Raw genomic sequence first — 57671 nt, forward strand, 5'->3', positions numbered from 1 at the left:
TTTACTTTAATCGAGCGCTTCTTTGATCTGTCGAACTATATTGTCGCAGATGCCGGCTACGGAGGAGAAGAAACAGGTAAAATCTATCGCCAACGAAAAGTTGACGTCTAACCTGCTTTCGGACATTTGAAGGCTTGTTTAGGCTTCACTCGGTTCTCTGTTCGTGGGAAACAGCAGACACACAATGAAATGGGTTTCTCGTTAATGGCAGGCAATTTAAGGAAATATAAGCTGAGTAATCTAGAAAAAGTGGATTCTCCCGATAATCTAAAAAATAGAAGACAGAAAATCTTTTTTACGATTTTCTGTCTTCTATTTTAGGGTTCTTGGGACTTGTGTCCCAAGCTCTTAATACGGTGAAAATAAAATGATAGAGTTTTGTTTAAGAAATTAAAATGAAACTTTTTCAGCATTTCCATTACGTCTTGTTACTAACCCATTTTTACTGTAAAGATAAACATGAGCAGTATAGTTACTTGCACTATTTTGGTGATCTTTTTTGTTAACTGTAACTTTATAAGTACCGTTAGATTGCTTAATTGCAGGATACCACTTGATATCTTTTTGATTTTTATCTGTCCAAACAGGAACCTCTAATTTATCAATACCTGATACAGTATCCACTTCCATAACAACATCAAATGTCCCTTTTGACTTATCGACGTTTTGCGTAGAAGCTTTTAAAGCGGGTTCTGTCACTGTAAAAGAATCATTAGAAATCATCTTCATTCTTCCATTTATCAATTTAACATAAGTATGCACAGTATAAGGACCAACAGATTTATGTTTATTTATATTGATAGTTGTGCTGTAAGAGCCATCTGTATTCTTTTTACCATCATACCAAACTATATCATCTTGACCATTTTCGTTGCTCCATGTGGCAAAATATACTGCAGCAGGAGTACCAAATGCCCCCATAGTAAACTTCGTTTTTGCTTCAAAATTAATCTCTTTGCCATCTGTATTTTTTATAGAAGTTTCACCTGTTATTCCATCAAGTTTTACTTCTGTTGTGCCAATAGAGCTTGCTGTGCGCAATCCATTTTTCCCATAAAGATAAACATGAACTCTATAAATACCGTCATTGAAATTATGATTGCTTATTTTAGCTGTTGTTTTATACGTACCATTTGATTGTAAACTAGCATCATACCATTTTATATCTGACTGATTTGCAACACTCCAAATCGGCACTTGAATTTTGTCAACTCCCGATTTAGACGAAGGATTAATAATTACATCAAACGTTCCTTTTGAAATATCAACTTTACCAATAGAAGCCTCAAAGCTTGGTTTTGTCACAACAAATGAGTCCTGTGATATAGCTTTCATTGTGCCATTAGGCAGTTTAGCATAGGTATGAACACTGTAATTTCCAGCTGATTTGTGTTTACGTATGTCAAACTCTGCTGTATAAGAACCTGCCCCAATTTTTTTTGCTGTATACCAAACTATATCATCTTGACCGTTTTCATCACTCCACACAGCATGTTGCAAAGCAGTTGGCTCAGCGTATTCCCCCATTGATATAGTTGAATTAGCTTTAAACGTTGTATCTTTACCATCTATATCATCAATCATGATCGTTCCACTAGTTCCTTTTAATTTCACTTCTACTGTACCAACAGATCTAGCAGATGATAAATTATTATTAGTATAGACGTAAGCGTGAACTCGATAAATTCCTTGATTATAATTATGATTACTAATCTCTACTCGAGCTTTATATGTTCCATCACTTTGGAGAGTAGCATCATACCATTTAATGTCTGATTGATCCGATTTACTCCAAGAAGGAACTTGAACTTTTTTAACTCCTGATTTTGTTACCGGATTAACGATAACATCAAACCCTCCATTTGAATATTGCCCAATAGAAGCACTCAAAGAAGGCGAAGAGATAGTAAAATTACTGTTATTGAGCATTATTTTAGATGAACTATTTGTACTCATTTGGGCATATGTATGAACAATATAGGTACCATCTGTTGCATGATTCGCTATATTGACATTCGTACTCCAAAGGCCATTACTGTCACGTTTCCCTTCGTACCAAACTAAGTCATCTTGACCATTTTTATCTGACCACACTGCAAAATAGACTTTATATGGTACGAACCTACCAGAATCTACAGTTGCAGAAATATTCATAATATTTTCTTTACCGTCTATATCTTTAATAGTCGTTTTTCCAGTAACATTCACGCTACCATCCCAGCCATTTCCAGTAAACAATCCTGTATAATCAGTGTTAATATCAAATGGATGGGCGATTCCTGGAAAATAAAAATTAGATGACCATTGCCAAGAAGAATAATCATTGTTCCAATTTTGTGATGCAGTAGGTGTATAAGGATATTGCGCAACCCAAATATTATTTTTTCCAAATTGATTTACGTTAAAAACACCCCCAGCCTCACTTAACCAACTTCTTGATAGGTAGTAAGCCACATTATTATACCCTAGAGAATTTAACGTTTCTTTGAAGGCTTGAGTATTAGCATTTAATGAGGAATTTGACATTTTTGTCTCTTCTATATCTGAAACCATAACCGTCTCTTTAGGTAAGTTTAACAATTGCGCTTTGCTTGCAAAATATCTAGCTTCAGCTTGAGCAGAAGCTGTTGAAATATAATGACTATAATGATAAGCTGATACTTTTAATCCTGCAGCTAAGGCATTTTGAATTTGTGATTGAGCAAATGGATTTAAATAAGTTGTTGCTTCTGTCAGCTTGACAACCACCCCTTTTATCCCATAGCCTTTCATCATACGATATTGATCAACTGTAATCGTAGCGTTATGAGAAGACACATCAATAAAGCTAACTGTTGGACGATTTGCTTCCCCAGCATTCACTCGATCAATTGTTGCTCTTGTTTCTCTAGTTGCTCGGCTAGCAACTGGAGGATTTAAGTCAGAACGACTTGAGGGGATATTCTCATAGTAATCATCAAAAGACATTATTTCATCTTTTGTAGGTTCAGTAGATTCATTAACTTCTTGGCTTTCAGTTGTTTCGGAAGTCTGCTCAGATAAGCTAGTACTTGTTTCCGTCAACACTTGAGAGGACTGTTGTAACTCATGGCTAGATGATGTTTCTACCTCAGCTTTTACAGGTATTGTGTTAATTGTAGATACACTCAATAGCATTAATATAATTATACATTTTTTCATCATTTTTATCATTCCCTCATCCTTTTTATATACTCAGCATCGACAACTTTTTCACACTATTTTATTTTCTTTATCTTTGCCCAAAATAGCATATAATTTTTCAATCTTCAGCAGTTTTGTCAATAATAATATGCCCAATACTGAAACATACAAGATTCCATAAACTATAATAAGATAAAAAATATTATTAATTGAGATAAATTTGAATATTAGAAACACAACTATCCATAAAATAAGGTTGAATACTATTATCTTCATTATTTCTTTGTTGAATAGATTAAATAAAATCTTTTTCATAAATAACGTTGATATCAACATAGTAAAAAATGTACATAAAATACTTGAAATCGCCGTTCCTATAATTCCATACTGATTCGTCAAAATAATACAAGCAGTAATGTCAAGTACTAACATTATTAAAGCCAGACACGTTGAGAACTTTTTCTCATTTGTAGAAGAAATGATCATATTCGTCATTACCGCTACGCCCATAAAAAAGTGCGAAAATGCGAGGATAGCTAATGTCATAGTCGCTTCTTTATACTCTGGACTGTAAAAAACAGATAGTAATGTACCGCTTGAAGCAGAAATTATGCAGGTTATGGGCATAATAAACGCAACTATAATTAACATCATATCGCGAACTGTCTTTTTCATCCTGTCAATATTTCCAGCAACATACATTGCAGTAGTCGTTGGCAAAATAATCGTAAAAAATGCAGATAATAAGAAATACGAAACTTTACCAAAATTTACAGCCCCAGTATAATAACCTGCCATGTCCTTATCTGAAACCACAGATTTAACGACTAAAGTATCCACACTTAACACCACCGAAACAATAATAAAGAATAAAGAAAAGCTAAAAACACTATGTATATAACTTTTGAAAGGTATTTTTGCTGTAAAATCAGCTATAAGATCTCGTCGATTCCTAATAATAGTTATAATCCCAACAAGCAGCGCTACAAATATCGCAAATAAGAACCCCATAACTGTGCCAATAACAGGATCAGCAAATACATACATAGCAAATGGGATTACGCTTAATTTTGCAATCGCATAAAAAATACCTATCCAAGCGCTTGAAACAAAATGTTTCAAACCATCATTGATTCCCAACGACAATACATAAATACCATTGATTGGAATAATAAAAGCTACATACTTCAAATAAACCGAAAAGGACTGATCATTTAAAACATTTGCAAAAACTGGCGCACCAAAAAAATTTATTGAAAATAGGACACTAATCAGGAGAAGTTGAAATACTAAACTTTTCAGTAACAAATCTTTAATATTATATCTCTTTTTTGATAATTCTTTGGAAAGAGACTGTCTAACACCATTATTCAAAAACAAATACTCAAAATCCAAAATCGTAATAATCGTACCTACTATACCATATTGAGCAGGTGTCATTACTGAGCCCAAAAAGTAATGCATGATATAACCGGTCAAGACAAATAAAACATTATAAATGATATTAAAAAGTAATCCTTGATACATAGAGCTTCTCCTCAAATTCTTTCATGATTAATTCGTTTACTAAGTTTTAAGGTCACTATAATCTTCCATTAAATAATCGTAGGTAATTTAGAAAAGATTATCAAAAATCTGTTTATATTTTTTACCAATTTCAACAAAATCAAATTCTTCTGCTTTTAACCTTGCCTTTTTCCCCATATTTAAACGTTTATTTCTATCACTTAATAATTCGTTTAACTTACTTTCCAATTTTTGAACATCGCCAGGTTCAACCAAAAAGCCATTCACATTATCTTCAACAGCTTCATTAATTCCTCCTACATTAGAAGCAACAACGGGTACTCCTGAAGCCATTGCCTCTACCAAAGCAACAGGTAGACCATCTTTATCTCCGTCTTTTGCAACCACAGATGGTACACAAAAAATGTCACAGGACGCATTGATAACCGCAAGTTCATCTTTATTCTTAGAACCAATAAACCGAATGTCAGCTTGAATGTCATTAGCTTCCTTCATTAGCACTTCTTTTTCTGGTCCATCACCTACAATAATTAAAACTGCATCAATTTTTGCCATAGCCTGAATTAAATACTTTGCTCCTTTTTTTTCTGCAAGTCGCCCTACAAATAAAATGACTGGCTTACCATTTGTTTCAAAAAAATCATCGTGTCTATACTTAGGTGAAAATTTTGTTAAATCGACACCCATAGGAATTACTTCTGCATTTTCATATCTATATTCCATTTCCAGATGTTCCTTTAGATCTTTTGAAACGACGGTTACAGCTGAAGCTTTTAATAACGTTCTCATTTTCATTTTTTTAATAAAACCTTTGTTCAAAGAAGTAATATCGCCACCAAGACCGGTCAAAACGAACGGCTTTTTAAAAAACTGCTGGATAATTCCTTGTGGAATCAACCAGTTTGAATGAACAGCATCCACTTTTTTTATTTCTTTCCGAATGGCAAAATACATTGCGATAAACATAAATGGAACAAGTAACGCTCTAGATTTTTTTTCTTTGATACGAGGAACGATTGCCCCAGGATAAGCCAATGTCTCTAGCTTCTTTATCGGAAAATAACGATAACGAATAACATGCAATCCTTCCATCTCTTCTTTGTTCAACGCTCCATATGTACTAGGAACTAAAACAGTAACATCGTAGTATTTTGCATATTCTTTACATAAGTCATAAATAAACTTGGGTTCAGTATCATCTTGCCATCTAGGAAAAGTGGAAGCTGTGACTAGTAATTTTTTCATTTAACTTTCCTTTCAACTTCTAGAAAATAATCAATTAAACGTTTCACGCCATCGTTAATTGAAATCATATTTTTATTGTCAGCAATTTCAAGATAACGTTGAATATCTAAAACACTAAAATCTACATCAACATCTCGATTTTCTTTGTATTCAATATTAAATTTTTTACCTGAAACTTGCTCTATAATTTCTATAATCTCAATAATTGAATGGCCCTTACCAAAACCTAAATTAAACAGTTTATTTTTGCCTTCATAATTTGAAATACTCAAGATTCCCTGAATGGCATCGTCTATATAAATATAATCTCTAACAATATTGCCATCTCCAAACACAGTGATATCAATATCATTAATTATATTGTAAGTAAACTTAGTAATTATGCCGAGACTTCCTAATGGATTTTGACCTGGACCATAAGGATTTGCCAAACGAACAATCCTATAATCCAATCCAAACTCACTTCCATAAAGTTGTAAGTACTTCTCAATAGTCAGTTTTTGGACGCCATAAGAACTAATCGGATTGGTTGGATCATCCTCTTTAAATGGTTTACCTAGACTTTTCCCATACACTGTTCCACCAGAGGATATAAATACTACTTTTTTCACATTATTTATTTTACAAGCATCAAACAGGCGCAATGAAGCAGCTACATTTTCATCTAATTCTTGCTCAAAACTGATTTCCGTAGAAGGAATCGTTGTACTTATTAAATGAAAAACAACATCTATTTCTTTAGTTAAGCTACAAAAATCATAATCTTTTGAGAAAACACCTGATACAAACTCAAATTGGCTATCTTCATCGTCGCTATTATTAAAATCAGAAAAATTACGATCAAATAGACGAATTTTTCCCTTTTCTTTGATTAATTCTTTTGCTATCTTTTTTCCTATAAATCCTGAAGCGCCCAAAATCAAATAGTTCATACATACACTCCCTTTCCAACCGTTACTTGAAAAATCTTACTAGAGAGCCTAACTAATGATGCTTGTCGTTCCTTTTCACGCTATTTCTTAAGTGAACTACAAATTAGTCTCTCCACTATTTAATGCTTACGATTGTGTTTACTGTGATTTGCTTGTATCTTCATTAAAAGACTAACAAATGAAATACTACCTAAGATAGACAGTACTTGTAAGACTGGTATTGCACCACTGCTATAGTAATAAAGACGACTCATCGTATCTCCTGAGACCCATGAATATGCCCAAGCAATTCCAAAAAGTAAAACAGCATATGAGAGAATTAGACCCAGTCCAACTAAAAAAACAGTAATATTTTTTTCTGAATAATCTTTTTTAATAAGGCGTACACCTGAATAAAGGAATCCGATCATTGCGATCAGAATAACGATTGGACTAGTCCATTTGTAGATAGAAATAATACTATTTATTCTTTTTGCCATATAAGTAACTGGCTTATTATACTCAGCTTCTGGTGTTCCTATAGGATAATTTAACGGGAAATTAATCAACATTTCAATTTCTCTAACTGCTTCTGGGTCACCACTTACAGTTGTTAAGCTATGCCCAGGATTTATTCCGTCTAACCCAATGCCATATCTAGAATAAAATACATTTTCCCGTAGTGTACGTTTCATTTTAGGAAATACATTTCCCCTTATATCACTCCAAGTTTTTGCAGGAGAAGATGGTGAAACAGATACCCCATCTGATCTTCTAGTTAACTGTCCTTGGTCAAATGCTTCCGATAATTCTTCGTGAACCTTTTCAAAGTATTCGTCTGTTGCTTTTCCACCTTTTTCACTTTTACCATCAATAATCATCTCTTGACGATAACCTTGTTCAGCCCGTGCAACTACTAATCGTAAATCCCAAACAATATTTCCGCCAAATATTTCGTGATTTCCACTATCTTCCATCTCAACAGTCATTCCATTTTCAGGATCGTAAAGCCAATCTACTTCTTTTGAAATTTTATTTAATGTAGGAGAGACTGATAATGCCTCTCTAAAAGTATCTTCTGAAACCCAAACATATTCTTGATTACGTCCGTCATCAATTGAAATCAAATCTGATACAACATTTTTAAAATTCGTTTGTGTATAATCATTTACTGTAAAAATACCATATTTTTGTAAATTCTGATAACTAATTGCATAAGTACAACCTTGTAAAACTAGAATAGGAATGACAAGAAACAACATTCGATAAATTTTTTCTTTCCAAGAACTTTTAATAAAGAGTAGAAAAATGAAGGTGATTAAAAGTGCCGTAAAGAAAAATGGTTTTAACCACACACTATCTTCTCGTAGATAAGTAAAGGAACTATATGAGATTCCTGCTAATAATGCCCAAAAAATCAAGATTTTTTTCGAATGATTTCTGTAAAGAAATAATCCAATTAAACTAGCTAATACCAATAATATAAGCGGCATTAATAACGCATCTCGATACAATCGAAAGCCAAAATGCTTATCTAACATAACTGGACTATAAAGTAAATACAGATAAATCAAAGATTGTCCATATTTATTTTTGACAATTGGAGACAGAGCGTAAACTAATGCTAAACATGAAATAATGTATAATAGCATTAAACCTAATGGATAAGGAATTGAAAATTTGTTTAGTAATACATAGAAAAAAGAAAACATTGGATTTTTAACGATAGTAATAAAATCGTAATCTCCAAACCAATTACCTTTAATAAATTCAGTAGCTTGGACGACAAACACATGCTCATCAACACCCTTACCAGCCAAAGTAACGGGTGGTATTTTTAATTGAATGATTACTCTGACAAGAGTTAATACTACAAGTATCGTTAACAATATAAAATTAGTTTTCCTTTTATCTGCAAAAATACCCTTTATCCGTGCTAACATTAAATTTTTCACCAGTCTTTCAAAAATTTTAAGTTTACCTAATCATTAATTTATACACAAAAAAATCTCTAAAGACAAAAATTCAATTTAAATTAGTATTTAACTTTGAATAGTCTAAACGATTTAGGCAATTAACAAATAAAAAACTTTTTATTTTTATAATCAAAATTGAAACAATAGCTTCTGCTTTGTTTCAATTTTCATAGCTATTTTATTATACTCTCTTTACAACTTAATTAAACACTATTAGTCTTTATTCGCTTGATCGTAATCCATTTTTCTCACTCTATATTGTATATCTTCTAAAATTTTTCTATTCGCAGAAATCAAATCAGCTTGTAAGCCAATAACAAATGTTTGAAAACCAATTAATAATAATATACTAGCTAAAATAAGCGATTGAATATGGCCATTTCCTGTCCCCATGATGAAGAATATAAGAAAACGAATTCCTATAATAGCACCTACTCCAAACAATACACTCCCTAAAAATGTAAAAAACATTAACGGTTTATACATCATAAATGCACGAAGAATTGTTAACATTGATTTTTTGACATAACCAAACATACTACTAAACAATCTAGATGGTCTTAATTCCCCATTCGTTCTAATCGGAACAGAAGTCATAGAGATCTTATTTCTACCAGCTTGAACAATAGTCTCTAAAGTGTAGGTGTACTCATTAGCAACATTCATTTGCATAGCAGCTTCTCTACTGTATGCTCGAAATCCACTCGGTGCATCCGGAATGTCGGATTTTGAAGCTTTTCTGACAACCCAACTACCAAATTTTTGTAGTTTCTTCTTTAAAGGTGAAAAGTGTTCTGTTTCAGCGATTGGTCGTTCTCCAATCACAATATCTGCTTTTTCTTCTAAAATCGGTTGTACTAATTTTTCAATATCTGAACCATTGTATTGATTATCTGCATCCGTGTTCACAATAATATCAGCTCCATTACGTAAGCAAGCATCTATACCCGCCATGAAGCCTTTTGCCAACCCCTTATTGCGTTTAAAATTAACAATATGGTTAACACCCCAATTTCTTGCAACTTCAACAGTATTGTCTTTACTTCCATCATTGATAATCAGCACTTCAATATCATCAATTCCATTAATTTTCTTTGGTAAATCGTTCAATGCAATTTCCAGTGTTTCAGCTTCATTATAACAAGGAATTTGAATTATTAATTTCATTAATTTCATCCTTCTTTTGTGTATTTTATCTTTAACAAATATCCTTTGAAAGTTTACCACGTAACACTTTCTATTTCAAGCAAGCATACATATCCTTGTAACTAAAGTATTCTCTAATATTTTACTGTCTAGATTCTAAGCTACGTTTTAATCGCGATTAAATATATCTCGTGTGTAGATTTTATTTAATACATCTAATAGATCATTTTCTATACGATTTGTTACGATGACATCTGACTCATTTTTAAACTCTTGCAATTCTTTGACCACTCTTGAATTGTAGAATGTATCTTCTTCAAAGTTTGGTTCATAAACGATAACTTCAACACCTTTAGCTTTTATTCGCTTCATGATGCCTTGAATAGACGAATATCTAAAATTATCAGAATTCGATTTCATTGTTAAACGATAAATTCCTACAACGCTAGGTTTTTTAGCTAATATTTGATATGCTATAAAATCTTTACGCGTTGTATTTGCATCCACAATCGCACCAATAATGTTATTAGGCACCTTATCATAATTCGCACGTAATTGTTTCGTATCTTTAGGCAAGCAGTAACCACCATAGCCAAATGAAGGATTATTATAATGCGAACCAATTCTTGGGTCTAATCCAACACCTTCAATGATTTGTTTTGCATCTAATCCTCTAACCTCGGCGTAAGTATCCAATTCATTAAAGTAAGCTACTCTTAACGCTAAATAAGTGTTAGAAAATAGTTTTATCGCTTCAGCTTCTGTAGCGTGAGTCAACAATACTTCAGCATTCTTTTCAACTGTATTTTCCAAAAACATTTTTGAAATTTGTTCCCCACGCTCAGAACATTCACCCACGATGATTCTTGAAGGATAAAGATTATCATATAATGCTCGACCTTCTCGTAAGAATTCCGGTGAAAAAATAATATTTTCAGTTTGATACCTTTTCTTCAAGGTATCTGTATAGCCTACAGGTACAGTTGATTTTATAATAAATACAGCATCTTCCCGGATAGCAAGCGCTCGTTCAATAACATTTTCAACTGTAGATGTATCAAAATAATTTTTTTCTTCATTATAGTCTGTTGGTGTCGCAATAATTAAATATTCTCCGAATCTTACCGCCTCTTCAAAGTTCTTTGAAAAATCGATATTTAAGTCCTTTCTATCTAGAAAAGTATGTATTTCTTTATCTTCTAAAGGAGAAATACCTTCATTTAATAAATCAATTTTTTCGTCAACAATATCATAAGCCTTCACCTGTTCCTTTTGACTTAGCAATAAAGCATTGGCAAGTCCAACATATCCTAAACCGAAAATAGAAATCTTTTTCATTCTGTATTTCCTCCTATCAGTAGCCTCTTGTAACTTCAATTCAATAATTATAACGTAAATATTAATAAAATAAAAGATACTATGGTTTCAGTACCGTCATCGAGTGATACAATTAACTATGTATGAGACAAGTAGAAAAAAACTACTTGTCTCATACATAGTTAATCCAACATCATTTTCAACGCTTCTTGCCAAGTCGGAATCTCAAATCCTAAAGCCTTCGCTTTACTAATATCCATCACCGAATATTTAGGTCGAATTGCTTTTTGTGGGAATTTACTTGAGTCAACTGGTAGTACTTCCACTTTGGTGTCTTTCAAAATTTCCTTTGCAAATTCATACCAACTACAGCTATTATCATTTGACAGATGGTATACGCCATAGGGTGCATTTTCTTTTATCACAAACACCATAAATTCAGCTAAGGTTCTAGTCCAAGTTGGCCGTCCAAATTGATCATTTACTACAGTCAGTTGATCACGAGTTTCGGCTAATTTTTGCATTGTGAAAACAAAATTATGCCCATATTGACCAAAAACCCACGAGGTACGAATAATATAATATTTTTCCATCGATTTTTGAACAATTTCTTCCCCTAGCAATTTTGTACGGCCGTACTCATTTTGAGGATTTGTTTGATCATCAACCTCATACATCTCTTCTTTTTTTGTTCCATCAAATACGTAATCTGTGCTGATATAAACTAACGTTGCATCGACAGCCTTTGCTGCATTAACTACATTTTGTGTTCCAGCTACATTAATTTTTTCATCTAACTCTTTTCCTTCATCCTCAGCTTTGTCCACTGCGGTATAAGCTGCACAATGATAAATCAATTCAGGTTTTAAATTAGTAATAAACGCCATTGTCTGTTCTGCATTTGTAATATCCATTTCTTTTGAGTCTGTCGAAACATATTCTAATCCTTGTTCATCCAATAAATGACGTAATTCTGTTCCTAATTGTCCATTGCCACCAGTTAAAAGTATCATGGTTATTTCCTCCCTCATGAAAAAAAGCAGGACTTCTCCTGCCTTACTAATTTTTAATTCAGTCACTATATCAAAGAGCTTTAACTTTTTATTACAAGCTACTGCCCATTTTTCGCATAGTTTGCTTCTACAGCTGCTTTATCTGCTGTCCACCAATCTGAATTTTCTGTATACCATTGAATTGTATCAGCTAATCCATCACGGAAGTTCGTAAATTCTGGTGTCCAACCTAATTCTTCACGTAATTTTGAAGAATCGATTGCATAACGTAAATCATGTCCAGGACGATCATTTACATGCTCATAAGCGTCTTTGGATTGACCCATTAACTCTAAAATCAGTTCCATTACGGCTTTATTATCTTCTTCTCCATCTGCACCAATCAAATATGTTTCACCAATCTTGCCTTTTGTTAGGATTGTCCAAACCGCTGAAGAATGGTCATTTGTATGAATCCAATCACGTACATTTTTACCCGCACCGTATAGTTTGGGTGTAATTCCGCTTAAAACATTGGTAATTTGACGCGGAATAAATTTTTCAATATGTTGATAAGGACCATAATTATTTGAACAGTTAGAAATCGTTGCTTTCAAACCAAAAGAACGTCCCCATGCTTTAACCAATAAGTCTGACCCTGCTTTTGTTGAAGAATATGGACTTGATGGATTATAGGGTGTTTCATCGGTGAATTTTTCACCTTTACCTTCACCATTACCTGGTAAGTCTTCACGTAAAGGTAAATCACCATATACTTCATCTGTTGAAACATGGTGATAGCGTACGTCATGTTTACGACACGCTTCAATCAATGTGTATGTTCCAATAATATTGGTTTGGACAAATGGAAACGGATCATTTAGCGAATTATCATTGTGCGATTCCGCAGCATAATGGATAACAGCATCTGTATTTGTAACTAAACGATCGACCAATTCAGCATCCGCAATATCACCAACAACCAATTCAACACGATCCTTTGGTAATCCTTCAATATTCTTTTCATTTCCTGCATACGTTAATTTATCTAATACAGTTACATGAACTTCTGGGTGATTGTTCACTACATAATGAACAAAATTTGATCCGATGAATCCAGCTCCACCAGTAACAATGATGTTTTTCATATTTTAAGCTCTCTCCTAATTCATTTAAATTTCACCATAAACAAAAGAATTGTCAGATTCAAATTCTTTTAATGTCGGGTGATTTTTATCTTTTTCAGATGTAATGGCTTTTTGAATATCAATTGGCCAATCAATCGCTAAATCTGGATCATCAAAAGCAATCCCGCCATCTGCAGGTGCATTATAATAATTATCACACTTATACATAAAGTTAACATTTGGTGTCAACGTTACAAAGCCATGCGCATAACCTTTAGGTACCAATAATTGACGATGGTTATGCTCTGACAAAATAAAACCTTCCCATTGACCATAAGTTGGGCTACCTTTACGGATATCAACAATTACATCTAAAACCGCACCCGTCACAACACGAATCAGCTTTGTTTGAGCTGCTTCGCCTTTTTGAAAATGCAAGCCACGCAATACACCCGCTTCACTTGAAAGAGAATGATTATCTTGTACAAAATCAAAATCCAATCCTTGTTCAGCAAATTTTTCTTTAGAATAGCTTTCAGTAAAAAAGCCGCGGTGATCGCCAAATACGTCCATTTCAATGATTTTTACATCTTGCAATTTTGTATCAATAACTTTCATTCTATTCGCCCCTAATCCATTTCTGCCAATCTTAATAAATATTGTCCATAACCATTTTTCTTCAATGGTTGCGCCAGTTCAATCAATTGCTCTTTTGTGATATAACTCATTCGATATGCAATTTCTTCTAAACAAGCTACTTTTAAGTTTTGACGTTTCTCGATTGTTTCAATAAAAGTCGAAGCTTCCAAAAGTGATTCATGGGTTCCTGTATCTAACCACGCAAATCCCCGTCCCATCACTTCAACAGATAATTTATTTTTTTCTAAATAAACTTTATTTACATCTGTGATTTCTAATTCACCACGATCAGAAGGTTTGATGTTTTTAGCGATTTCGATTACATTGTTGTCATAAAAATATAAACCAGTAACCGCATAATTTGATTTTGGTTTCTCAGGTTTTTCTTCGATTGAAAGAGCCGTCATCTCGTTATCAAATTCAACTACACCAAAACGCTCGGGATCATTCACATGATAGCCGAAAACAGTTGCTCCGCTTCCTTTTGAAGCAGCACGCTGTAACATGTTAGACAAACCGCCACCATAATAGATATTATCTCCCAAGACAAGACAAACACTATCATCACCGATAAATTCTTCACCTATAATAAATGCTTGAGCTAAGCCATCAGGGCTTTCTTGCACTGCATATTCAATGTGGATCCCAAGATCTTTTCCGTTTCCAAACAAACTTTCAAAACGTGGAGTATCATCTGGGGTTGAGATAATCAAAATTTCTTTGATACCAGCTAACATTAAGGTTGACATTGGGTAATAAATCATTGGTTTATCATAAATCGGCATTAATTGTTTTGATGTTGCCTTTGTTAAGGGATACAGTCTTGTTCCACTTCCGCCGGCTAAAATTATTCCTTTCATGGAAAAACTCCTTTAAATTATTTATTTCGTTTAATTGCTTACACCGTTTAACATTATCGCATTATCATACCGAATTGTCATGCTTTTTGAAGTTATTTTACAAAACTGTAAAATAACTCTCATTTAACTTTTAGTATTTTACGGCTTATCAAAGCTATGATAAGAGAAATTCTCCATCTTAATTGTTGAAAGCAACTTGCTTTTGTATCAATTTCACTCGCATTACCATCATGCCTACGATATAAGGTAAGTTGTTGCGGTATTAGTGCACTTTTATTCTTAGTCTCCGCAATTAGACCAATCCACATATCATGCATAGGAACTTTAGCCGGTATAGGTAATATAATCGATTTCAGACTACTGCGAAAGGCCATTCCAGCACCAATATATTTATTTTTTATGATATTATGGAGAACGCCTAATGTTACATTTCGGTACTCAAAATAAGAAGGTTCGATTACTTCCAAATGTTCATCGACGATTACTAAATCGCTAATCACTAAATCTTTTTCAGGATGATTTTGAAAAAAGTTCAGTATCGTTTGAACTTTCTCCGACAACCATACGTCGTCTTGATCTGCCAAAAAAATAATTTCTCCCTGACTTTGAGTAATTGCAAACTCAAAATTAGCAATCACACCTTTACCTGGTCCTTTAAAAAATTTTATCCGTGGATCTTGCGCAGCGTAGTTTTTGATTATATTTATTGTTTCATCTTTAGAACCATCATCAGAGATAATCAATTCATCAGAGGATTCCATTTGAAGTAAGATACTAGCAAGTTGCTCTTCTAAATATTTTGCTCCGTTATAAGTGGCAATACAAATTGAGATCATTTACTTTCCTTTCATTAGAGCTTGATACTCTATAAACGTACGTCGCCATATGTTACGATTCTTTACTAAAAAAAATTGTTTTATCGTTCTTAGTAATAAATGTCTTCTGTGAGTATGAAATTTATTCCGATCATATTTCTGATAAAAAAGTGTTTCAGCTCGTATAATTGATTCATATCTTTGACTACTAAGTTTCTCGTAATTTAAAACAGACAGTTCATGTTCCATTCGATAATCTAAAACGCAAATCTTTTTGCCCAATTGATGAATTTCATAAAAAAGCCAATGATCTAAAAAGTCCAAAGGAAATTCTTCGTTAAAAAAACCGATACTTTTTAATAGTTCCTTGGAAAGTACAGCCCCAGAATTAATACTCATAAGTCTCTGCGAATAGATACCAGCTTTTGGTAACTCTGAACGACATCCGATATATTGATCAGAAAACACTGGTGATATCTGCCTGCCGTGAGAGAAAACAATCGGAACATAGGCCACGACCTCATCTTCTAAACTCATGGTTAAAAGTGTATCTAGATACGTACTATCCAATAAGCTATCTTGATCTAGCAATAAAAGTAAACCACCTTGAATCTGATTGAAATACTTTATGCCAATATTATAGGCTTTTGCTAATCCAGGATTTGTTTCATCATGGATATAATGCACATTATCATAATAAAATAATTCATTCTCTTGAGGTTTTTGACTATTATCATAAACAAGTAAATGTACAAAGTTTTTTTTATTTATGATTTCTTTTATATAATCATAGCTTGGTGTCTGTGAGATTTCAGTTTGATATAAAACGATTGTAATCACCAACTTATTCTCCACTAGAAAAACCTCCAACCCCATTTATTGAAAAATTTAATCATTGATTGTAAAAATATTTTAAATAGTTTCTTGTTTTTATGTGCACCTTTTTCATACAAATGAATCACTGTTTCAAAAGGTGTGTACAAAATTTTATAGCCTGCTTTTCCAAAGCTCATACAGAGATCATTATCTTCAAAATACATAAAATACCGTTCATCGAAACCATCGATCTGGTTAAATTTATTGATATCAATGACCATAAAACAGCCAGAGCCCATCTTAATATAAGTTGTTTGATCTTCTGGTAAATCGCGGCATTCATAATAACTTAAACGCTTATCAAATAACTTTTTGATCGATTGAAAAGGTACAAATCGCAACATATAGTCAAACACATCTAGTTTTTGACGTACTAAATACTGTGTTGTACCATCTGAATTCAGCACTTTAGGACAAACTGCAGCCAACTGTTCATCTCCTTTTATACGTCGAATCATTTCATCCAAGGCATCTTTTGTGATCAAAACATCTGGATTAAAAATGACAGCATGACGTGTTACGACATTATTCAGCACTTGATTGTGTCCATAGCCAAACCCCTTATTTTCTTTGGATTTGTGCAAGAAAATAAATGAACCATAACGTTCAAGTTGATCTATATAACTTTGCTCGGAAGCATTGTCGAATATATGTATGTCATATTTTGATTCTAGACCTAATTCAATTTTTAAATTATCAAGCACATCAAAAATATGACGGCTATTGTGAGTAACAATGGAAATCGTTATTCTATCATTCATATTTTTGCACCTCGTTTAAAATCAGATAAATCAAGCTAGTGCTAGTTATTGTCTACTCCAGCCCATCTTCACAAAAAGTGAAGTAGTAACTGTTTCTAGTTCTTTATTGCTAAGTTCGATTCGCTAGAGTGAGAAGTTTTTCCTTATGTACAAAACTTCATACGCCACAGATCCACTCATTATTTAGCTGAATTCTAGGAGAGCGGAGCAAAACTTACAGAGTTTTGTCCCGCTCTCTTATTTTACTTAATCAATAAATTATAACACAGCTTAAAATTCCAGCAAAGATTCCATTATTTTTTTACTTTTTCTTAGAATGTTTGCCTAATCTTTTTTCTAATTGCTGATGACGAAACTCACGGTTTCCAAACATACGTAAAATATACATCAATGGTTGATGATTTTCACCAACTAAACCAATCATTTCAATAAACAATTCTAACCCAATTGCGCTAAAAACAATCAATAGAATCGATGCAACATTACTTGCATAACTAAACAGCAACGCAACAAATGAAAAGACCAAAGCTAAACCATAAATCGTCATCACTGCACCTTTATGAGTAAACCCAAGTGACAGCAAACGATGATGTAAATGCATCTTGTCAGCAGAAGATATCGGACGTTTATTCATCAAGCGGCGAATAATAGCATAAACCGTATCCGTGATTGGTACACCCAAAATAATCATTGGCGTGATCACGGTAATAAATGTGGCATTCTTCAACCCTTGTAATGACATAACCGCAATCATAAACCCTAAAAACAACGCTCCTGTATCTCCCAAAAAAATCTTGGCGGGATAAAAATTATATGGGAAAAAGCCCGCAATACTAGCAACTAAAACAAAAATCACAATTGGAATATAAACCGTTTTCGCATGAAGGAAAAAATAACCGATTACCCCAATCGTTGCCAAACTGATGATTGAAACGCCAGAAGCAAGTCCATCCAAACCATCAATCAAATTAACCGCATTTGTAATCGCAAATATCCAAAACAATGTCAATGGTAAACTAAACCAGCGTAAATCTATGTGGCCTAATAAAGGTAAGGTTACTGCATCGATCCGAATGTCTGCCACAAAATAGATGACTAATGCACCAAGTAAAATTCCTAATGTTTTTTTCTTTGGTGATAATTCATAGATATCATCGATCAAACCCGTTGCAACGACGATCCCAGCTCCTAAAATAATTGGCCAGATATAATCGATCGGTATAATTGACTGAAACATAACTAAGCAAGAAAATGAAAAGACAAAATAGATGCCTAATCCGCCAGCCGTAGGCATATTCTTAGTATTTACTCTTCTTTCGCCTGGAGCATCATAGGCTCCTATTCTAAACGCCAACAACTTAACGATCGGCGTCACAATCAAGGATAAAATAAACGTCAGAAATAGACGGATAACAATTTCATAAATAAACATCGACATGATGAACCTACTTTCTTAATGTACATCGTATATTATACCGAATCATTCCACATTTACAAGTTGGAACAGGTGTTTCCACTGAGCGGAAAAGCCAAAACTTCTACTTGTTTATTTGAATCAAAAGCATTCGGCCTATTTCTTTAATTTTTCTTTTATTTTATCCACTAGACGGTTGATCAACCCATAACGGTGCTGAATTTTTTCATTTGATATATATTCTTTGACAACTGCATTGATGATACCGCCTAAAATAATGATCGTTGCGGCTAGATTTAGCCATAACATCAATATGATAAAACTTCCTATAATTTGATAACTAGCAATTTTTGAGCTGAAATATTTGATATACAAACCAAAAGCCTGTGACAATAACATCCAGCCAACAGTCGCAAATACCGCTCCTGGTATGATTGAACGAAAAGTTAATTTCGCATTAGGTACAACACGATAAATCAAGCACATGATAACCAGCAGAACTAATGTGGTAATCGGCCATTTCAAGGCTTGAAAGGCGTCAATAAAATCAGTTGAGAAATGAAATATTGGTTGCAGCAAATCTAAGATTGTTTTGCCTAAACCTAATACACCAACAACCCCAACGATCGCGATCATAAATAGGAGAATCACCAGCAAAGACATAATACGGACAATAATAAAATTTTTACGAGGCTCAACACCAAATGCTTTATTCATAGCCGTCTGCAACGCGTTGATACTTTGGCTAGCACTCCATAAAGCTGCCAATGCAGAGATTGATAGCAAACCGCCTGATCGTTGAGTTAGTAAAGATTGAATTGCTGGTTTTAAATCATCAAAAATAGCCTTAGGTATTGCTTCAGCTATGTAAGGCAGTACTTCGTTTGGGTCGATATGTAAGTACGGCAGGAGATTCCCCACCGCAATCAATAGAGGAAACAGGGACAAAAGTAAATAGTAAGCTACCACGACCGACGTATTTCCAATCTCTGAATCAATCATGCGATTTTGCGTTGTTTCAATGAAACGCATTAATTTTTCATTGTTCTTTACTTTGTCCACCAGTTTCATAAAATTCTCCTCTAATTGATTAATATGTCATTTCTTCTCCTTGAGAAGTTAAAATTTTGGGTCCATCTTTGGTAATAGCTAATGTATGTTCAAATTGACAACTAATACCGCCATCTAAAGTATAAGCTGTCCAGCCATTTGGGTCCATTTTCATTCGCCAAGTTCCTGTGTTGACCATGGGTTCGATCGTAATGACCATTCCTTCTTTTAAGCGTAACCCTTTTCCTGGTTCACCATAATGAGGAATAACTGGGCTTTCATGAATAGTTGGGCCAATGCCATGACCTACAAAATCTCTTACAACAGATAAGTTTTCACTTTCAACATACGTTTGAATTGCGTGTCCGATATCACCAATACGATTACCGACTTGGGCTTGCTCAATCCCGAGGTACAATGCTTTTCTCGTTACTTCCATTAAGTGATCCAATTCAGGCGTTGATTTACCTACTACATAAGCCCAGCAAGAATCTGATACAGCGCCTTTTAAATCAATACACATATCTACTTTGATCAAATCACCGTCTTTTAAAGGCTTTTTCCGAGGAAAACCATGGCAAATCTCATCATTGATACTGCAACATGTCGCATATTTATAGTCTTCAAACCCAATTTGTGCGGCAATTCCGCCATGGCTTTCAATAAAGTCTCTTACGAATACTTCAATATCCCAACTCGTAACACCTGGTTTGATAAACGTACGTAAATGACGATGAACATCTGCCAATAATTCTCCAGATTCATCCATCATTTCAATTTCTCTTGGTGATTTTAGTGTAATCATTCAATATCGTCCTCCTAAAATTTAAAAGCTGAAAGAGCTTGTTCAGCCTTTACTGGAAAAGATAAAAGCGCAGCGGGCTTGTTCAGTCTCTTAGAAAAATACGAGACTAGCCCGTGGAGCTAGATAATCTTTATATAAGAGTATTTTATCATAATTTATGAAAATTTCACTGAAAAGTAGTTGTAAAAAATAGATTTCATTCTTATTTTGGTCTCTTACCTCCCATAAACGGTGTCATAGAAGCAACTTCTTAGTTTCTATCCTCAATTTTGTAATTTACACAACCTTCGTTCTTCTGATATAATCAAGATTGTATTATTTGAAGGAGGAAATCTAATGACCTTAGCTAAAATCGTTTATGCAAGTATGACTGGAAATACAGAAGAAATCGCAGATATCGTTGCTGAAGCTTTTGAAAATTTAGATATTGAAGTAGAAATCAATGAATGTACACAAGTTGATCCTGAAGATTTTGACGATGCGGACATCTGTGTCATTGCGACATACACATATGGTGATGGTGAATTACCTGATGAAATAGTAGATTTCTACGAAGAGTTACAAGAAATCAACCTATCAGGAAAAACTTACGGTGTCTGTGGATCTGGGGACACTTTTTACGACGAGTTTTGTAAATCAGTGGATGACTTTGATGCTGTTTTCGCAAAAATTGGGGCGACAAAAGGAGCAGAAAGCGTAAAAGTCGATCTAGCCGCTGAAGAAGAAGATATTCAAAATCTTGAAGCCTTTGCTAAAAAATTAGCAGACGCTGTAAAATAATTAGTAGAAATCAACGAATATAGACAAAAGGAGGCTGGAAGAAAACTCAATGAGTTTTCTTCCAGCCTCCACTTTTAGTTGTTTTTAATTGTCAATATCAATCGGTTCGTCTCGCTCTAATATTTGATCAATTGCTTCTCTCATCAAACGTTCAATTTGTTCTTCACTTGGATGAATGATTCCAGAAGTCATCAATGCTGCAATTCCTGTTGCAACGATCCACGTTCCCATATGAAGAGAATTGATCTCTGTATCATTTAGTTTCTCATAATCGGGATCTTTCTTGACCGCATTGGAAAAGTAGCTGTACGAAAATTCCTGCATTCTTTTTCCGCCACCGTATTCCTCTAAATATAACGCACGGTATAATTTACTTTCGTTTTTAGCAAAGTGAATGTAATTCAAAGCTAGATCCACAATAGTGTTACCCGTATGTTTGATAGGATATACTTCTTTTGCCAAATATTGATGGATTTTTTCAAACAACTCTTCTTTTAAATCATCCATATTTTTGAATTCTAAGTAAATAGGTTGTGTTGAGCATTTCATTTTGGTTGCAATGTTTCGTGCGGTGAATTTCGAAAAGCCTTCAGTGGCCACTACTTCGTATGCAGCATTTAAAATCTGATCTTTAGTAATTGTTTTTTTTCTTGCCATAATCTTTCAATCCCCTCTACCTATCCTTTACAACGCTTCCATATAAATACTACAGTTATTGTAACATGATTTGTTTATTCTGCAAAATACTAGTCCCTCGATTTATATTATTTTATTTATTTGATTATACGGGACTTTCAAGAGCTTTTTTTCAGAATTAAATACGCTGCTGAACTTGCTCGTTTGTTTGAGTTCGCGCACTGTACGTGTTATGATATTAACCGTTATATGAAAGAAAAACTAGGAGGTTATTCTATGACATTACCAAATTTTAATGAGACATTAAAAAAATATGCTAGATTAATTGTTGAAACAGGTGTCAATGTTCAAAAAGGTCAAAGCATCGTTTTACAAATCAGTGTCGATCAAGCTCCTCTAGCACGATTGATTACAGAAGAAGCGTATAAATTAGGGGCCGGCGAAGTAATTGTTCAATGGAATGACGATATCGTTCAACGTGAATTTTTATTACATGCAGACGAAACATACTTGGAAAACATTCCTCAACATAAAATAGATCAAACAGATGACTGGATCAATAAAGGCGCCAGCCGAATTAGTGTTGTATCATCCAACCCTGATGCTTTAGCTGGTGTTGATTCAGATCGTGTAGCAACTTTCCAATCAGCTTCTGGCAAAGCTTTGGTTAATTTAAGAAAAGCGACTCAATCTAATAAAGTCAGCTGGACAGTTGTAGCTGCTGCTGGTAAAGAATGGGCAGCTAAAGTTTTCCCTGATTTAAAAGATAGCGAACAGCAAGTCGATGCGCTTTGGGATGAAATCTTTAAAACAACTCGTGTTTACGAAACAGATCCAGTTGCCGCATGGGAAGCACATGACAACAAGTTAGCAACAAAAGCAGATGAATTAAATAAAGAACAATTTAAGGCATTACACTATACAGCACCTGGCACGGACTTAGTGATTGGCTTACCTAAAAATCATTTATGGGAAGGTGCTGGTAGCGACAACGTTCGTGGCGAAAAATTCATGGCCAATATGCCGACAGAAGAAGTATTTACAGCGCCTGATAGCCGTCATGTTGATGGTGTTGTTTCTAGTACCAAACCATTAAGTTATGCTGGAACAACTATTTCTGGTATGAAATTTACATTTAAAGACGGTAAAGTCATTGAATTTTCTGCTGAACAAGGTGAAGAAGTATTGGCGAAGTTACTTGAAACAGACGAAGGTGCACGTCATTTAGGTGAGGTCGCTTTAGTCCCAGATCCATCACCGATTTCTCAATCTGGGATCATTTTCTACAATACTTTATTTGACGAAAATGCTTCAAATCATTTAGCTTTCGGATCAGCTTATGCCTTCAATCTACAAGGTGGAACTGAAATGAGTGAAGAAGAATTGCAAAATGCAGGCCTAAACCGCAGTCATACTCATGTTGATTTCATGATTGGATCAGATCAAATGGATATCGACGGTATTAGAGAAGACGGCACACGAGTTCCCATTTTCCGAAATGGTGATTGGGCTTAAAAAGAAAAAAACGTGCTGATTGAATAGATCAGCGCGTTTTTTTAGAGAGAAGACATGCAATTATGAACTATCCTAAAAAACTAGTTGAAGCAGTTGAACAAAAAATGTTAGGACATAATTTAGAAGGATTTCTTTCTGGAAAAGGCCCTAAAAATGCAGTATTGATGCTGATTGGAGAAGCTCCGGGAGAAACAGAAATAAAAACAAAGATCCCTTTTAGCGGTAAATCAGGAAAAAAACTGGATAGTTGGTTATCTGAATCAGGTTTGAGCCGAGAAGATATCTATATTACGAGTGCTGTTCGAAGTCGACCTTTCAGTATAAAAGAACAACTCAATAAAAGAACTGGAATTGTTGAAACAAAATATCCAAATCGAACGCCTACTAAGTCTGAGATATTAGCTTATGCCCCGTTGTTAGATTATGAAATCCAAACGATCCAGCCAAAAATCTTTGTACCGATGGGCAATATTGGTTTGCAGCGGCTTTTGGGAAATGATTATATGATTTCAAAAAATCACGGACAGTTGCTCCATTTACCGATTTTGGTCTATTCAAAAGAGAAAAATCAACTCACTAAAACAAGTGAAAGCTATCCGGTGTTCCCAATCTATCATCCTGCAGCTGTTTTTTATAATCAGAAACTTGAACCTATTATTGAGTCCGATTGGTTGCTTTTAGGCTCACTTTTGAAAAATCGTGATTTGAACTAGATGTCAGTAATTTATCGAATAAAAAGACAGTTTCAACAAAATATTATTGGCACAAATAAAACACCCATCAAATCAACGTTTGACAGGTGTTTTTTGAATCGAACCAGCGACCTATCGCTTAGGAGTTCTCTATGTATGATATACTCTCATATTCTTAAACGGTTAATAATAGTACCTAATGCCTTACAAAAGCAATGAAGCGATTGTTCTTAATGGAAGTTACTTCCCTCTAATATCTTCTACTAAACTAGAAAATGTTAGCAGGCTGTTAGCAAAAGACCAATTGCTCTACTTTGTAAAATCATCTATCAAAAACATTAGATACTCGTATTTACAATTAAATATTTTATGATTAGACGTTCAAAACTGAGCGTCTTTTTTGTCGTTCAAAAAATTAACAGAAAGGAATTATTTCATGAAAACCAAACGAACCATATTAAAAAAATCTGTAGCCTGTCTTATGATAATCGCCACCTTGATTAGTAGTTTTTTAGGTACAGGAACAATTGCCAAAGCAAGTGACCTAGTTTTAGATGAAGTCACTGGCTACAGTTACACAGGAGTAAGCCCACATCTAAGTTATGCCATTACCCATGATCCATTCTACATTATGAAAGTAGATGGTAAGAAAGTATTTTGCGTTGAATCAGGAATCCTAGCAGATACGGGTGGTGGATATATTCCAGAAGCATATGTAAATGCTAAGAAGGATATTCTATCCAAAATTACTTATTATGGATTTACAATGACTTCTCAAAGTAATTATAATTATACCGTTATACAAATAATGATTTGGGAAGAACTTGGAGATCAATATATCTCCTCTACTATTCCAAATTATGAGCAATGACAGCCTAAAATCAATTGGAAAAGATTATATTTTTGTGGAACTTATGAATCCTGTATTTAATCAAAAGGATAATCAGGTCACGGTTAGTGTTTCAGTGAAATATCTTGACTCACAAACAAAAGCGGTACAGATTTCTCAATTTGAGTTGATGCTAGAAAAAAAATAAAATTGGATGATTATAAGATAAAGCAAAAAACTTGCAGTTTCGTTACAGGAACCCGCAAGTTTTATTCATATTTAATTTCGCTAAGTTTGCCATCAAAATAAATTGAATCTCCCTCACTATAGTGCCAGATACCTTGTAGTCTACTTGGATTTTTAACTCCATTTTTGCTTATGTAATTTTTAAAGGTTGCAGACCATGGTGCATTTTCTTTTGTTCCGTCGGTACTAATCGCCATACGATCCTTTGTAAAAAATGAAATAACTTCTCCATCTTTATTAAAAGTAAAGATACCTGAAACCGATACGTCCTTATAATGGATAATTGCTTTAACTGTATACTCATCAATTTCTTCCCATGCAATATCATTTTCTAAAATTGCACTAGGAACCAAGAAACATTCAGCAAGATAAGTAGCTAAACTCGCTTTTTCAAATTCTGTTCCGCCTTCATCAAACAAAGTAAATACTTTTCCTAGAACACCTTTCATGGAGCCTGCTCCATCTATATATTTATCAATTCCTTGAAAAGGTAATCCATATATAGAAGTATCAATTAACGCCAATCGAATAGGCGCATTAGCAACGTTACTTTGGAAATAGTTTATTTTAATAGGCTTTGAACCCTTATTCAAGATGAAGTCTGCGTCATAAAATTTCGCATTCATAATTTTCATTTTACGCTTCCCGATAAAACCACATTGAATAAAATAGTTTTGAACAGGCTTGGGCAGGTACGCTATGTCCTTCATTGTAAATACTTTGCTTTCAAAGTTAGTGCTACCTAGATTAATTTCTTTTTGCAATTCTCTAAATTCAGATACTACTGGAGAGTAAGGTATGTTCATAAAAATAATGAAGCCACCAAGTAGCGCTATTACCATACCAAGTACAATTCCCATATTACGTTTTCTCCTTTTTTTCATATCAATATTCTCTTTCAAACTTATCTATGCTACTATGCAATTTCATCAAAGTTTTATATAAGAAACTTATTTCTTCATCTGAATATTCACTAAATAATTCTGCAAGGTGAATTTGGTGAATATTTGAAATTTCATCAAAATATTCATTTGCTTTTTCAGTCATTATAATATATGAAGTGCGTTTATCCTCATTACTTTTTTGATTAATTAGATAGCCTTTTTTTTCCAACGAAATCACTAATTTTTTTATATTCTGCCTTGAACAACCAAGTAATTTTCCTAAATGAGTATATGTTTGTTTTTCAGTTGAATGTTTTACCATGGCTAACAACATAAATTGTTTAACTGTAATATAAGGATCTGCCTTGTCAAAAATTGTTTGTAGTCGATTTTGAAAAATGAAAATGCTTGAGAAAATCCCTCGTATTTCTTTATTTCTTTCACCCTTATACTGTTCAATTAATTTATATATTTCCATACATACCTCCATTTTAAGTGAAACACTTTTCAATCTTCTATTGCCGTATTAACATTTTCTTAGATACTCTATTGACATTATAGTAACTCGTTACTATAATGTCAATAGGTAACTTATTACTATTCACTATGATTAAGGAGAAGAAATGAAGATGAAAAAACTATTAATAATTATAGGTATTGTTTTGGCGATGCTAATCATGATTTTTGTTTTGCTAAATATTTGGACAGGGAGCATTCTTAACAAAAAATATTCATTCAATGAAGAAATTTATGGAGAAGGAAAGAAGAAAGCACTCTTAATGTATCAACCTTCAAACGGGGATACAACAAAAGAAATAAGTGTACACATCGCAAAATTACTTGCAGAAAATGACTATACGGTTATTATCAATACGCCAGGAAATGGTTCAAGTTACAGTACTGACGATTATGATTTAATTATTTTTGGGTCGCCTGTGTATTTTGGGAAAGTTTCCACACTTCTTGAAGATTATGTAACTGATAAGCATATCACCAATAAAAACATTACTCTTTTCGTAACTGGGAAATTTACTGATGAAACTAAGGAAGAAAACGAGATGAAAAATTGGTTTGATGATTCTAACAAAATTAATACAATAAAAACAAACAAAGATGAAAGTGAAAAGCTGGATACATTTTTGAAAAAGCATTATTTAAATAACTAAAATTCTGACGATCTATCTGTATTCATTGGTAGTATTAAACAAAGACATTTATTCTCGTTTTGATAATGATTTATTTCAAACTCAAGATGTTTAAACCTTTTTGAAGGAGGTTTTTGTTATTATACAAAAATGGATTACGTGCCCTATTTGCCATAATAAAACACACACGAAAATTCGAGAAGATACAATTATGACTAATTTTCCTTTATATTGTCCAAAACGTAAGCAGGAGAATTTGATTAATATAAAAAAATACAAGATGACTAAAATTATAGAGCTAGACACTAAGACGCGGAGCCAATAACAAGGAGACTAGATTCTCAAGTTATTGGCTCTTTTGCTTTATAGCGCACATTGGATAGGTAGTGATTGAAGGCGCTACTATGTTTATTCGATATTTGCCAAAAGATGGTTACCCACTATCTAATACCTATTTTAATGCGCACTTTTTCTTAATGAAAGAGTGCTTTTTTTATTTTTGAAAAAAATAAACTTTCTGTCTTTTTTTCGAAGATTTACTCCCCTACCACTTGTGATAGGAGTAAACAGGCAAACAGTTGTCCTTTCTTTTATGAGCAGAAATGGTCATGGATGTGTATTCGAGAGTTATCGATGAGGATCGTAGATTAAATGCGAAAAAGATGGATGAACAGTTCTATGATACCCTTGATAAAGTAGAAGCGGCATCAGGTAAAGAATCTAAACTAGAAGGTGATCAATTCCTTATGTAGTTATTGCATTTCATGTCTGACGATGATAACAAACAACGTCTACAAGAAATGCTGAAAACTTGCTAATAATTTTGGAGCGTGCAATTCTTGCTAACAGCAGTAATATTTATTAAAAAATCATCTATTGTAATAACTAATAAAAAGAGAAACATCAAACAAGGGAATAACTCTAAAATAAAAACATATAAAAAAGCTGAAAACCTAATATTTAAAGGCTTTCAGCGTGATTTCTATGGCGTGCTCGGAGGGAGTCGAACCCACGGCTTCGACCTTAGGAGGGTCGCACTCTATCCATCTGAGTTACGAGCACATATGTCGTGGAACGAAGACTTACCACATATTTCAATAGTTAAATGGCAATTGCTCTGTCCTACTGAGCTACGAGAACATCCCTTATTTATTTTAGAAGTCTTTTCATTCAGTGTCAATGAAAATAAAAAGAAAGCGATCCTGATATAAAGATCAGCATCACTTTCCTAATTTTTTATTTTTTAATATCCTTTTTGCCTTTTAACATTTTAACTAAATAAAGGCCACCTACAATAACAGCTAATGTTTTACCGATTTTACCATTTCTTGCAACTTTTTCTTCTTTGGTTTTACTCATGTTCTCCACTACCTTTCATTATTTGACTTTTATTTGTTTACTTACTATATAGTATAAGGAGTTTCAACTCGTTCCGCTAATCATTTGCTTGTAATCAAAAAATTCGTAAAGTCTTTTTATGGATGTTAAGCTTGAACTATACCTTTTATGGTAAATAAAGAAACTGGAGGAAACACACATGACGGATAAAACGAAAGAAAAGATTTTCGCTGAGCGTCAGGACAATTATAAGCAGGAAAAAGAAGAAATTTTTAAAGAAGCTTTAGAAGAATATCATGACGACCCCGCAGGAGAAAAAACAGAAGATGAGAAAAATAAGGTATAAATTTAAATAGGCTAAGTGAATGTTGAAATAATCAATTCACTTAGCCTATTTTTTAAAAATAATCTGCCAAAATCGGCATACCTGTTACTAAACGTTGATCCAATGACTGGATCATTTTTTCTTTTCCTGAAATTTTTCCATAGAAATGTAATTGAGTCCCTCTGCGGTACCCCATAAAAAGTTGTGTCAATGTTTGAATCGTGCTTGCAATTACATCCTCTTCACTCAATGATTCAGGGATTTGATCAAGTTCTCTTACAGAACTCTGACCATTTTCATCGATTAACAATTCCCAGATTCCATTATTCCATGAACCATAATCATCTTCAATTTTAAGATAATAAGCTTCAGCACTTCCTACAGTAAAAGGATACTTACGCAGAAAGCTTTCTAAATCAACAATTCTAGCCATCATAAAAGGGGTCACTTTCATTTCTACTAATGGCGACGACATTAGATAGCTTAGATTTTCACCATCAAAACCTGTTTCTAAATGAAATTCTCGCGATGAACCATTATGTGAACCAATAAAACGAATGATTGATTGAAAGGCTTGATTCGTTAGATAGCCCCATTCTTTAATCACAAAACGCTCTGCGCTAGATTGATAAATCAAGTAGCCCTGAGGATTGCCCAATTCGTCTTCATAAAGTGCAAATAAATTCTTATCATCCAGACCAAATGCATACTCAAACCACCAAGATTCCCGAATTACTGCCCCTCTTTGGTTGTTAGGTAACTCAGAATAGATTTGCTGACAAACACTTTTGGCTTCTTCATAGGTAACTCGTTTCATCTTGCCTGGCGTTGCCTTCACGTTTGGCCAATCTGCTGCTTTAACAGTATAACTAATTTGTTCAAATACCTGCTCAAAACCATATTTTCGATAAAAAGGATATGAAAATGGCGCTAAGTATGCTAATTCAACCTTATTTTCAGCTAGTTCTGCTAGTAGCTGCTTCATAATAGTTGAAATGCCCCCTCGTCCCCGATATTCAGGATAAGAAGAAACACAACCAATTCCAGCCATTTGGTAACTGATTCCATGAAATGCCACTTTGAATGGTGTAGAAATCACTTGACTTGTTAAAGCATCTTCTAAAAAATACCCATAATTCAAAGAGTGTGCGACAATTTTCTTAAAACGCCTTTTCCGCTCTTCTGTTTTTTCAGCATTGAAAGCATATGCTGCTAAATCGAAAATATCATCTATATTTTTTTCACCCATAATACGTACTTCTTTTTCCATTTTGATCCACCCTAACTATAAGTAACTTCTTACTTTTCATTGTACTCCAATGTAAAACGATGTCCAGAAAAAAGCGAACTCTGTCAATACAAAAAAAGACTAGGACATGACCATTAATAGTCTATCCCAGTCTCATCAACTCGTTCACTTACACTATAACAATCTAAAACGATTTTCGCTTTATTCTTCTGGCTCTCCTAAATTTGGATCCATTTTATTCGCCGCAATAACAAACGGAGCCCAAATAACAAATGCGACAGCCAAATTGACAATCGTTAAGACAATTGCTCGCCAATCACCCGCTGTTGCTAAGAAACCACTAATAATCGTCGGCATTACCCAAATCACATTCACAACAACAGGATTCACCAAACCAGCCATTGTAGCGAAATAAGCGATTGTAGCTGTTACTAATGGCGCTACAATAAATGGAATCAGCATAATCGGATTCAAGACAACTGGCATACCAAACATCACTGGTTCATTGATATTGAATAATCCTGGCCCTATGCCAAGTTTGCCGACAGTTTTGTAATCTGCACGTTTAGATAAGAGTAATATAGAAATAATCAAAACCAATGTAACACCCGCGCCACCAGGCCAAACAAATGCTTCAAAGGAACCAGCAACCCATTTGTAAGGGATTTCATTTCCTTGTTGATACGCATTCGTATTATCAACCATCGCTACACCATAAATCGATTGTAAAACCGGTGACATAATATTGGTTCCATGGAGTCCGAAGAACCACAAAACATGCACCAATAAGACAATCAAGAGGACAGCCCCGTAACCTTGGGATAAACCGAGCAATGGCGTTTGAATCGATTCAGATATCCAATCAATCAATAATTTCCCTGTTAATTGTTCAAATACATGATAAATCAATCCTGATACATATAAAGCTGTCACACCTGGAATAATTGCAGCAAAAGCTTTTGATACTGCTGGTGGCACTGAATCAGGCATTTTGATGACAATATTTTTCTTCATCAATTTAGCAAATATAATAACAGAAATAAAACCAAAAATCATTGCTGTAAACAAGCCTGTTCCACCCATGTATTTACTAAATGGGAAATACCCCCAAGCACCCGCATCAACAGCAGAAACACCATCAACCGTATTGACAGTCGCACCCGCATCAGTAAAAAGTTGGGCAATATTCTTTGGTAATTTTTCAGCTAAGGTAACTGTCGCAGTTGCACTTTGTGGTAAACCAATAAAAAATGCAGCTAATGATATTAGCATACCTGATAAGGCATCGACATCATAAGCCCTTGCTACGTTGTATCCTAAAGATGCAGCAAAAACAACGGCCATGATAGCTAGAGTTCCAGTCCAAACCAAACCATTTATCGCAATCACCGGCGTGAAGAAACTAGTAATTGCATTTCCTTCTCCTAGATACGTGTTCGGAAAATCGCGCATAAACGCATTTAGTAAAACGGCAATCGCTCCAGCCATCGTAACCGGCATCATACCGATAAACGCATCTCTGAGTGCAACTAAATGTTTCTGTGCCCCAATTTTTGCAGCAATAGGCAAGATATACCTTTCCATCCACGCGGTTAATCCATTCATTTTTTGTCCTCCCAAAAATTTATTTATTTAAAAAGTGTTCACTTTTTAAAAACTGGTTCATACCTCCATGTAAAATATTGTATCAATATAACCTTACATTCTTATAATAAGCAATAACCATGCCAAATTGATCTATACCAAAACAGAGTGAATATAAAGCGCTTTCTCAACACACTGAATTACACACTTGTTACACTGTGTGTTGTGTGTGTAAAAAATGCGCAAAAAAAAGAGTGCCTCTATGACACTCTCATCAATATGATTCTTCCATCATTTTTAACATTTTAGTAAACTGGCGTTTTTTAAAAAACATAAGTATAGTGCCAAGTACGGCATCGTTCATTTTTTGTAAAAACCCATAGGATTCCATTTTTTCATTATAACGAATCTCACAAGATTTTTCATCTAGTGGTTTGATATCATATTGGACCAAGAAATCATTTTTTGTTGTAGATGTTCTAAAATGGTAAGATGAATTTTCAACAAGTTTTTCTACTTTGATACGAGCCCGGCTATTTTTTGAAAATTCCTTGACGTATTCAAAGTTGTTCAATTGTTTTCTTGTTAAACTTTTGCCCGTATGCTTCCGTATATCAAACAAAACAGAATCCATGACTTGGTCATAAAAAACAGATGCAGGAATATTCATTTTTTTTATAATTTCCATTATCTTTTCACCTCGTTACTATTTTTCTTATTTTGTTCTTCTTTCTTTCTGCCTTTGAAGAAAAAGTACCCTCCAACAATCACTAAGAAAATACCTGTCGTCATACTTAACAAATCATACTTCATTGATGCAGGATTAAGCGCATATAAAATTATTATTAAGCCAATACTGCATACGAATAAACCATTTCTTACCATTTTACATCCATCCAATCTTTTTAAACTGCAGCTGCTTGGAAGAACAAGACACCGCCCCAAGGTTGTGCTTTGATTATTTCTTTTGCTTTTTTAGCTGCTTCTTCTTTGTCTCCTGTTACATCAAAGGCTAATTTGATTCCTTTTTTTTCTTTAAAAGTGTATGTAAAATCTCCACCATCATAGTTCTCTAATAACTTTTTGATTTCTTCTTGTTGCATTGCACTAGCAATTGTGATCATATTAAGCTCTCCTAACAATTAAGTAGCTGCTTTCACTTCCAGAGAAGCGAAAGCAACATACTATTTTATTTTTTACTCAAAATCTGTTGGTTCCATTCTATTGGCTGCAATAACAAACGGTGTCCAGATAAGGAATGTAACCACCATACACACAAGCGTTACGATTGGCGCTCTCCAGTCTGCTCCTGTTGCTAAGAATGATAGCAAGATTGGCGGTACAACCCACGTCACTTGTTGTGATACTGGCGCTACTAATCCGAAGTAAGTTGCTAACCAGCCGATTGTTGTTGCAACAACTGGTGCTACTAAGAATGGTACAAACATGATTGCATTTAATACAATTGGTAAACCAAACATGATTGGTTCGTTAATGTTGAAGATACCAGGTCCTAATGACAATTTACCAACTGTTAGGTAATCTGCACGTTTAGAGAATAACAAGATAGCGATGATCAAGACGATCGTACCACCTGAACCACCAAACCATGCAAATGCATCAAATGAACCACGAACCCACATATACGCTTTTCCATCATCAATGGCTTTCAAGACAGCTGGCGTACCAGTTAAGCCTTTATATCCTTTTTGGAAAATATCGATATTGATTAATTGTGCTTGTCCCCAGATACCTTCTAAAACTGGTGCCAATACGTTTGGACCATGAATTCCGAAGAACCAGAAAATTTGAACGAAGATCGTTACGATCAATACAGCGCCCAGACCTTGAGATAAGCCCAAGAACGGTTCTGCAATATATTTTTGAACTAGATCGATGATCAATTGTCCGTTCGTTAATTTACCTACTACATAGTTAATAATTGCAATAACATATAATGCGATCGTTGCAGGTAAAATCGCAGCGAAAGCTTTTGATACTGCTGGCGGAACTGAATCAGGCATTTTGATCGTGATATTCGCCAACATTAATTTACAGAAAATGATAACAGAAATTGCACCCATGATCATTACTGTGAAGTATGCGTTACCATTTAAGTGATCCAGTTTTAACCAACCCCAACCGCCTGCTGTTAAGCCTTCAGCTGTTGCTGACCAACCACTTGTTGCTGAATTTTCATTGATTGTATTCATTAATTCTTTTGGAACAGCTGTTTCTAATGTATTAGAATAAGCAAAAGCAATTCCTTGAATCAATGTTGCTAAACCAACGATACCACCCGCTAAGTCATTTACTTTGTATGCTCTCGCTAGATTGTAGCCCCAAGAAAAGGCAAAAATCAAACCGGCAATCGCCAAAGTACCATTCCAAACAAAACCGTTGATTCCAATAATAACATTAATAACTGCAAAGATACCTTTGTCTGCAGCGAGATTTGCTGCATAGTCTGAGAAAAACTGCTGCGGCAAGTCACGAATCATCGCGTTGATCATTACTGCAATCGAACCTGCCATTGTTGCCGGCATTGTTCCGATAAAGGCATCACGTAATGCAACCAAGTGTTTCTGAGCGCCGATTTTACCGGCTACAGGTAGAATGTATTTCTCCATCCAGGCTGTTAATCCATCCATTTTTTAATTCCTCCTATAAATAATTTTTATCTAAAGAGCGATTAAGCTCCTTAAAACAAAGTAGCTGTTAAAGTCCCGTTCAAAAAACTTTAACCTCTATTTTCTTCCGTTCAAAAAAGAAAATATCACAGCTTATTCGTTATCCATACGGCGATATAGATCGATGATCTCTTTTGCTAAATCAGTAAAAGCAATCGCTGTCATTAAATGGTCCTGACTATGAACCGTCAATAAAGTCACTTGGATATGGTTTCCTTGTGCTTCTTGTGTTAACATTCCTGTTTGAGAATGGTGGGCTTGGACTAAAGATTCTTCTGCATCAACGATTTTTTGATCTGCTAATTCGAAGTCTCCTGCTTTGGCTGCGGCAATCGCTTCCATTGCATCGCTCTTAGCATTTCCTCCATACATGATCAAACCCATAACTGCTTCTAAATTTTGTTGCTCTTCCACGTTTGTAACTCCGTTCATTTTTTATTTTTTTATTTGTCCATCAAAGCAATTGCTTGATCTAACACTTTTTCGCCGTTCATCATGCCATAATCAGACATATTGATCACGTCGAAGGGAATGCCTTTAGGTGCTAGTTTTTGTTCAAATTGTGCTTTCATGAAACGAACTTGTGGGCCTAAAAGTAATACGTTTACATCTTTCGCTTCTAAGTTGTTATCTGCATCTGATGCTGATACTGCAAAGATATCTGCTTCCATTCCACGCTCTTCTGCTGCTTTTTGCATTTTTGTTACTAATAAACTTGTACTCATTCCTGCTGAACATACTAACATAATTGTTTTTTTAGCCATTTTATTACACTCCTTCTAAATTAGTTGTATTTACACTTTTATATAAAGCAAGAAGTATGCCAAAAAAAGTATAGACCAAACCTAGTAACAACAAGGTTTTGGTCTATACAGATTGTGTACACACTACTATTCCACATGCTACACACTAGATTTTGTGTGCGCTTTCTTTCCCGTTATAAAGACATTTCTATTAATTTGAAGAATCGTTAGATAGTTGTCTTCTTTTTAGTTAAAACCATTATTTTCAGTTAACTCTTTAAACCAGTAACCACTTTTTTTGATCGTTCTTTTTGCTTCATTGTCTAAATCGACAGCAATAAATCCGTAGCGATTTTTATAGGCATTCAACCATGACCAGTTATCCATACAAGTCCACATATGATACCCTTGGACTTGGCTTCCTTGTTGTATTGCTTGATGTACCCATTTTAAGTGATCTGTGACAAATTCGATTCGATAATCATCTTCAATCATTCCATCAGCATTCACGAAACGTTCTTCGCCTTCTACACCCATGCCGTTTTCAGAAATATAGCAACGGATATTGCCATAGTTTTCTTTCAAGTTCATTAAGGTATCATAAATGCCTTTTTCATAAATTTCCCAACCACGATATGGGTTCATTTTTTTACCGGGCATATCATATACATCATAAAAATCTTCAGGTAAGATACTATTTCCTGCGATTTCTATCGGTGTTTCTTTGGCTTTAACTCTTCGAGGTTGGTAATAATTGACCCCCAAAAGATCGATTGTATTTTCTGCAATAGTCGTTAAATCCTCAGGTGTTGTTTCAGGCATCAACTCTTGTTCTTTGACCCACGCCACTATATCTTCTGGAAAATGACCTTTTACAGCAGGATCTAAAAATGAACGATTAAACAACCCATCGACTAATCGAGCAGCTTTAACATCTTCTTCATTTTCAGGATCTCTAGGGTAACTTGGCGTCAAATTAAGGACGATTCCAATTTCTCCAGTTAAATTCATATTATGATATACTTCAATCGCTTTAGCACTAGCTAGGGCTTCGTGATAGGCAACTTGAACACCATGTTTTAAGTTTACTTCTTCTGGATAATGCCATCCATATAAGTAACCACCTTCAACCGGCACGATTGGTTCATTGTGTGTAAACCATTTTTTCACACGGTCTCCAAATAATTCAAAGCAAGTCTTAGCATAAAACACATACTGATCGACAACATCACGATTCAACCAACCGCCTTGCTCTTGCAATACCATTGGCATATCAAAATGATATAAGTTCATGAAAGGTTCAATGCCTTGCTCCAACAAGCTATTGATCACATCATTATAAAATTCAACGGCTTTTGGATTAACATCTCCCGTTTTTGGATCTGGAATCAATCTGCTCCATTGAATCGATGTCCGAAAAGAATTATGACCCGTTGCTTTCATCAATTGAATATCTTCATGATATTTCTTATAAAACTGAGAAGTTTTATCCGGGCCTACTTCGTTAAAAAATAGTTCAGGTTTTTCTTCGTACCAAAAATCCCATATATTTTGCGCTTTTCCATCACCTGCAAAAATACCTTCTGTTTGAGGTCCGCTAGCCGCAGATCCCCACCAAAAACCTTCTGGAAACTGATAATTCATAATCGTCATCTCCTAATATAATTTTATTTGAAAATAGATAAAATCCCTCAAAATCGAGACAAAACAAAGACTTTGTTTTGTCTCACTTTCTCTTGAGAAGATTTTATCTATTCGTCTATCATTAAGCTTGTGTGTTTTCTTCTTGCGCTAACGCTGCTGATTCTTGTTTTAAGAATTGATCCGTTGCTACTTTAACAAACGGAATATAAATCAATACAGAGATCAGCAAGTTCACTGCAGCTAAGACTCCACCAGCGATACTCTTCGTTGCCAAGAATCCACCAATAATCGGTGGTGTTACCCAAGGTACAATAACTGTTGCAGCTGGAACAAGACCGACTGCAGTTGCAACGTATGCGATTGTTACAAGAATCATCGGGATAATGATGAATGGGATAAACATTATTGGATTCAATACGATTGGCAGCCCAAACATCACTGGCTCATTAATATTGAAAATTCCTGGCGCAAAACTTAAGTTTGTGATGATTTTAAATGGTTTGTTTTTACGTCCCACCAAGAAGATTGCAATCAGCAAACCTAAAGTAGCGCCTGTTCCACCTAAGTTTACAAATGAATCAAAGAAAGGTTTATTAACAATATAAGGAATTTTTTCCCCTGCTTCTAACGCTTTGATATTGGCATCGATCGCTGGTAAATTGATTGTTTGCATCAACGGCTCAACCATATTCGCTCCATGTAAACCAAAGAACCATAAGAATGGTGTAATAAATGCTAATAATAATGCAGATGGGTAGCTGTTTGCTAATCCCATAAATGGTTTTTGAACTGCTTCATAAAATGATACAACAATGTTTTCAATTCCAAATCCAAATAAAATCGATGTAATCAAACTAAACAGACTGATTGTGATCATTGCAGGTAACAATGCTGCAAATGATTTCGCAACCGCTGGTGGTACGCCATCCGGCATTTTGATAACTAATTTATCGTTTCCAACTAATCTTTGGAAAATTTCACCTGAAATAAGTGCAATAACTAAAGCAATAAATAATCCTGTAGCATCCGTTCCGCTTAATCCACCAACCGCAAAGAATGAAGCAACTGAAACAGTTCCTGCTGCAATTCCGTCTTTACCGTAAGATTTCACTAAATTATACGCTACTAAAAATGCAACTAAAATTGAAAAAATTGCAAATGTTCCGTTCCAGATATTTCCACCGAAACTCTTCCAAATTGGTGCATCATTGACGATCATTGGGAATAATTTATCCATCAATTCTGGAAATCCAGGTATTGGTAAATTATTGATAAGTACCGCTAACGCTCCTAAAATCATTAATGGCATCGTAACGACAAACGCATCACGAATGGCCACTAAGTGGCGTTGAGCCGCAATTACTGAGGCTTTTGGCATAAAATGTTTTTCCATCCATTGAACAAATCCGTCCATTTCTTGTAAATCCCCCTATACACTATTTATCTAAAAAGCAATGATGCTCTTCAAATCAGTTTTGACTAATGACCCGTTATCTAAACGGGCCATTTTCTATTTTGGTTGTTCTTATTCATTATCCATACGACGATATAAATCAATGATCTCTTTTGCTAAATCAGTAAAAGCGATCGACGTCATCAAGTGATCTTGACTATGAACTGTTAATAATGTTACTTGGATATGGTTTCCTTGTGCTTCTTGTGTTAACATTCCTGTTTGAGAATGGTGGGCTTGTACTAAAGATTCTTCTGCATCAACGATTTTTTGATCTGCTAATTCGAAATCTCCTGCTTTGGCTGCGGCAATCGCTTCCATTGCATCGCTTTTAGCGTTTCCTCCATACATGATCAATCCCATAACTGCTTCTAAATTTTGTTGCTCTTCCATATTCTAAAACTCCATTCATTTTTTTATTTTGATTATTATCCCATTAAAGCAATTGCTTGATCTAACACTTTTTCGCCGTTCATCATGCCATAATCAGACATGTTGATCACGTCGAAAGGGATGCCTTTAGGTGCTAGTTTTTGTTCAAATTGTGCTTTCATGAAACGAACTTGTGGGCCTAAAAGTAATACGTTTACATCTTTCGCTTCTAAGTTGTTATCTGCATCTGATGCTGATACTGCAAAGATATCTGCTTCCATTCCACGCTCTTCTGCTGCTTTTTGCATTTTTGTTACTAGTAAACTTGTACTCATTCCTGCTGAACATACTAACATAATTGTTTTTTTAGCCATTTTATTACACTCCTTCTAAATTAATTGTATTTACACTTTTATATAAAGCAAGAAGCGTGCCAAAAAAAATATAGACCAAACCTAGTAACAACAAGGTTTTGGTCTATACAGATTGTGTACACACTATTTTTCTAACGATTACACACTAATCAATTTTGCTTATATTCTGTAATCAGTTCAATTCTATTTTCTAAAAACAATTGTGTCAAATGTGCAATATCTGACTCGGTAAAGGCTACACGATAAGCTTTTTCAATCACCATTAAATTTGTTCTAGTGACGTCTGTTTCTAAACGGTTCTTTTTCATGAACTCTGCAAGATTATCGAATTCTTTTGATTTCTCACCTTTCAAAATAGCATCTACCAAGAAAGCTAGGTGAATCACGATGCCGGCATCAACGCCAGGCTCTACAATAGTATGCATATCTGTTTGGATTTGATGAACTGTTTTTTGCAGCATGACGATCAATTTCTGTAGTGAGTCAACAGCAGTGATCGTTCCACCTAATGATTTCACGATTTTCTCCGTTGGCACTTCATCACCTGCAATTCGTTTGAGCACATTTAATTTCTCATCATCAAAAATGTCATACGCTGAAAAGAATGGGATATTTTGATATTCTACATCAACGGTTCCAGCAATTGCTTTTATTTCATAATCCTCCATTAAACTGTCGATATGTTTTTTGAAGGCTTCCCGCTCTAAAAACTGCATTTGAATGATTTCTACTTTGTTTTCGTCGATCACAGGTAAAATTCGTTGATATAATTTTGCAGCAACACCTTCACCAGTAAAACAAGTGACCACTACCGCTTTTTTAACATCTTCACGATTTTGTGGGCTGGTACGAAACTGCTCTCTAATAATACTTTCAAATGACATTTGGATATTTTGATAAATATCTTCTAAACTTCGTCCCACACTTGCCATGCGAATCGCTTCTAACACGATCATTGTACTAGTCATCGTGATCGCTTTTGTTCGAATACCTGTCTCTTCAAAAATCAAATTTCCAAAAGAATTCAGTGAGCCCATATCTGTTAAAAGCAACATACCATTTACTAATTTATCACGATGATTCAAGACAAAGCTTTTCAGTTGTTCATACATCGTTTGAACTTCCATCGTAAGCGGCATGTTCAGGGCAACACCGGTTTCTGTTCCAAGCAATTCTTGTGCTGTTTTCAACATACTTGAAGCTGTAGAATCACCATGCATCAGAACTACTACACCAACATTGTTAGCGTGGACTTTTTCTTTATTGCCAACGTTGATCGATAAAAACATACTGATAAAACCAATTTCATCAAAAGGAATTTCAATATTATTTTCTTCCTCTATGATAGCAGACAGATCCATAGCCACCTGAAATTCTTTTTTCATTTTTTTTCTGACATTATTTAAATTAGGATGAACGATAACGTGTCCTTCTCTAACTCGATCGATCGTACTTTGCAGATGTAAGGCAAAGGCAAAGCGGGCTTTTTCATTATACGTGCGCTCTAATCTTTTTTCTGCGATGTCATATAAATGGTCCGTCAGCTTCCAAATTGGTTCTGGCAATAATTCTTTGTGCACAGGATTTTGTGTCAATTCATCCACATAGGTTTGAAAATAAGCATCCATATCACTTGAAATCAGCTGTTCTAAATTGACATTTTCTAATTCATTTGCTGATAAAGTCGCAACTTTCTCTTCAATTTCATTATAGACTTGCATATCACGAGCTGGATCTTGAGACCAGACAACTTCATTTGTCCCTGGTTCAAAGCTTAAATAATTACTCTTGCTATCAACAAAACGATCTAAGCGATCAGAAACTTCTTTGATTTTTAATAAGCCTTTTTGCACTTGCAGCGGCAAGTCTCGTTTTTGAATCACCAAACTAGATTCATCATGTGTACGATAATGAAGAAATGATTTGGCACAAACAAGTTTTAGATCCCGTTTCACTTGACCGATATTACCTTCTGCATCGTACAACATAAAAGCTAGGATAGCTTCTCTTTTAATATCGATTCGTTGATTCAACCGATTTGCTTCTTGTTTAATAAATAATGAAATAATATCATAGCGTTCATCAAGCGAGCGTGCATCTAGAGACGGCAATGTGATCGCCATAGGAATTCTACGATTGAATGTTGTTAAAAAGCTTTCAGAAGATTCTGTTGTTGCACCAATGATTTGAACAGAGGCCTCATAGGTTTGACCACTTTCACCAAGGGGACGATAGATGCCTTTATCAATAAATGTAAACAGCATTTCCTGCCCTTCCGGCGGTAATCGGTGGATTTCATCAAGGAAGAGAATCCCTCCATCGGCTTTTGACATCAAACCTGGGCTATCTTCATTGGCACCAGTATACGCTCCTTTTTTGACCCCGAAAATATGTCCGAAAAGCAATTGAGGATTCTGAGCGTAATCAGCACAGTTGAAAGAAACAAAAGGAGCATCTGCCGCTAAGGTTTTAGAATCAACTGCAAAATGATACATACATTCAGCAAACAATGATTTTCCGGTCCCAGTTTCACCAAAAATAATGGTATGTAAGCCACGCGGCGGATATAAAATCGCCGCTTTTGCCTGTTGGATGCTGACCTTTAAAGAATCCTGCGCTCCTACTAAGTTATCAAACGTTACCTCACTAGAATGATCCACATGGACTTTGTCTTCTTCTGTTACAACTGAATAAATAACTGGACGACCATCACTTTTAATGATCTTGTGTTCTTTGAATAATTCACTTAAATAGCGGCTGGCATTACTTCGATCGATTGCAAGCTCAAGAGCAACATCTGCTGCCGTCATGCCTTCTTTTTTTAATTCTAAAACTGCTAAAATCTCGTCTTTTCTAGATTTCATGGATAGCCTCCTTAAATCATGACGTTCTTACTTTATCTCTATTATTCAGGTTTAGACGGTTTCCGTCTAGCCCCTTTATTTTTAGTGTTTTTGGGACGATTTTTAGGTTTTGCTGTTTTTTTCGTTGGCAGCGTCTTTGTTGCTTGTTCTTTTTTTACCGTCATATTTGAAGAGACCGTTTTTTCCTCTATTAAACTTTTTTCTTTTCTAGTCAGATGGATTGCGCCATCGTAAAGAAAGATTTCCTGAAAAGGAAGCTCTATTTTTTTCATCAAGCGTTGATAGTCTCGTTTGGTTGCATCATTGACAAATGTAATGACAAAACCTGAAGCGCCCATTCGGCCAACGCGTCCTGCTCGGTGAATATAGCTTTCTTCAGATAAAGGAACTTCAGCGTTCACAACAAATGGGATCGCATTAAAATCTAATCCTCTAGCCGCAATATCTGTTGTCAAAAGCATGACCGCTCGATTTTTTGCGAATTGATCGATTGCGAGTTTACGTAAAGTTTTATTCTGATCTGAAGCAAGACCTGCGACTGCCAGTCCTTCATAAATCAATTTTTCTTCTACTGACCCTAAATCAGCTACTTGATTGAAGAATACCATCGCCCGAAAATCGGGTGTATAAGCTAAGCTTCTTAAATAATCACTTTTCTTTCTCGGAGATAAAGCCATAAAGTAATGTTTCACAACACCACCAGATTGATCTTCACCTGTTACATCAATGATCGTCAGTTGATCCGTTAGTTTTTGGGCTTCTTCTGCCACTCGATCAGCCGTTGCTGAATAAAAGACTAACTGAAACTTTGTTGGTGCACTGGCTAGAATTTGTTTGGTCAAATTTAATTCTTTTTCATGAAATAGTTGATCTACTTCATCCATTACGATGGTCTTTAGTAAGTGGCTTTTGATTTTCTTTGTTTTGATTAACTCCATTACACGGCCAGGTGTTCCTACTAAAATTTCTGGTTTCTTTTTTAATTTTTCGATTTGACGGCCGACATTGGCACCACCGATCAAGGTTTGAGTTTTCAATTGAAGTAACGTTGCCCAATCACGTACAACTTGGCTGATTTGGACTGCTAATTCTTGTGAAGGTGCTAAAATCAACAACTGACTTCCTTGGTCTTTTTCTACATTTAGAAGTAGTGGTAAAACATAAGCTAGCGTTTTACCTGAGCCTGTTGGGGAAATCCCCAAGACATTCTCTTTTTCCTTTAAAGGCTGGAAACTTTTTTGTTGAATCATTGATGGCTCGCTAAAACCAGAAGCTTGCCAATGTTCTTGCCAAGCTTCTGGTAAATTTTTGTTAAATGTCATAATAGTCCTTTCTTCGTTAACGCTGTTTATTCTGTGTCTGCATCAAAAACAATGCCAGCACTTTTCCTTAAAGTTGTTACTACTTTATTTACATTGCGTGATAACTCTACCCATTCTTCATAACGAACGCCCATTGTTGGATCGTTAGAATTTTCAAGCACATCAGCAAAATCATTGGCTTCTTCGATCATCGGATTTTCTTCTGTTGTTAAAGAAATGATATCACGTTCTTGATGATTTCGATCATAAAATTCTGCTTTAGAGATGGCATTTACACTATCTAAAACTAATGTTCCACCATCAAAATAAATTTCAGAATCTAAGAAAGAATCCGCATTTTTCCCTGTCTGTAGTGTCACGTCAAACAAGTCATATCTTAAAATAGCCGTACCGATCCCATCTACATCTGTCGGGATCTTCCGTGCAAAATAATGACTTTCGTTCGGCATACCAAACCAGCCTACAGCAGCATAAACTAAATAGACACCCAGATCCGCCATAGCGCCTCCAGAAAAATGTGGAGAAAAGATATTTGGTTCTTGTCCATCGAGTACTTGGTCATAGCGTGATGAATATTTCATATAAGTAAAGTTTGCACCTGTAATTTGATTTTTCAAAGGCAATAAATCGCGAATTTTCTTGAAGCTTTTCTCATGAATATTGCGAGCTGCTTCAAAAAAGAAAACCTTTTTCTGATTCGCTAATTCAATGATCTCTGCCATTTCTGCTGGCGTTGAGAAGGCTGGTTTTTCAACAATAATATTTTTTCCTGCCAAAATCCCTTGTTTCGCTTGTTCAAAATGAAGGGAATTAGGCGAAGCAATATAAACCGTATCCATATGCGCAATACCAAAAAATGTATTCAAATCCGTTGCATACTCAACATCGCCGTATTCTTCACCAAATTTTTGCGCTGTTTCTAATTTGCGTGAATAAACCGCTGTTAAATCATAGCGATTTGTTTCCAATGCTGCTTTGACAAATTGATGACTAATCCAGTTTGTTCCAATTATACCTAAGTGAATCATATTTACCCTCACCTTTCTGAATTTGGATCTTCAAACGTTTTTGTGACATCAAATGGTATCTGATGTTCTATTGCTATTGTATCAGGAGTGACACTACAATTGTAAGCAATGACGCTTAGCCCTTGTTTTTGTCCTGATAAAATCATTTCTGCTAAAGCTTGTTGCATAGTTGTGTGAATTGTCGCCACTTCAACTTTCTCAAATTGGATGACAAACAATACATAGCTTTGATACCCTTCTTTCATGGCTTCAATCAACTCGGTCACATGCTTCAAGCCTCGTAGTGTTGGTGCGTCAGGAAACGCGCCGATTCCATGATTTTCCAAGGTCATTCCTTTAACCTCAACAAATGCTTGATTGCCAGTATCTGTCTCAACTAATATATCAAATTGTGACTGGGCAAAACGCTTTTCTCTTTTTACCGAAACAATTTTACCTTTTAAACCTGGCAATATAATCGTACCTGCTTCAATACCTTGAGCCGCTAACGCATTAGGAACTTGGCTATCGATATTAAACCAAGCAGTATCTTTTTTGACAGCAATCAGATCATAATCTGTTTTTCTCTTTGGAGAAGGCTGATACGATAATGCGACCTCCACTTCTGGATAAAATAGTTCTTTACAGCGACCAGTATTTTTTACGTGAACCGTTACCATTTCACCAGTTTCCTGCAACCGACATTCTGCAATAAAACGATTCGGTCTATTTATAAAATGTGCTAAATGCACGTTCTTATATGTAATCATTGTAACACCCTTTCTCCAAAACAATACCATATTTTGGATGAAAAAGCATCGTCAAACGTTCAAATAATTCTTCATACGTCGGAGAGCGTTTTTACTGAAAAATTTGTTCAGATTTAAAAATAGTTATGACTTCATTAAATTTTATTATAGGAAAAGATTTTCGAATAGTTTGTTTTTTAATTTCGTGATATGATTGTCTTGGAGGAGAATGATAGTATGAAAAAACATTGGTCATTATTTTTAGGTGCATCACTTATTACGGGTATTGCGGGCTCATTGTTCTTGAAAAAGAAACAAGAGAGTCAACAAACGGATTCAGAGATTCCTAATTTATATAAACGTTATTTAGGCAGTTGGTGGTTTGTTAATAAAGTAAAAGCCACGCAACATACATTAACCATCGAAGATGATTTACAGATCATTATTGATGGCAAAAAACTAAGTTACATGTTAGTTGAATTAACCAATAAACGGTTAGTCGCACAAGATGAATATGGGTATCATTTGATTGTTCAATGTTTGAATGATCAGCCTGCTTCATTATATGATGAAGCAGATGATGCTACTTATGTCTTAGAAGCAACTGATTCTTTAGATTGTCCAACAGAAAATTAAAAGAAGCGGTCCTCAAAATTATTTTATGAGGATCGCTTCTTTTAATTTTCTATTATTTTACAGTTCATCGATTTGTTTACGTTCTTTGGTTTTACTTAGTTTTCCTTCTCGTTTCTTTAGTTCCGTTTTAATTTCTTCTAAAGAAACTCCTGTTTCAACTAACAGAACGAGCATATGATATATTAGGTCAGACGTTTCAGTAATTAGTTCAGCTTGATTGTTTTTAGCTGCAATGACCACTTCTGTTGCCTCTTCTCCGACTTTTTTCAGAATTTTATCTAGCCCTTGGTCGAATAAGTAATTTGTGTAGGAACCTTCTTTGGGTTCTTCTTTACGCGCTCTTATCTCTTCATAAAGTGCTTCAATCATCTTTTTCCCTCCATTATACTAGCTAATTACATTGAAAAAACAACTGTGTTCTCCCGTGTGACAAGCGGCTCCTGTTTGTTCAACTGTAATAAGTAAAGTATCCTTATCGCAATCCGTAACGATACTTTTTACATGTTGAATATGCCCACTTGTTGCGCCTTTATTCCACAATTGTTGGCGGGAACGTGAATAGAACCAGGTTGTTCCTGTTTCAAGCGTTTTTTTGTAGCTTTCTTCATTCATATAAGCGAGCATCAAGACTTCATTCGTTTTTGTTTCTACAATAATTGCTGGCAATAACCCTTTGGAAAAATCTGGTTTCATCGACGTACCTCCATTCCATTATGTGCTAAAGCTTCTTTTAGCTCTGGAATTTTTACCTCAGCATAATGGAAAATACTTGCAGCTAAAGCGGCACTGACCTTTGTTTGCTCAAACACTTCCACAATATCTGCGATATTACCGCAACCACCTGACGCAATCACAGGAACATTTACAGCGGCGCTTATGGCTTGATTTAACGCAAAGTCATAGCCTTTTTTTGTACCATCTGCATCCATACTAGTCAGTAAAATCTCACCAGCACCTAAAGCAACAGCTTTTTTAGCCCACTCTATCGCGTCTAATCCAGTATCTTCACGTCCGCCTTTAACAAAAACATGCCAAGAATCGCCTACTTTTTTTGCATCGATTGCAACAACAATACACTGAGAGCCAAATTTTTCTGCCCCAGCTTGAATCAATTCTGGTTGTTGAATCGCTGCTGAATTAAGGGAGATTTTATCGGCACCGGCTTGCAGCATATTTTTCATATCAGAAACACTACGAATGCCACCGCCCACAGTCAAAGGAATAAAGACTTCTGCTGCTGTTCGTTCAACTACTTCGATCATCGTTTCACGGTCATCACTGGTAGCAGTGATATCTAAGAAAACAAGTTCATCTGCGCCTTGTTCATTATATGCTCGCGCGATAGCTACTGGATCACCAATATCTTGCAGATCAATGAAATTGACGCCCTTGACCACCCGTCCATCCGTGACATCTAGACAAGGAATAATACGTTTAGTCAGCATTTTTTTCCACCTCCAGCATATCTGCTAACGTAATAGCACCATTATAAAAAGCTTTTCCAACAATTGCTCCGTATAAACCCAATTCAGCTAGTTTCACTAAGTCGGCTTTACTACTGACACCGCCTGATGCAATAATTTGCACATCTGGTACAACTGCTGATAGTTTCACGTAATCTTCAAACGTCGGCCCTATTAAAGTTCCGTCTTTAGCAATATCTGTGTAGATAATCGTTTTGACACCAACTGCCGCCATTTCCTGAGCCATTTGTAAATAGTCTGTTTCACTAACATCCAACCAGCCACTAATAGCGACTTTCCCATTCTTAGCATCGATACCGACAGCAATTTTATCCCCATATTTCAAAACAGCTTCTTTGACTAATTCGGGATCTCTCAATGCTGCTGAACCGATAATGATCCGATCGATTCCAAGAGCCACATAGGCATCAACTTGTTCTAATGTGCGAATGCCTCCACCAACTTCAATTTTTAAGCCCGTTGCTTTTTTCATTTCCTCGATCAAAGAAGCATTAGACGCTTTTCCCATCAAAGCACCATCTAAATCAACCACATGCATCATCTGGATACCTGCTGCTTTAAATTCTTTTGCTTGTGCTACTGGATTATGATTGACAATCGTTTTTTGCAGAAAATCACCTTGAACCAACCGAACAGCTTTTCCTTCTCTAATATCAATCGCGGGTAAAACGAACATGCTCCACTACCTCCTTAAATCCTCTTAAAATCATAAGGCCTGCCTCACTACTTTTTTCTGGATGAAATTGAGTTCCATAGATATTTTCCTTTGAGATCATTGCAGGTATTTTGATTGAATATTGAACTAATGCATCGATCACATCAGGCTCACAATCCGTATAGTAAGAATGAACAAAATAGACATATTCTTCCTCTACTTCTTTGGTTAATAACGTTTCTTTGGTCACGACTAGCTTATTCCAACCCATATGAGGAACAGGTAAATCAGGATCATCTGGTAATTTTTCACAAATTCCTTCGATCAACCCTAACCCTTCTGTAAATCCGTTTTCCATGCTGCCTTCTAAAAGCAGCTGCATGCCTAAACAGACCCCTAATATCGGTGTACCTTTTTGAGCAACTTCTTGGATCACAGTGACTAATCCACGCTGTTTTAATTCCGACATTGCTAATGAAAAAGCACCTACACCTGGCAGTATCAAACCATCAGCCGCTCGAATTTCATCAGGATCAGCGGAAATTTTATTTGTTAAACCAACATAATCTAACGCCTTTTGAACATTGCGGGTATTCCCAGTATCGTAATCAATGATAATAATCATCTACAAAATTCCTTTCGTTGAATTGACTCCTTGAATGGACGGATTTTCAGTAATTGCCTCTCTGAGCGCTCGGCCTGTCGCTTTAAAGAGTGCTTCTATTTTATGATGTGTATTTTTCCCATGCAAAATTTTTAAATGAAGATTCATTTGAGCGTTAAAAGCGAATGCTTGAAAAAATTCTTCTGTCAATTCTGTGTCAAAATCCCCAAGCTTAGGATTATCGAACGTTGCATCAAAAACTAAATAAGAGCGCCCGCTTAAATCCAAAGAAGCCATACCCAAAGACTCGTCCATCGGCACAAAACTAGTACCATAACGATTGATCCCAGCCTTGTCCCCTAAAGCTTCTCGAATACATTGACCTAAAACAATTCCAACATCTTCTACCGTATGATGACTGTCCACTTCTAAATCACCATTCACTTTTACTTCTAATGAAATACGACTGTGGCGGGCAAATAAAATCAACATATGATCAAAGAACCCAACTCCCGTTTGGATCGTGACTGGTTCTTGGCGATCTAAATCAAGTGTCAATTCGATTTTGGTTTCTGCAGTTTCTCTTTTTAAAGTAGCTGTTCTCATTTCTATTCCCCCAATATAAAAATCTGTTTTATAAGATCAGTCAAAACGACATTCCACGGCTCTGGCATGTGCTTCCAAGCCTTCTTTTCTTGCTAAAAGAGTAATCGCATCTTTCGCTTGTGCCAAGGCTTCTTTTGTATAATAAGTAACTTGACTATACTTTACAAAATCGTACACACCCAATGGCGAATAAAATTTTGCAGTACCACTTGTCGGCAAGACATGATTCGTTCCAGAAAAATAATCTCCTACTGGTTCTGACGCATACTCTCCCAAAAAAATCGATCCAGCATTTTTTATTTCATGTAAATAACTGATTGGATCAGCCAGTTGTACTTCTAAATGTTCTGGAGCAATCTCATTCATAATCGTAAACATTGCTTCCACTGTTGACGCAAGAATGATCAATCCATGATTTTCAATTGCTTTTTCAGCAATTTCCTTACGAGGTAATGTTTGTAATTGTTGATAAATTTCTTTTTCGACTTCTTCTGCAAGTTTGACTGAATTCGTCACTAATATTGCTCTGGCAAGCGTATCATGTTCCGCTTGAGACAGCAAATCAGCAGCAATATAAGTAGGATTTGCAGCAACATCTGCCAAAATCCCAATTTCAGAAGGTCCTGCGATCATATCAATTCCCACTGCACCGAATACTTGTTTTTTAGCAGTTGCCACATAAATATTACCAGGTCCGACAATTTTATCCACTTTAGGTACGGTTTCTGTTCCATACGCAAGAGCCGCAATTCCTTGTGCTCCACCAATTTGAAAAATTTTATCTACTCCTGCAATTTTTGCTGCGGCTAAAATCACATCAGAGATTCCATTGGCTGAAGGCGGCGTAATCATGATGATCTCTTTAACACCAGCGATTTTTGCAGGCAAAACATTCATCAATACAGAGGAAGGATAGGCAGCCGTTCCGCCCGGCACATAAACCCCTACTCGAGCTAAAGGTAATACTAATTGTCCCCGTAAAACACCTGATTTTTCTGTATCCATAAAATCATATTGCTTTTGTTTTTGGTGATAACTGACAATGTTTTCTTTAGCCGCTTCTAAGGCTGCGATCACATCTTTTTCTACTCTCTGAAAACCTAATTCGATCGTTTCCTTCGTTATAAATAAATCCTTTAGTTCAACTTGATCAAATTTTTTAGAGTATTCCCGCAACGCTTGATCGCCATTTTGGATCACTTGTTGAATGATCTGACGAACTTGTTCCTCCACTTCTTGATTGTTCTCTTGAGTCCGCTGAATATTATCGTTTAATGCTGTTAAAATTTCTGACGTTTCCCCTGTTAACCATTTCATGTTTATCCTCCTTCAATTACAGATTCTAGTTCATTAAATAATTGGAATATTGCTTGGCGCTTACGTTTTAGCATTGCTTTATTTACGATCACCCTAGCCGAAATTGAACAAATATCTTCAAATATTTCTAAGCCATTTTCTTTCAAGGTTGTTCCGGTCTCTACTATATCAACAATTGCATCTGCCAAACCTAAAACTGGCGCAATTTCCACAGAACCTTCAATCTTGATGATTTCAACATCTTCTCCCTTTTTGCGAAAATGTTCAGATGCAACGGTTGGATACTTTGTTGCAATTCGTTTTCTTTTATAATCATCCGGTTGATAATTTTTTGTAGAGGCGACTGAAAACTTGCATACGCCAATCTTTAAATCCAGCATTTCATAATACCCAAATGGATGCTCAATCAGTACATCTTTACCGACAATCCCCAGATCAGCAACACCGTGTCGTACATAGGTCGTCACATCAGCAGCTTTTACTAAAAGAAACGTAAAACGGTGATCGGGACTAGTAAAAATTAATTTTCGCTGCTTATCCTGCATAAAAGAAATATCGATTCCTGCTTGTTCAAATAGTATTAATGTCTGTTTTTCCAAACGCCCTTTTGTTAATGCAATGGTCAATTGTGTCAATTTTGAGCCCCCACCTTTATCACATGTATTTTATCTTGTGTTACCTCGATAATCTGTTGATACTGCCATTTTTCTCCATATTTCAACGCATCTTCCAGTGTTTCAAATAAGGATAATTGATAGCCTCTATTCTCTTTTACCAGCGCTTCTGATTTCGATAATTGTGCTAAGGAGCCATGAACCAGTGTCGTCGGCTGTTCTAAAGGAGCTAAACCTTTGATTTGATATTGTAAAGCAACCAATGTATCTAAATTGATGCCCAATCCAACAGCTGGAATCACAGGATGACCGAATTGCTCTGCTAAATGGTCATAGCGTCCACCACGTAAAAAAATATCTGGCACTAAATCGGCATAACCACTAAATAAAACACCTGTGTAATAATCCATCAAAGCTACTAAACCTAAATCTACAGTTAATGAAATTTTTGGGTGACACGTCTTGATAGCATTCATTAGGGTTTCTAATTCATCGATGATTGCCATGATTTTCGTATCATTTTTCAACAGTGATTTTGCGATCGGTAACACTTCGTCCACTTCACCAAATAGCCTTGGGATTGCACTAATAAATCCATCTAAGTCACTTGGATATCTCGCTACAAATCGCTTTAGATCCGTTAAACTTTTATTATTAACATAAGTTTGTAGTTCTGCTTTTGCAGTGTTATCTAAACCAAGTGAAGTCACAATGCAACGGAAAATTTTCGCATGCCCTAATTCAAAATGAAAGTTTGATATGTTCAGTGCCTCTAAAATTTCAATAGCACATGTGATACATTCGACCTCGGCTTTTAAAGAAGAATAGCCAATCAATTCAATTCCAGCCTGAGTCAACTCGTTTTGCTCTCCTAACATGTCATCATTTGAGCGAAATACTTTTCCACTATATGACAACTTAAGAGGCGGTTGAATCCCTGTTGTTGCAATCACTCGCCCGATTGGCGTCGTCATATCAGGCCGCAAAACCAGTAATCGGCCTTGCTTGTCAAAAAAGCGGTACAATTCTTTTTCATTTTTTTCTTCACTGTAAAACACATCTTCAAACTCGATCACAGGCGTATCAATTCGTTGATAGCCTCTTTTTTTCACGATATCATTGACTTGTTTTTCTAATTGATAAGCCCCATTTGCTTCTCGGAATAATTTGTCTTTCGTTCCTGATGGTAAACTACGATTCCATTTCATTAGGTTCCCTCCTTTTTATAGGTAACAACATTCTGCTTTATTTCACCTTGTGCTTTTCACTATCAACTTATTTTTATTCATTGTGTTTTAAAACAAAAGAATGAGCATTTAAAGCTAGATAATAAAAAAACGCCCCCTTAGCAAATAAGCCAAGAGGACGAGAAAATTTTCACGTGGTCCCACCTCAGATTTGTTTTTACTTCACAATAAAAACCTCTGTTAGTTAGATAAACTAAGGAGCGATAACGGACTCTCCGATTTTTCCTACTCATTTAGAATACGAAACAACCCTCGTGAAACTAAATGTTTTATTTCAGAAAAACAACTTACAGGCGTGTTCGATGATAATTCATTATTTCCTTTCAGCAAACGGAAACTCTCTAAAACGAATCGATTCATCTACTATTCTGATCATCGTTCTTTCATTTGATTCTCATATATTTCTAAATAATTTATCATGAAATCTGAATATAGTCAAGAGGCTTTACGGAAAAATTGATAGCTAGGACTGATTACACAATACTTTTCATTGTTTTTTTATTTAACACAAACATTCGCTCATATTCTTTTCTTATTTTCCTATCCTATTATGAACATTCTTTTGGCTCATTTTTACTTACTTCTATTGAGTCAATTACGACACTCGGCTTTTAATTCAACTAAAATATTACTTCAATACAAAAATCAAGTTTCAGTCATCTTTCACTTTTGTAATCTATTTGTTCGTTGATTCCCACGCCAAAAAGAGTTATTTTTTTTATACTAATAGAAAGTAAAAAAATAATATCTATTAGGAGAATGAAATGAACGGAAATCAAATAAAACTTATCATGATGGGCTTGATGCTCTTAGATCACCTTTTACCACTTTTACCACCACAATTTAATACACCAGTTGGTATGATAACTCGTTGTGTCGCTATGTTTTTTGCATTTATGGCAGTCGAAGGTTTTCACTATACAAGAAGCCGAAAAAAATATTTGCTACGTCTCTATAGCTGGGCAGCAATCATGTTTGTAGGGAATACTTTAATCAATACCTTGATTATCAAAAATCCTATGTACCAGATTCAGAATAATATTTTTCTAACGCTCTCTTTTGGCGTGACGATTTTAACACTGATCGATTTTTCAAAGCGCGTGAAAAAACCTGTCTTGAAAATCGGAACAATTATTTTGGCCATTATCTTAGTATTAGCAGTATCTTTAGATTTTATTCCTACAGAAGGTGGATTAATCGTTATACCATTTATGCTACTTAGTTATTTTTTCAGAGACAATGCAAAAAAGAGAGATATTTCCTATATTATTCTTTCAATTCCTTTGTTGCTACTGGCGATTGTAGGATTGCCCGAATATTCTTTTGAAACCATTAAAGAAAGCCTAGCCGCAAATCCAGAATTTCTATTTATTACAGTCATTCCTTTTATCCATTTATATAACGGTAAAAAAGGGAGTAATAATCCATTCTTTAAATATTTTTTCTATGTATTTTATCCAGCACATTTGTGGATCATCACATTGGTTGCTTGGTATCTACATCAAGGGTAATTCAACAAAAAACGTCGTTTTAAGATTTTCATCTTAAAGCGACGTTTTTATATTTCATTAGATATACTTTGTTTGTATTTTTTTCGGTAACTTTTTTAATACTAACTCATAGGATTTCCTTAAAAAACCAGCTAATTGTTCCTCAGTAAACGACGAATTTTCCAATACAAAGGAATTCCAATGTGTCTTATTTGCGTAATATCCTGGAACCACATCTGAATATTGTTCACGCAACAATTCATTTTCTTCCGGATCCCCTTTGACTGTCATCACCCAGTCACCTGCTTTATTTGTTCCAAGCATACAAAAACATTTCTTCTCTATCCCAAAATAATCGCAATCCCAATCTTCTCGATAATCAACTGTTGCTCCCGGCCATGTTTTAGCCGTATCTTTTAAGTACTGGATTTTATTTTTCATTGGCTTGTTCCAACTGATCATTACAAAATAGACTCAACAAGTTTCCATCTGGATCTTTGATGATTGCGTAATACTGACCCCAAAATGCTTGCCACGGTTCCCGAAAGATCTCATAACCAAAGCCTTTCATTTTCTCACATACTTGATCGATTTCTGTAGGAGAATCACAGAGAAAAGCCAATTCGATTTTATCGCCTTCACTTTTTGGAAGATAACCATAAATTCCTTCGATCATTTTTTTAGTATTCAGTGAAATGCGCATCCCTTCGTTATTCACTTCTACATAATCAGCATTTTTTTCTCCCAATGCCTTAAAGCCTAAACGATCATAAAATAAAACTGCTTGCTCCATTGACTCGACAATGATTCCAACCATATCTAATTTCATCTTAAGAACCTCCATCCTTTTTCATTTATTATAATCCCTTGCACAATTCTTGTCTTGTAAAATTCCGACATGTTGACAAATTGCTTGCGGTGTTAGCCCGGTCATTTTTTTCATTTTCCGAGAATAATGGGCCTGATCAAAAAAGCCATATTTTTCAACTAAGTCTAAGTGACTGATATTTGGCCCACTGATCAATTCCTGATACACTTTTTGAAAACGTAAAACATCAAACGCTTCATAGGGTGAAAGTCCCGTTTCTTCTCTAAATAGTCGCTGCAAGCTTCTTTCAGATAAGGAACTATTAACTGTACTTTCAGCATAACTAATTACGTGACGATGGTCTTCGATAAACATCTGAATGGGTATCGAAATTTTTTTCGCTGATAACCAATTCAAACGTTCTAAAAAAAACAAATCAATCCCTTTAATCAGATCATGAAGTGACTTCTTTCCTGATAATTTATCTGTCATATCAATAGCCATTCTTTTTTCAAGTAGTGCTAACTCAACTAATTGATCTTTTAGCCCTTTAAAGGATTGCTTGAAAAAGGGATACATACCACCTAAATAATACCGGATACCTAAATAAACAGTCGGTTGATCTGAGTAGGAATAAAAAAAGCTCGTGTTAGGACCACTAATATTGATTTGTAAAACATCTAATTCCACACTTAATTGAACAATCAGATCTGAACATAAATCTGGGATAATTCTGCTAGGCGGACTTGACGAATCTACATAACTAAACCAATAAGATTGTATATACGGACGTAAACGAAAATCAGGAGCAACTTCTTGGTAATCACTTGTATTGTCTTGCCAAACTTGCGGTCGATAGTCCATCATCTTGCTCCTCCTTTCCTTCCCTTATCGTGAGTTATTCCCCGTTCTTATAAGCCATGGTTGCATAAACCGCTCTTTTCCACCCATCATATAGGTCGTTTCGCTTTTCCTCTGTGATTTGCGGTTCAAATCGTTTTCCATGATGCGTAAATGCTTTAATCTCATCTAAGTCTTTCCAAAAACCAACAGCTAACCCTGCTAAGTAGGCAACACCTAAAGCAGTTGTCTCTGAAAAATCGGCGGCTTCAACTGGTTTGTTAATGATATCCGTTTGAAATTGCATCAACAGATCATTTTTGGACGCGCCGCCATCTGCTTTTAATAATTTGATCTCGATCTCGGAATCATTTTCCATTGTTTTGATAACATCCGCTGTTTGATAGGCAATCGACTCCAGAGTTGCACGAATCAGGTGCTCTTTTGTTGTTCCTCTGGTTAAACCAAATACAGCGCCTCTAGCCTCTTGGTCCCAATATGGTGCGCCAAGACCCGTAAAGGCTGGTACAACATACACTCCATCCGAATCAGGGACTTGGCTTGCTAAAACTTCTGATTCGCTCGCGTTTTCAATCAACTTCAATCCATCACGCAGCCATTGAACAGCAGATCCCGCAACAAAAATACTGCCTTCTAAAGCATAATTGACCTTACCATCAATTCCGTACCCAATCGTTGTTAATAGACCATTTTCAGACAAAATTGCTTTTTCGCCTGTGTTCATTACAATAAACGCACCTGTGCCATAAGTATTTTTGACCATACCTTTTTCAAAAGCCACTTGTCCAAAAAGTGCAGCTTGCTGATCCCCAGCCATCGCTGCAATCGGAATATTTTTTCCATAAAAATGATAGTCTTCAGTATATCCGTAGATTTCTGCATTTGAACACACATCCGGCAGCATATTTCGAGGGATAGCTAAAATGTCTAAAATCTCCTGATCCCAATCCAGTGTGTGAATATTGAATAACATTGTCCGACTGGCATTCGTGTAGTCCGTTTTATGAACTTTACCACCTGTTAGTTTCCATAATAGCCACGTATCGATCGTTCCAAATAATAATTGTCCAGTTTGGGCTTTTTCTTTAGCACCTTTAACATGTTCTAACAACCACTTTACCTTTGTCGCTGAAAAATAAGAATCGATGATCAGACCTGTTCTTTTTTGAATAAACTCCTGATAACCGTTTTCTTTCAGTTCATCTGCTATTTCATTTGTTTGCTTAGATTGCCAAACAATCGCACGATGGATCGGCTCGCCTGTAACTTTATCCCAGACAATCGTTGTTTCACGCTGATTTGTAATGCCAATCGCCTTGATTTGAGCAGGTTTTAACTTTGACTCGATCAACACATCTGCGATAACGGACTGAACAGAATTCCAAATTTCATTTGCCTCATGTTCTACCCAGCCAGGATGTGGAAAATACTGGGTAAATTCTTTTTGTGCTTTAGCGATCTCTTGTCCGTTATGATTAAAAATAATGGCTCTTGAACTTGTTGTTCCTTGATCTATAGATAAAATATATTGGTTTTGTTTCACGTCTTATTCGCTCCTTGAAAATGATACTTCTATTATAAAACAAAATGTACTTAAAAGTCCTATTCTAGCATAAGTAAAAACATGCCATGACTTTTTCAGTCACAGCATGTTATTGATATAACTATACGTTTACTTTTCTTTTATTATTTCTTAACTCTGACAAGTACAAATTAGTTGTATTAGAATAAATAACATTGCAGAGTATGATGATTCTAACAATTTGAGATACTATGGTCTTTAACTCAAAATCGAACATCAGAAAAATAATATTAATGATTGCAATAACCATCAGTACTTTTGCTAAATGATATCCCCAAATACTTCCTTTGATCAATAGCACTCCAACAATAACTGAAATCGTCACACTGATCAAACTTATCCACAATAACACGCCAATTATAGAAAAGATATAACTAAAACCAAATTCCATAACTAATCTGAACATCCCAACTAAACCAATCAATGGAACAACTATTAAAAACCAACCCAATCCCTTCCAAATCCAAGGCACTTTCATTTTACCCCTCCTTTATTTACAGTTACTTTATCAGTTTAAAGATTCTTAACTAAATAATCAATAGTTCCTTTATTCATAAACTGTACAAATTTCCTTTTTCAAGTCATCTACAATTTCTAATTTTTTTTTAATAATAAACCTTCTAGATAAATTAAACTTGGCATCTGTCCAATTATTTCATCCGCTTTTTTATTAGAAAACGTTATCAATACTATAATTTTTTAA

General features: G+C 35.2%; 61 protein-coding genes, 1 tRNA gene, 2 pseudogenes and 1 other annotated feature (1 of these 65 running past the window's edge). Of the genes and pseudogenes, 12 read left to right on the plus strand and 52 right to left on the minus strand.

All coding sequences use genetic code 11. The features are described from left to right. Window positions 1-321, plus strand: a pseudogene (locus BCR21_RS16650) (transposase) (it extends 593 nt beyond the left edge of the window). Between the two features lie 69 nt (window positions 322-390). Here BCR21_RS16650 and BCR21_RS09205 read toward each other — a convergent pair. From BCR21_RS09205 to map, 17 genes are all read right to left on the minus strand, one after another. Then, window positions 391-3183 (minus strand): GBS Bsp-like repeat-containing protein, encoded by a 2793-nt coding sequence (locus BCR21_RS09205; RefSeq protein WP_167351773.1) that lies wholly within the window; start codon window positions 3181-3183, stop codon window positions 391-393. Between the two features lie 48 nt (window positions 3184-3231). Further along, entirely contained in the window at window positions 3232-4689 is a 1458-nt protein-coding gene (locus BCR21_RS09210) for an oligosaccharide flippase family protein (protein ID WP_069646176.1), read from the minus strand. 87 nt (window positions 4690-4776) lie between these two features. After that, window positions 4777-5934: a glycosyltransferase gene (locus BCR21_RS09215; RefSeq protein WP_069646177.1), complete on the minus strand. Its 1158-nt coding sequence runs from the start codon at window positions 5932-5934 to the stop codon at window positions 4777-4779. Then, window positions 5931-6866: an NAD-dependent epimerase/dehydratase family protein gene (locus BCR21_RS09220; RefSeq protein ID WP_069646178.1), complete on the minus strand. Its 936-nt coding sequence runs from the start codon at window positions 6864-6866 to the stop codon at window positions 5931-5933. Before BCR21_RS09220 ends, BCR21_RS09215 begins: the two co-directional genes overlap by 4 nt. Before the next feature lie 119 nt (window positions 6867-6985). Continuing rightward, window positions 6986-8788 (minus strand): hypothetical protein, encoded by a 1803-nt coding sequence (locus BCR21_RS09225; RefSeq protein ID WP_069646179.1) that lies wholly within the window; start codon window positions 8786-8788, stop codon window positions 6986-6988. A gap of 246 nt (window positions 8789-9034) precedes the next feature. Further along, window positions 9035-9988 (minus strand): glycosyltransferase family 2 protein, encoded by a 954-nt coding sequence (locus BCR21_RS09230; RefSeq protein ID WP_069646180.1) that lies wholly within the window; start codon window positions 9986-9988, stop codon window positions 9035-9037. 147 nt (window positions 9989-10135) lie between these two features. Beyond that, a complete protein-coding gene (locus BCR21_RS09235) occupies window positions 10136-11305 on the minus strand; it encodes a nucleotide sugar dehydrogenase (RefSeq protein WP_069646181.1) in 1170 nt (389 codons plus the stop codon). A gap of 161 nt (window positions 11306-11466) precedes the next feature. Beyond that, window positions 11467-12297 (minus strand): dTDP-4-dehydrorhamnose reductase, encoded by an 831-nt coding sequence (rfbD, locus tag BCR21_RS09240; RefSeq protein ID WP_069646182.1) that lies wholly within the window; start codon window positions 12295-12297, stop codon window positions 11467-11469. A gap of 98 nt (window positions 12298-12395) precedes the next feature. Further along, a complete protein-coding gene (rfbB, locus tag BCR21_RS09245) occupies window positions 12396-13424 on the minus strand; it encodes a dTDP-glucose 4,6-dehydratase (RefSeq protein ID WP_069646183.1) in 1029 nt (342 codons plus the stop codon). Window positions 13425-13448: 24 nt separating this feature from the next. Then, window positions 13449-14021 (minus strand): dTDP-4-dehydrorhamnose 3,5-epimerase, encoded by a 573-nt coding sequence (rfbC, locus tag BCR21_RS09250; RefSeq protein WP_069646184.1) that lies wholly within the window; start codon window positions 14019-14021, stop codon window positions 13449-13451. Between the two features lie 11 nt (window positions 14022-14032). Beyond that, window positions 14033-14902 carry a glucose-1-phosphate thymidylyltransferase RfbA gene (gene rfbA, locus BCR21_RS09255; RefSeq protein WP_069646185.1) on the minus strand — a complete coding sequence of 290 codons (870 nt, stop codon included), beginning with the start codon at window positions 14900-14902 and terminating at the stop codon, window positions 14033-14035. Window positions 14903-15021: 119 nt separating this feature from the next. Next, window positions 15022-15738: a glycosyltransferase family 2 protein gene (locus tag BCR21_RS17095; RefSeq protein WP_069646186.1), complete on the minus strand. Its 717-nt coding sequence runs from the start codon at window positions 15736-15738 to the stop codon at window positions 15022-15024. Continuing rightward, on the minus strand, window positions 15739-16572 hold the full coding sequence (locus BCR21_RS17100) for a glycosyltransferase (protein ID WP_069646187.1): 834 nt from the start codon (window positions 16570-16572) through the stop codon (window positions 15739-15741). After that, complete coding sequence (locus tag BCR21_RS09270) at window positions 16572-17354, minus strand: glycosyltransferase family 2 protein (RefSeq protein ID WP_069646188.1); 783 nt, start codon at window positions 17352-17354, stop codon at window positions 16572-16574. The genes BCR21_RS17100 and BCR21_RS09270 overlap by 1 nt, the downstream gene beginning before the upstream one ends. A gap of 301 nt (window positions 17355-17655) precedes the next feature. Beyond that, a complete protein-coding gene (locus tag BCR21_RS09275; protein ID WP_069646189.1) occupies window positions 17656-18792 on the minus strand; it encodes a glycosyltransferase family 4 protein in 1137 nt (378 codons plus the stop codon). 132 nt (window positions 18793-18924) lie between these two features. Beyond that, on the minus strand, window positions 18925-19839 hold the full coding sequence (locus tag BCR21_RS09280; protein WP_069646190.1) for a YihY/virulence factor BrkB family protein: 915 nt from the start codon (window positions 19837-19839) through the stop codon (window positions 18925-18927). A gap of 19 nt (window positions 19840-19858) precedes the next feature. Continuing rightward, window positions 19859-20623: a type I methionyl aminopeptidase gene (map, locus tag BCR21_RS09285; RefSeq protein WP_069646191.1), complete on the minus strand. Its 765-nt coding sequence runs from the start codon at window positions 20621-20623 to the stop codon at window positions 19859-19861. 336 nt (window positions 20624-20959) lie between these two features. On the opposite strand from map, the gene BCR21_RS09290 reads away from it, so the two are divergent. Continuing rightward, window positions 20960-21403 carry a flavodoxin gene (locus tag BCR21_RS09290; RefSeq protein WP_069646192.1) on the plus strand — a complete coding sequence of 148 codons (444 nt, stop codon included), beginning with the start codon at window positions 20960-20962 and terminating at the stop codon, window positions 21401-21403. A gap of 84 nt (window positions 21404-21487) precedes the next feature. On the opposite strand, the gene BCR21_RS09295 is transcribed toward BCR21_RS09290, so the two are convergent. Further along, window positions 21488-22060, minus strand: a complete 573-nt coding sequence (locus tag BCR21_RS09295) for a TetR/AcrR family transcriptional regulator (protein WP_069646193.1) — start codon at window positions 22058-22060, stop codon at window positions 21488-21490. Window positions 22061-22315: 255 nt separating this feature from the next. Here BCR21_RS09295 and BCR21_RS09300 point away from each other — a divergent pair, with 255 nt between their 5' ends. From BCR21_RS09300 to BCR21_RS16660, 4 genes and pseudogenes are all read left to right on the plus strand, one after another. Further along, on the plus strand, window positions 22316-23554 hold the full coding sequence (locus tag BCR21_RS09300; RefSeq protein ID WP_069646194.1) for an aminopeptidase: 1239 nt from the start codon (window positions 22316-22318) through the stop codon (window positions 23552-23554). A 62-nt stretch (window positions 23555-23616) separates the two neighbouring features. Continuing rightward, a complete protein-coding gene (locus tag BCR21_RS09305; protein WP_069646195.1) occupies window positions 23617-24267 on the plus strand; it encodes a uracil-DNA glycosylase in 651 nt (216 codons plus the stop codon). A 460-nt stretch (window positions 24268-24727) separates the two neighbouring features. Next, window positions 24728-25117 carry a hypothetical protein gene (locus BCR21_RS09310; protein WP_139125642.1) on the plus strand — a complete coding sequence of 130 codons (390 nt, stop codon included), beginning with the start codon at window positions 24728-24730 and terminating at the stop codon, window positions 25115-25117. 4 nt (window positions 25118-25121) lie between these two features. Further along, window positions 25122-25283 (plus strand): annotated as a pseudogene (locus BCR21_RS16660) (conjugal transfer protein); the annotation flags it as partial. 61 nt (window positions 25284-25344) lie between these two features. On the opposite strand, the gene BCR21_RS09315 reads toward BCR21_RS16660, so the two are convergent. Both BCR21_RS09315 and BCR21_RS09320 read right to left on the minus strand, forming a co-directional pair. After that, window positions 25345-26181 carry a DUF6544 family protein gene (locus tag BCR21_RS09315; protein ID WP_069646470.1) on the minus strand — a complete coding sequence of 279 codons (837 nt, stop codon included), beginning with the start codon at window positions 26179-26181 and terminating at the stop codon, window positions 25345-25347. Between the two features lie 25 nt (window positions 26182-26206). After that, the gene (locus BCR21_RS09320) at window positions 26207-26683 is read right to left on the minus strand and encodes a MarR family winged helix-turn-helix transcriptional regulator (RefSeq protein WP_069646197.1); all 477 of its coding nucleotides are present in this window, start codon (window positions 26681-26683) and stop codon (window positions 26207-26209) included. Between the two features lie 151 nt (window positions 26684-26834). On the opposite strand from BCR21_RS09320, the gene BCR21_RS09325 reads away from it, so the two are divergent. From BCR21_RS09325 to BCR21_RS16995, 3 genes are all read left to right on the plus strand, one after another. Next, window positions 26835-27371: a flavodoxin family protein gene (locus tag BCR21_RS09325; protein WP_069646198.1), complete on the plus strand. Its 537-nt coding sequence runs from the start codon at window positions 26835-26837 to the stop codon at window positions 27369-27371. Window positions 27372-27471: 100 nt separating this feature from the next. Then, window positions 27472-27675 carry a cysteine-rich KTR domain-containing protein gene (locus BCR21_RS16665; protein WP_455326405.1) on the plus strand — a complete coding sequence of 68 codons (204 nt, stop codon included), beginning with the start codon at window positions 27472-27474 and terminating at the stop codon, window positions 27673-27675. A 283-nt stretch (window positions 27676-27958) separates the two neighbouring features. Beyond that, complete coding sequence (locus BCR21_RS16995) at window positions 27959-28102, plus strand: hypothetical protein (protein WP_167351774.1); 144 nt, start codon at window positions 27959-27961, stop codon at window positions 28100-28102. 233 nt (window positions 28103-28335) lie between these two features. On the opposite strand, the gene BCR21_RS09330 is transcribed toward BCR21_RS16995, so the two are convergent. Both BCR21_RS09330 and BCR21_RS17275 read right to left on the minus strand, forming a co-directional pair. Then, window positions 28336-28412, minus strand: a tRNA-Arg gene (locus BCR21_RS09330). 174 nt (window positions 28413-28586) lie between these two features. Further along, window positions 28587-28709 carry a hypothetical protein gene (locus BCR21_RS17275; RefSeq protein WP_276204492.1) on the minus strand — a complete coding sequence of 41 codons (123 nt, stop codon included), beginning with the start codon at window positions 28707-28709 and terminating at the stop codon, window positions 28587-28589. Window positions 28710-28887: 178 nt separating this feature from the next. Here BCR21_RS17275 and BCR21_RS17000 point away from each other — a divergent pair, with 178 nt between their 5' ends. Continuing rightward, window positions 28888-29034, plus strand: a complete 147-nt coding sequence (locus BCR21_RS17000; RefSeq protein ID WP_167351775.1) for a hypothetical protein — start codon at window positions 28888-28890, stop codon at window positions 29032-29034. A 52-nt stretch (window positions 29035-29086) separates the two neighbouring features. Here the strand turns inward: BCR21_RS17000 and BCR21_RS09335 are convergent, their stop codons facing one another. The 16 genes from BCR21_RS09335 to sfsA form a co-directional block, all read right to left on the minus strand. After that, entirely contained in the window at window positions 29087-30283 is a 1197-nt protein-coding gene (locus BCR21_RS09335; protein ID WP_069646199.1) for a GNAT family N-acetyltransferase, read from the minus strand. A 180-nt stretch (window positions 30284-30463) separates the two neighbouring features. After that, window positions 30464-31867: a PTS sugar transporter subunit IIC gene (locus tag BCR21_RS09340; protein ID WP_069646200.1), complete on the minus strand. Its 1404-nt coding sequence runs from the start codon at window positions 31865-31867 to the stop codon at window positions 30464-30466. A gap of 253 nt (window positions 31868-32120) precedes the next feature. Beyond that, complete coding sequence (locus BCR21_RS09345; RefSeq protein WP_069646201.1) at window positions 32121-32534, minus strand: DUF3284 domain-containing protein; 414 nt, start codon at window positions 32532-32534, stop codon at window positions 32121-32123. Next, window positions 32534-32731 carry a DUF3188 domain-containing protein gene (locus BCR21_RS09350; protein WP_069646202.1) on the minus strand — a complete coding sequence of 66 codons (198 nt, stop codon included), beginning with the start codon at window positions 32729-32731 and terminating at the stop codon, window positions 32534-32536. Before BCR21_RS09350 ends, BCR21_RS09345 begins: the two co-directional genes overlap by 1 nt. Window positions 32732-32751: 20 nt before the next feature. Further along, a complete protein-coding gene (locus BCR21_RS09355) occupies window positions 32752-32970 on the minus strand; it encodes a hypothetical protein (protein ID WP_010762909.1) in 219 nt (72 codons plus the stop codon). Between the two features lie 72 nt (window positions 32971-33042). Then, window positions 33043-34497 carry a PTS sugar transporter subunit IIC gene (locus tag BCR21_RS09360; RefSeq protein ID WP_069646203.1) on the minus strand — a complete coding sequence of 485 codons (1455 nt, stop codon included), beginning with the start codon at window positions 34495-34497 and terminating at the stop codon, window positions 33043-33045. A 132-nt stretch (window positions 34498-34629) separates the two neighbouring features. After that, the gene (locus tag BCR21_RS09365) at window positions 34630-34950 is read right to left on the minus strand and encodes a PTS lactose/cellobiose transporter subunit IIA (protein WP_010771280.1); all 321 of its coding nucleotides are present in this window, start codon (window positions 34948-34950) and stop codon (window positions 34630-34632) included. Window positions 34951-34979: 29 nt separating this feature from the next. Beyond that, a complete protein-coding gene (locus tag BCR21_RS09370; RefSeq protein ID WP_069634466.1) occupies window positions 34980-35300 on the minus strand; it encodes a PTS sugar transporter subunit IIB in 321 nt (106 codons plus the stop codon). Between the two features lie 225 nt (window positions 35301-35525). Then, the gene (locus tag BCR21_RS09375) at window positions 35526-36923 is read right to left on the minus strand and encodes a glycoside hydrolase family 1 protein (RefSeq protein WP_069646204.1); all 1398 of its coding nucleotides are present in this window, start codon (window positions 36921-36923) and stop codon (window positions 35526-35528) included. A gap of 121 nt (window positions 36924-37044) precedes the next feature. Continuing rightward, on the minus strand, window positions 37045-38337 hold the full coding sequence (locus BCR21_RS09380) for a PTS sugar transporter subunit IIC (protein ID WP_069646205.1): 1293 nt from the start codon (window positions 38335-38337) through the stop codon (window positions 37045-37047). A gap of 111 nt (window positions 38338-38448) precedes the next feature. Then, complete coding sequence (locus tag BCR21_RS09385) at window positions 38449-38769, minus strand: PTS lactose/cellobiose transporter subunit IIA (RefSeq protein ID WP_069646206.1); 321 nt, start codon at window positions 38767-38769, stop codon at window positions 38449-38451. A 35-nt stretch (window positions 38770-38804) separates the two neighbouring features. After that, a complete protein-coding gene (locus tag BCR21_RS09390) occupies window positions 38805-39122 on the minus strand; it encodes a PTS sugar transporter subunit IIB (protein ID WP_069646207.1) in 318 nt (105 codons plus the stop codon). A gap of 149 nt (window positions 39123-39271) precedes the next feature. Next, window positions 39272-41986, minus strand: a complete 2715-nt coding sequence (locus BCR21_RS09395; RefSeq protein WP_069646208.1) for a sigma-54-dependent transcriptional regulator — start codon at window positions 41984-41986, stop codon at window positions 39272-39274. A 41-nt stretch (window positions 41987-42027) separates the two neighbouring features. Then, entirely contained in the window at window positions 42028-43308 is a 1281-nt protein-coding gene (locus BCR21_RS09400; protein ID WP_069646209.1) for a DEAD/DEAH box helicase, read from the minus strand. Between the two features lie 26 nt (window positions 43309-43334). Beyond that, entirely contained in the window at window positions 43335-44336 is a 1002-nt protein-coding gene (locus BCR21_RS09405; protein WP_069646210.1) for a Gfo/Idh/MocA family protein, read from the minus strand. Between the two features lie 8 nt (window positions 44337-44344). Further along, the gene (gene sfsA / locus BCR21_RS09410) at window positions 44345-45082 is read right to left on the minus strand and encodes a DNA/RNA nuclease SfsA (RefSeq protein WP_069646471.1); all 738 of its coding nucleotides are present in this window, start codon (window positions 45080-45082) and stop codon (window positions 44345-44347) included. A 219-nt stretch (window positions 45083-45301) separates the two neighbouring features. Between sfsA and BCR21_RS09415 the strand changes: the two genes are divergently transcribed. After that, complete coding sequence (locus BCR21_RS09415; RefSeq protein ID WP_069646211.1) at window positions 45302-45700, plus strand: DUF4828 domain-containing protein; 399 nt, start codon at window positions 45302-45304, stop codon at window positions 45698-45700. Between the two features lie 57 nt (window positions 45701-45757). Here BCR21_RS09415 and hisE read toward each other — a convergent pair whose 3' ends face one another. From hisE to hisZ, 9 genes are read right to left on the minus strand one after another with little or no spacing between them, the layout of a single operon-like run. After that, entirely contained in the window at window positions 45758-46069 is a 312-nt protein-coding gene (gene hisE, locus BCR21_RS09420; RefSeq protein ID WP_069646212.1) for a phosphoribosyl-ATP diphosphatase, read from the minus strand. 18 nt (window positions 46070-46087) lie between these two features. After that, window positions 46088-46393 (minus strand): phosphoribosyl-AMP cyclohydrolase, encoded by a 306-nt coding sequence (hisI, locus tag BCR21_RS09425; protein ID WP_069646213.1) that lies wholly within the window; start codon window positions 46391-46393, stop codon window positions 46088-46090. Further along, a complete protein-coding gene (hisF, locus tag BCR21_RS09430) occupies window positions 46390-47145 on the minus strand; it encodes an imidazole glycerol phosphate synthase subunit HisF (RefSeq protein WP_069646214.1) in 756 nt (251 codons plus the stop codon). Before hisF ends, hisI begins: the two co-directional genes overlap by 4 nt. Further along, window positions 47135-47860 (minus strand): 1-(5-phosphoribosyl)-5-[(5-phosphoribosylamino)methylideneamino]imidazole-4-carboxamide isomerase, encoded by a 726-nt coding sequence (hisA, locus tag BCR21_RS09435; RefSeq protein ID WP_069646215.1) that lies wholly within the window; start codon window positions 47858-47860, stop codon window positions 47135-47137. Before hisA ends, hisF begins: the two co-directional genes overlap by 11 nt. Then, a complete protein-coding gene (gene hisH / locus BCR21_RS09440) occupies window positions 47838-48464 on the minus strand; it encodes an imidazole glycerol phosphate synthase subunit HisH (RefSeq protein WP_069646216.1) in 627 nt (208 codons plus the stop codon). The genes hisA and hisH overlap by 23 nt, the downstream gene beginning before the upstream one ends. Continuing rightward, entirely contained in the window at window positions 48465-49049 is a 585-nt protein-coding gene (hisB, locus tag BCR21_RS09445) for an imidazoleglycerol-phosphate dehydratase HisB (protein WP_069646217.1), read from the minus strand. A 36-nt stretch (window positions 49050-49085) separates the two neighbouring features. After that, window positions 49086-50366 (minus strand): histidinol dehydrogenase, encoded by a 1281-nt coding sequence (hisD, locus tag BCR21_RS09450; RefSeq protein ID WP_069646218.1) that lies wholly within the window; start codon window positions 50364-50366, stop codon window positions 49086-49088. A gap of 2 nt (window positions 50367-50368) precedes the next feature. Then, window positions 50369-51001, minus strand: a complete 633-nt coding sequence (gene hisG, locus BCR21_RS09455; RefSeq protein WP_069646219.1) for an ATP phosphoribosyltransferase — start codon at window positions 50999-51001, stop codon at window positions 50369-50371. Beyond that, entirely contained in the window at window positions 50998-52188 is a 1191-nt protein-coding gene (gene hisZ / locus BCR21_RS09460; protein WP_069646220.1) for an ATP phosphoribosyltransferase regulatory subunit, read from the minus strand. Before hisZ ends, hisG begins: the two co-directional genes overlap by 4 nt. A gap of 150 nt (window positions 52189-52338) precedes the next feature. Further along, window positions 52339-52612, minus strand: a binding site (T-box leader). Between the two features lie 379 nt (window positions 52613-52991). Here hisZ and BCR21_RS09465 point away from each other — a divergent pair. Then, entirely contained in the window at window positions 52992-53738 is a 747-nt protein-coding gene (locus tag BCR21_RS09465; protein WP_069646221.1) for a TraX family protein, read from the plus strand. 57 nt (window positions 53739-53795) lie between these two features. On the opposite strand, the gene BCR21_RS09470 is transcribed toward BCR21_RS09465, so the two are convergent. The 5 genes from BCR21_RS09470 to BCR21_RS09490 form a co-directional block, all read right to left on the minus strand. Further along, a complete protein-coding gene (locus BCR21_RS09470; protein WP_069646222.1) occupies window positions 53796-54158 on the minus strand; it encodes an MmcQ/YjbR family DNA-binding protein in 363 nt (120 codons plus the stop codon). Then, complete coding sequence (locus BCR21_RS09475; protein ID WP_069646223.1) at window positions 54148-54546, minus strand: VOC family protein; 399 nt, start codon at window positions 54544-54546, stop codon at window positions 54148-54150. The genes BCR21_RS09470 and BCR21_RS09475 overlap by 11 nt, the downstream gene beginning before the upstream one ends. Window positions 54547-54567: 21 nt before the next feature. Further along, window positions 54568-55392, minus strand: a complete 825-nt coding sequence (locus BCR21_RS09480) for an AraC family transcriptional regulator (protein ID WP_240488084.1) — start codon at window positions 55390-55392, stop codon at window positions 54568-54570. 31 nt (window positions 55393-55423) lie between these two features. Beyond that, a complete protein-coding gene (gene glpK / locus BCR21_RS09485) occupies window positions 55424-56929 on the minus strand; it encodes a glycerol kinase GlpK (RefSeq protein WP_069646224.1) in 1506 nt (501 codons plus the stop codon). A gap of 121 nt (window positions 56930-57050) precedes the next feature. Continuing rightward, the gene (locus tag BCR21_RS09490) at window positions 57051-57446 is read right to left on the minus strand and encodes a hypothetical protein (protein ID WP_069646225.1); all 396 of its coding nucleotides are present in this window, start codon (window positions 57444-57446) and stop codon (window positions 57051-57053) included. Between the last annotated feature and the right edge of the window lie 225 nt (window positions 57447-57671).

It is taken from the genome of Enterococcus ureasiticus (genome assembly GCF_001730285.1).
Lineage (GTDB): Bacteria > Bacillota > Bacilli > Lactobacillales > Enterococcaceae > Enterococcus_L > Enterococcus_L ureasiticus.

Excerpts from the sequence above, each read along its gene's own strand:
- BCR21_RS09205 (WP_167351773.1), bottom strand. The coding sequence starts at position 3,183 with ATGATGAAAAAATGTATAATTATATTAATGCTATTGAGTGTATCTACA.
- BCR21_RS09210 (WP_069646176.1), bottom strand. The coding sequence starts at position 4,689 with ATGTATCAAGGATTACTTTTTAATATCATTTATAATGTTTTATTTGTC.
- BCR21_RS09215 (WP_069646177.1), bottom strand. The coding sequence starts at position 5,934 with ATGAAAAAATTACTAGTCACAGCTTCCACTTTTCCTAGATGGCAAGAT.
- BCR21_RS09220 (WP_069646178.1), bottom strand. The coding sequence starts at position 6,866 with ATGAACTATTTGATTTTGGGCGCTTCAGGATTTATAGGAAAAAAGATA.
- BCR21_RS09225 (WP_069646179.1), bottom strand. The coding sequence starts at position 8,788 with ATGTTAGCACGGATAAAGGGTATTTTTGCAGATAAAAGGAAAACTAAT.
- BCR21_RS09230 (WP_069646180.1), bottom strand. The coding sequence starts at position 9,988 with ATGAAATTAATAATTCAAATTCCTTGTTATAATGAAGCTGAAACACTG.
- BCR21_RS09235 (WP_069646181.1), bottom strand. The coding sequence starts at position 11,305 with ATGAAAAAGATTTCTATTTTCGGTTTAGGATATGTTGGACTTGCCAAT.
- rfbD (WP_069646182.1), bottom strand. The coding sequence starts at position 12,297 with ATGATACTTTTAACTGGTGGCAATGGACAATTAGGAACAGAATTACGT.
- rfbB (WP_069646183.1), bottom strand. The coding sequence starts at position 13,424 with ATGAAAAACATCATTGTTACTGGTGGAGCTGGATTCATCGGATCAAAT.
- rfbC (WP_069646184.1), bottom strand. The coding sequence starts at position 14,021 with ATGAAAGTTATTGATACAAAATTGCAAGATGTAAAAATCATTGAAATG.
- rfbA (WP_069646185.1), bottom strand. The coding sequence starts at position 14,902 with ATGAAAGGAATAATTTTAGCCGGCGGAAGTGGAACAAGACTGTATCCC.
- BCR21_RS17095 (WP_069646186.1), bottom strand. The coding sequence starts at position 15,738 with ATGATCTCAATTTGTATTGCCACTTATAACGGAGCAAAATATTTAGAA.
- BCR21_RS09270 (WP_069646188.1), bottom strand. The coding sequence starts at position 17,354 with ATGAATGATAGAATAACGATTTCCATTGTTACTCACAATAGCCGTCAT.
- BCR21_RS09275 (WP_069646189.1), bottom strand. The coding sequence starts at position 18,792 with ATGTCGATGTTTATTTATGAAATTGTTATCCGTCTATTTCTGACGTTT.
- BCR21_RS09280 (WP_069646190.1), bottom strand. The coding sequence starts at position 19,839 with ATGAAACTGGTGGACAAAGTAAAGAACAATGAAAAATTAATGCGTTTC.
- map (WP_069646191.1), bottom strand. The coding sequence starts at position 20,623 with ATGATTACACTAAAATCACCAAGAGAAATTGAAATGATGGATGAATCT.
- BCR21_RS09290 (WP_069646192.1), top strand. The coding sequence starts at position 20,960 with ATGACCTTAGCTAAAATCGTTTATGCAAGTATGACTGGAAATACAGAA.
- BCR21_RS09295 (WP_069646193.1), bottom strand. The coding sequence starts at position 22,060 with ATGGCAAGAAAAAAAACAATTACTAAAGATCAGATTTTAAATGCTGCA.
- BCR21_RS09300 (WP_069646194.1), top strand. The coding sequence starts at position 22,316 with ATGACATTACCAAATTTTAATGAGACATTAAAAAAATATGCTAGATTA.
- BCR21_RS09305 (WP_069646195.1), top strand. The coding sequence starts at position 23,617 with ATGAACTATCCTAAAAAACTAGTTGAAGCAGTTGAACAAAAAATGTTA.
- BCR21_RS09310 (WP_139125642.1), top strand. The coding sequence starts at position 24,728 with ATGATAATCGCCACCTTGATTAGTAGTTTTTTAGGTACAGGAACAATT.
- BCR21_RS09315 (WP_069646470.1), bottom strand. The coding sequence starts at position 26,181 with ATGGGAATTGTACTTGGTATGGTAATAGCGCTACTTGGTGGCTTCATT.
- BCR21_RS09320 (WP_069646197.1), bottom strand. The coding sequence starts at position 26,683 with ATGGAAATATATAAATTAATTGAACAGTATAAGGGTGAAAGAAATAAA.
- BCR21_RS09325 (WP_069646198.1), top strand. The coding sequence starts at position 26,835 with ATGAAAAAACTATTAATAATTATAGGTATTGTTTTGGCGATGCTAATC.
- BCR21_RS16995 (WP_167351774.1), top strand. The coding sequence starts at position 27,959 with ATGGATGTGTATTCGAGAGTTATCGATGAGGATCGTAGATTAAATGCG.
- BCR21_RS17275 (WP_276204492.1), bottom strand. The coding sequence starts at position 28,709 with ATGAGTAAAACCAAAGAAGAAAAAGTTGCAAGAAATGGTAAAATCGGT.
- BCR21_RS17000 (WP_167351775.1), top strand. The coding sequence starts at position 28,888 with ATGACGGATAAAACGAAAGAAAAGATTTTCGCTGAGCGTCAGGACAAT.
- BCR21_RS09335 (WP_069646199.1), bottom strand. The coding sequence starts at position 30,283 with ATGGAAAAAGAAGTACGTATTATGGGTGAAAAAAATATAGATGATATT.
- BCR21_RS09340 (WP_069646200.1), bottom strand. The coding sequence starts at position 31,867 with ATGAATGGATTAACCGCGTGGATGGAAAGGTATATCTTGCCTATTGCT.
- BCR21_RS09345 (WP_069646201.1), bottom strand. The coding sequence starts at position 32,534 with ATGGAAATTATAAAAAAAATGAATATTCCTGCATCTGTTTTTTATGAC.
- BCR21_RS09350 (WP_069646202.1), bottom strand. The coding sequence starts at position 32,731 with ATGGTAAGAAATGGTTTATTCGTATGCAGTATTGGCTTAATAATAATT.
- BCR21_RS09355 (WP_010762909.1), bottom strand. The coding sequence starts at position 32,970 with ATGATCACAATTGCTAGTGCAATGCAACAAGAAGAAATCAAAAAGTTA.
- BCR21_RS09360 (WP_069646203.1), bottom strand. The coding sequence starts at position 34,497 with ATGGATGGATTAACAGCCTGGATGGAGAAATACATTCTACCTGTAGCC.
- BCR21_RS09370 (WP_069634466.1), bottom strand. The coding sequence starts at position 35,300 with ATGGCTAAAAAAACAATTATGTTAGTATGTTCAGCAGGAATGAGTACA.
- BCR21_RS09375 (WP_069646204.1), bottom strand. The coding sequence starts at position 36,923 with ATGAATTATCAGTTTCCAGAAGGTTTTTGGTGGGGATCTGCGGCTAGC.
- BCR21_RS09380 (WP_069646205.1), bottom strand. The coding sequence starts at position 38,337 with ATGGACGGATTTGTTCAATGGATGGAAAAACATTTTATGCCAAAAGCC.
- BCR21_RS09385 (WP_069646206.1), bottom strand. The coding sequence starts at position 38,769 with ATGGAAGAGCAACAAAATTTAGAAGCAGTTATGGGATTGATCATGTAT.
- BCR21_RS09390 (WP_069646207.1), bottom strand. The coding sequence starts at position 39,122 with ATGGCTAAAAAAACAATTATGTTAGTATGTTCAGCAGGAATGAGTACA.
- BCR21_RS09395 (WP_069646208.1), bottom strand. The coding sequence starts at position 41,986 with ATGAAATCTAGAAAAGACGAGATTTTAGCAGTTTTAGAATTAAAAAAA.
- BCR21_RS09400 (WP_069646209.1), bottom strand. The coding sequence starts at position 43,308 with ATGACATTTAACAAAAATTTACCAGAAGCTTGGCAAGAACATTGGCAA.
- BCR21_RS09405 (WP_069646210.1), bottom strand. The coding sequence starts at position 44,336 with ATGATTCACTTAGGTATAATTGGAACAAACTGGATTAGTCATCAATTT.
- BCR21_RS09415 (WP_069646211.1), top strand. The coding sequence starts at position 45,302 with ATGAAAAAACATTGGTCATTATTTTTAGGTGCATCACTTATTACGGGT.
- hisE (WP_069646212.1), bottom strand. The coding sequence starts at position 46,069 with ATGATTGAAGCACTTTATGAAGAGATAAGAGCGCGTAAAGAAGAACCC.
- hisI (WP_069646213.1), bottom strand. The coding sequence starts at position 46,393 with ATGAAACCAGATTTTTCCAAAGGGTTATTGCCAGCAATTATTGTAGAA.
- hisF (WP_069646214.1), bottom strand. The coding sequence starts at position 47,145 with ATGCTGACTAAACGTATTATTCCTTGTCTAGATGTCACGGATGGACGG.
- hisA (WP_069646215.1), bottom strand. The coding sequence starts at position 47,860 with ATGTTCGTTTTACCCGCGATTGATATTAGAGAAGGAAAAGCTGTTCGG.
- hisH (WP_069646216.1), bottom strand. The coding sequence starts at position 48,464 with ATGATTATTATCATTGATTACGATACTGGGAATACCCGCAATGTTCAA.
- hisB (WP_069646217.1), bottom strand. The coding sequence starts at position 49,049 with ATGAGAACAGCTACTTTAAAAAGAGAAACTGCAGAAACCAAAATCGAA.
- hisD (WP_069646218.1), bottom strand. The coding sequence starts at position 50,366 with ATGAAATGGTTAACAGGGGAAACGTCAGAAATTTTAACAGCATTAAAC.
- hisZ (WP_069646220.1), bottom strand. The coding sequence starts at position 52,188 with ATGAAATGGAATCGTAGTTTACCATCAGGAACGAAAGACAAATTATTC.
- BCR21_RS09465 (WP_069646221.1), top strand. The coding sequence starts at position 52,992 with ATGAACGGAAATCAAATAAAACTTATCATGATGGGCTTGATGCTCTTA.
- BCR21_RS09470 (WP_069646222.1), bottom strand. The coding sequence starts at position 54,158 with ATGAAAAATAAAATCCAGTACTTAAAAGATACGGCTAAAACATGGCCG.
- BCR21_RS09475 (WP_069646223.1), bottom strand. The coding sequence starts at position 54,546 with ATGAAATTAGATATGGTTGGAATCATTGTCGAGTCAATGGAGCAAGCA.
- BCR21_RS09480 (WP_240488084.1), bottom strand. The coding sequence starts at position 55,392 with ATGATGGACTATCGACCGCAAGTTTGGCAAGACAATACAAGTGATTAC.
- BCR21_RS09490 (WP_069646225.1), bottom strand. The coding sequence starts at position 57,446 with ATGAAAGTGCCTTGGATTTGGAAGGGATTGGGTTGGTTTTTAATAGTT.